The 57,671-nt window shown below is 70.1% G+C and carries 46 protein-coding genes (2 of these 46 only partly in view); 21 read left to right on the top strand and 25 right to left on the bottom strand.

The genetic code is table 11. The features are described from left to right. From J2S57_RS13285 to J2S57_RS13240, 10 genes are all read right to left on the bottom strand, one after another. Nucleotides 1-1,611, bottom strand: the 5' portion of a protein-coding gene (locus J2S57_RS13285; protein WP_307242231.1) for a thiamine pyrophosphate-binding protein. It extends 114 nt beyond the left edge of the window; only the first 1,611 of its 1,725 coding nucleotides appear in the window; it begins with the start codon at nucleotides 1,609-1,611; the stop codon falls past the left edge of the window. Between the two features lie 9 nt (nucleotides 1,612-1,620). Then, a complete protein-coding gene (locus tag J2S57_RS13280; protein WP_307242229.1) occupies nucleotides 1,621-2,766 on the bottom strand; it encodes a M20 metallopeptidase family protein in 1,146 nt (381 codons plus the stop codon). Next, nucleotides 2,763-3,677 (bottom strand): LLM class flavin-dependent oxidoreductase, encoded by a 915-nt coding sequence (locus J2S57_RS13275; RefSeq protein WP_307242227.1) that lies wholly within the window; start codon nucleotides 3,675-3,677, stop codon nucleotides 2,763-2,765. Before J2S57_RS13275 ends, J2S57_RS13280 begins: the two co-directional genes overlap by 4 nt. Further along, complete coding sequence (locus tag J2S57_RS13270; RefSeq protein ID WP_307242225.1) at nucleotides 3,674-5,539, bottom strand: hydantoinase B/oxoprolinase family protein; 1,866 nt, start codon at nucleotides 5,537-5,539, stop codon at nucleotides 3,674-3,676. The genes J2S57_RS13275 and J2S57_RS13270 overlap by 4 nt, the downstream gene beginning before the upstream one ends. Further along, a complete protein-coding gene (locus tag J2S57_RS13265; RefSeq protein WP_307242223.1) occupies nucleotides 5,532-7,571 on the bottom strand; it encodes a hydantoinase/oxoprolinase family protein in 2,040 nt (679 codons plus the stop codon). Before J2S57_RS13265 ends, J2S57_RS13270 begins: the two co-directional genes overlap by 8 nt. Then, a complete protein-coding gene (locus J2S57_RS13260) occupies nucleotides 7,568-8,383 on the bottom strand; it encodes an ABC transporter permease (RefSeq protein ID WP_307242219.1) in 816 nt (271 codons plus the stop codon). Before J2S57_RS13260 ends, J2S57_RS13265 begins: the two co-directional genes overlap by 4 nt. Next, on the bottom strand, nucleotides 8,380-9,204 hold the full coding sequence (locus tag J2S57_RS13255; protein WP_307242216.1) for an ABC transporter permease: 825 nt from the start codon (nucleotides 9,202-9,204) through the stop codon (nucleotides 8,380-8,382). The genes J2S57_RS13260 and J2S57_RS13255 overlap by 4 nt, the downstream gene beginning before the upstream one ends. Then, a complete protein-coding gene (locus J2S57_RS13250) occupies nucleotides 9,201-10,247 on the bottom strand; it encodes an ABC transporter ATP-binding protein (RefSeq protein ID WP_307242212.1) in 1,047 nt (348 codons plus the stop codon). Before J2S57_RS13250 ends, J2S57_RS13255 begins: the two co-directional genes overlap by 4 nt. Beyond that, a complete protein-coding gene (locus J2S57_RS13245) occupies nucleotides 10,247-11,347 on the bottom strand; it encodes an ABC transporter substrate-binding protein (RefSeq protein WP_307242210.1) in 1,101 nt (366 codons plus the stop codon). Before J2S57_RS13245 ends, J2S57_RS13250 begins: the two co-directional genes overlap by 1 nt. Nucleotides 11,348-11,679: 332 nt before the next feature. Continuing rightward, the gene (locus J2S57_RS13240) at nucleotides 11,680-12,219 is read right to left on the bottom strand and encodes a DnaJ family domain-containing protein (RefSeq protein WP_307242208.1); all 540 of its coding nucleotides are present in this window, start codon (nucleotides 12,217-12,219) and stop codon (nucleotides 11,680-11,682) included. A gap of 78 nt (nucleotides 12,220-12,297) precedes the next feature. Between J2S57_RS13240 and recQ the strand changes: the two genes are divergently transcribed. Both recQ and pta read left to right on the top strand, forming a co-directional pair. Beyond that, the gene (recQ, locus tag J2S57_RS13235) at nucleotides 12,298-14,127 is read left to right on the top strand and encodes a DNA helicase RecQ (protein ID WP_307242206.1); all 1,830 of its coding nucleotides are present in this window, start codon (nucleotides 12,298-12,300) and stop codon (nucleotides 14,125-14,127) included. 227 nt (nucleotides 14,128-14,354) lie between these two features. Continuing rightward, entirely contained in the window at nucleotides 14,355-16,433 is a 2,079-nt protein-coding gene (gene pta, locus J2S57_RS13230; RefSeq protein ID WP_307242203.1) for a phosphate acetyltransferase, read from the top strand. 64 nt (nucleotides 16,434-16,497) lie between these two features. On the opposite strand, the gene J2S57_RS13225 is transcribed toward pta, so the two are convergent. Continuing rightward, nucleotides 16,498-17,523 carry an NAD(P)-dependent alcohol dehydrogenase gene (locus J2S57_RS13225; RefSeq protein WP_307242201.1) on the bottom strand — a complete coding sequence of 342 codons (1,026 nt, stop codon included), beginning with the start codon at nucleotides 17,521-17,523 and terminating at the stop codon, nucleotides 16,498-16,500. Between the two features lie 363 nt (nucleotides 17,524-17,886). Between J2S57_RS13225 and J2S57_RS13220 the strand changes: the two genes are divergently transcribed. The 9 genes from J2S57_RS13220 (at nucleotide 17,887) to J2S57_RS13180 (ending at nucleotide 27,045) form a co-directional block, all read left to right on the top strand. Further along, nucleotides 17,887-18,666 carry a hypothetical protein gene (locus tag J2S57_RS13220; protein ID WP_307242198.1) on the top strand — a complete coding sequence of 260 codons (780 nt, stop codon included), beginning with the start codon at nucleotides 17,887-17,889 and terminating at the stop codon, nucleotides 18,664-18,666. Continuing rightward, complete coding sequence (locus J2S57_RS13215; RefSeq protein WP_307242196.1) at nucleotides 18,663-20,213, top strand: glycosyltransferase family 2 protein; 1,551 nt, start codon at nucleotides 18,663-18,665, stop codon at nucleotides 20,211-20,213. The genes J2S57_RS13220 and J2S57_RS13215 overlap by 4 nt, the downstream gene beginning before the upstream one ends. A gap of 214 nt (nucleotides 20,214-20,427) precedes the next feature. Beyond that, nucleotides 20,428-21,924: a sialidase family protein gene (locus tag J2S57_RS13210; protein ID WP_307242193.1), complete on the top strand. Its 1,497-nt coding sequence runs from the start codon at nucleotides 20,428-20,430 to the stop codon at nucleotides 21,922-21,924. A gap of 111 nt (nucleotides 21,925-22,035) precedes the next feature. After that, nucleotides 22,036-23,166 carry a CapA family protein gene (locus tag J2S57_RS13205; RefSeq protein WP_307242191.1) on the top strand — a complete coding sequence of 377 codons (1,131 nt, stop codon included), beginning with the start codon at nucleotides 22,036-22,038 and terminating at the stop codon, nucleotides 23,164-23,166. A 45-nt stretch (nucleotides 23,167-23,211) separates the two neighbouring features. Then, nucleotides 23,212-23,760: a GNAT family N-acetyltransferase gene (locus J2S57_RS13200; RefSeq protein ID WP_307242189.1), complete on the top strand. Its 549-nt coding sequence runs from the start codon at nucleotides 23,212-23,214 to the stop codon at nucleotides 23,758-23,760. Next, nucleotides 23,757-24,518, top strand: coding sequence for a putative protein N(5)-glutamine methyltransferase (locus J2S57_RS13195; RefSeq protein WP_307242187.1), 762 nt, complete (start codon nucleotides 23,757-23,759; stop codon nucleotides 24,516-24,518). Before J2S57_RS13200 ends, J2S57_RS13195 begins: the two co-directional genes overlap by 4 nt. Before the next feature lie 115 nt (nucleotides 24,519-24,633). Then, nucleotides 24,634-26,307: a sodium:solute symporter family protein gene (locus J2S57_RS13190; RefSeq protein ID WP_370882463.1), complete on the top strand. Its 1,674-nt coding sequence runs from the start codon at nucleotides 24,634-24,636 to the stop codon at nucleotides 26,305-26,307. Between the two features lie 10 nt (nucleotides 26,308-26,317). Next, nucleotides 26,318-26,587, top strand: a complete 270-nt coding sequence (locus J2S57_RS13185; RefSeq protein ID WP_307242183.1) for a hypothetical protein — start codon at nucleotides 26,318-26,320, stop codon at nucleotides 26,585-26,587. A 44-nt stretch (nucleotides 26,588-26,631) separates the two neighbouring features. Then, on the top strand, nucleotides 26,632-27,045 hold the full coding sequence (locus J2S57_RS13180; protein ID WP_307242181.1) for a PPOX class F420-dependent oxidoreductase: 414 nt from the start codon (nucleotides 26,632-26,634) through the stop codon (nucleotides 27,043-27,045). Nucleotides 27,046-27,072: 27 nt separating this feature from the next. On the opposite strand, the gene J2S57_RS13175 is transcribed toward J2S57_RS13180, so the two are convergent. The 6 genes from J2S57_RS13175 to J2S57_RS13150 all read right to left on the bottom strand — a co-directional run bounded on the left by J2S57_RS13175 (nucleotide 27,073) and on the right by J2S57_RS13150 (nucleotide 38,832). Continuing rightward, complete coding sequence (locus J2S57_RS13175) at nucleotides 27,073-28,317, bottom strand: DUF6924 domain-containing protein (protein WP_307242179.1); 1,245 nt, start codon at nucleotides 28,315-28,317, stop codon at nucleotides 27,073-27,075. A 7-nt stretch (nucleotides 28,318-28,324) separates the two neighbouring features. Continuing rightward, a complete protein-coding gene (locus J2S57_RS13170; RefSeq protein ID WP_307242177.1) occupies nucleotides 28,325-29,134 on the bottom strand; it encodes a helical backbone metal receptor in 810 nt (269 codons plus the stop codon). Further along, on the bottom strand, nucleotides 29,121-29,618 hold the full coding sequence (locus J2S57_RS13165) for a MarR family winged helix-turn-helix transcriptional regulator (RefSeq protein WP_307242175.1): 498 nt from the start codon (nucleotides 29,616-29,618) through the stop codon (nucleotides 29,121-29,123). Before J2S57_RS13165 ends, J2S57_RS13170 begins: the two co-directional genes overlap by 14 nt. 7 nt (nucleotides 29,619-29,625) lie before the next feature. Then, nucleotides 29,626-32,691, bottom strand: a complete 3,066-nt coding sequence (gene icmF / locus J2S57_RS13160) for a fused isobutyryl-CoA mutase/GTPase IcmF (protein WP_370882637.1) — start codon at nucleotides 32,689-32,691, stop codon at nucleotides 29,626-29,628. A gap of 286 nt (nucleotides 32,692-32,977) precedes the next feature. Further along, nucleotides 32,978-33,895 carry a glycoside hydrolase family 16 protein gene (locus J2S57_RS13155; RefSeq protein ID WP_307242171.1) on the bottom strand — a complete coding sequence of 306 codons (918 nt, stop codon included), beginning with the start codon at nucleotides 33,893-33,895 and terminating at the stop codon, nucleotides 32,978-32,980. 248 nt (nucleotides 33,896-34,143) lie between these two features. Continuing rightward, nucleotides 34,144-38,832, bottom strand: coding sequence for a hypothetical protein (locus tag J2S57_RS13150; RefSeq protein ID WP_307242169.1), 4,689 nt, complete (start codon nucleotides 38,830-38,832; stop codon nucleotides 34,144-34,146). 257 nt (nucleotides 38,833-39,089) lie between these two features. Between J2S57_RS13150 and J2S57_RS13145 the strand changes: the two genes are divergently transcribed. After that, nucleotides 39,090-39,740, top strand: coding sequence for an FMN-dependent NADH-azoreductase (locus tag J2S57_RS13145; RefSeq protein ID WP_307242167.1), 651 nt, complete (start codon nucleotides 39,090-39,092; stop codon nucleotides 39,738-39,740). 61 nt (nucleotides 39,741-39,801) lie between these two features. Here the strand turns inward: J2S57_RS13145 and J2S57_RS13140 are convergent, their stop codons facing one another. Next, complete coding sequence (locus J2S57_RS13140; protein WP_307242164.1) at nucleotides 39,802-41,118, bottom strand: serine/threonine-protein kinase; 1,317 nt, start codon at nucleotides 41,116-41,118, stop codon at nucleotides 39,802-39,804. A 73-nt stretch (nucleotides 41,119-41,191) separates the two neighbouring features. Further along, nucleotides 41,192-41,758, bottom strand: coding sequence for a TetR/AcrR family transcriptional regulator (locus J2S57_RS13135; protein ID WP_307242161.1), 567 nt, complete (start codon nucleotides 41,756-41,758; stop codon nucleotides 41,192-41,194). Nucleotides 41,759-41,877: 119 nt separating this feature from the next. Here J2S57_RS13135 and J2S57_RS13130 point away from each other — a divergent pair, with 119 nt between their 5' ends. Further along, complete coding sequence (locus J2S57_RS13130) at nucleotides 41,878-43,086, top strand: MFS transporter (protein WP_307242158.1); 1,209 nt, start codon at nucleotides 41,878-41,880, stop codon at nucleotides 43,084-43,086. Nucleotides 43,087-43,137: 51 nt separating this feature from the next. On the opposite strand, the gene J2S57_RS13125 is transcribed toward J2S57_RS13130, so the two are convergent. After that, on the bottom strand, nucleotides 43,138-43,461 hold the full coding sequence (locus J2S57_RS13125) for a histone-like nucleoid-structuring protein Lsr2 (protein ID WP_307242156.1): 324 nt from the start codon (nucleotides 43,459-43,461) through the stop codon (nucleotides 43,138-43,140). Nucleotides 43,462-43,893: 432 nt separating this feature from the next. Here J2S57_RS13125 and J2S57_RS13120 point away from each other — a divergent pair, with 432 nt between their 5' ends. Together J2S57_RS13120 and J2S57_RS13115 are read left to right on the top strand one after the other, a co-directional pair. Beyond that, nucleotides 43,894-44,502 (top strand): TetR/AcrR family transcriptional regulator, encoded by a 609-nt coding sequence (locus tag J2S57_RS13120; RefSeq protein ID WP_307242154.1) that lies wholly within the window; start codon nucleotides 43,894-43,896, stop codon nucleotides 44,500-44,502. Then, on the top strand, nucleotides 44,502-45,692 hold the full coding sequence (locus tag J2S57_RS13115; RefSeq protein ID WP_307242152.1) for an MFS transporter: 1,191 nt from the start codon (nucleotides 44,502-44,504) through the stop codon (nucleotides 45,690-45,692). Before J2S57_RS13120 ends, J2S57_RS13115 begins: the two co-directional genes overlap by 1 nt. Before the next feature lie 10 nt (nucleotides 45,693-45,702). On the opposite strand, the gene J2S57_RS13110 is transcribed toward J2S57_RS13115, so the two are convergent. Together J2S57_RS13110 and J2S57_RS13105 are read right to left on the bottom strand one after the other, a co-directional pair. Continuing rightward, nucleotides 45,703-46,992 carry an MFS transporter gene (locus J2S57_RS13110; protein WP_307242149.1) on the bottom strand — a complete coding sequence of 430 codons (1,290 nt, stop codon included), beginning with the start codon at nucleotides 46,990-46,992 and terminating at the stop codon, nucleotides 45,703-45,705. Between the two features lie 27 nt (nucleotides 46,993-47,019). After that, entirely contained in the window at nucleotides 47,020-47,499 is a 480-nt protein-coding gene (locus J2S57_RS13105; RefSeq protein ID WP_307242147.1) for a MarR family winged helix-turn-helix transcriptional regulator, read from the bottom strand. Between the two features lie 231 nt (nucleotides 47,500-47,730). Here J2S57_RS13105 and J2S57_RS13100 point away from each other — a divergent pair, with 231 nt between their 5' ends. Continuing rightward, the gene (locus J2S57_RS13100) at nucleotides 47,731-49,425 is read left to right on the top strand and encodes a Na+/H+ antiporter (RefSeq protein WP_307242144.1); all 1,695 of its coding nucleotides are present in this window, start codon (nucleotides 47,731-47,733) and stop codon (nucleotides 49,423-49,425) included. 114 nt (nucleotides 49,426-49,539) lie between these two features. Here the strand turns inward: J2S57_RS13100 and J2S57_RS13095 are convergent, their stop codons facing one another. Next, the gene (locus J2S57_RS13095) at nucleotides 49,540-51,111 is read right to left on the bottom strand and encodes an ATP-binding protein (RefSeq protein WP_307242142.1); all 1,572 of its coding nucleotides are present in this window, start codon (nucleotides 51,109-51,111) and stop codon (nucleotides 49,540-49,542) included. A gap of 848 nt (nucleotides 51,112-51,959) precedes the next feature. Further along, a complete protein-coding gene (gene soxR, locus J2S57_RS13090; protein ID WP_307242140.1) occupies nucleotides 51,960-52,439 on the bottom strand; it encodes a redox-sensitive transcriptional activator SoxR in 480 nt (159 codons plus the stop codon). Nucleotides 52,440-52,521: 82 nt separating this feature from the next. Here soxR and J2S57_RS13085 point away from each other — a divergent pair, with 82 nt between their 5' ends. From J2S57_RS13085 to J2S57_RS13065, 5 genes are all read left to right on the top strand, one after another. Then, entirely contained in the window at nucleotides 52,522-53,217 is a 696-nt protein-coding gene (locus tag J2S57_RS13085) for an SDR family NAD(P)-dependent oxidoreductase (RefSeq protein ID WP_307242138.1), read from the top strand. After that, a complete protein-coding gene (locus J2S57_RS13080; protein WP_307242136.1) occupies nucleotides 53,214-54,251 on the top strand; it encodes an S-adenosylmethionine:tRNA ribosyltransferase-isomerase in 1,038 nt (345 codons plus the stop codon). The genes J2S57_RS13085 and J2S57_RS13080 overlap by 4 nt, the downstream gene beginning before the upstream one ends. Nucleotides 54,252-54,380: 129 nt before the next feature. Then, complete coding sequence (locus J2S57_RS13075) at nucleotides 54,381-54,755, top strand: response regulator transcription factor (protein ID WP_307242133.1); 375 nt, start codon at nucleotides 54,381-54,383, stop codon at nucleotides 54,753-54,755. After that, on the top strand, nucleotides 54,752-55,849 hold the full coding sequence (locus J2S57_RS13070) for a HEAT repeat domain-containing protein (RefSeq protein ID WP_307242131.1): 1,098 nt from the start codon (nucleotides 54,752-54,754) through the stop codon (nucleotides 55,847-55,849). Before J2S57_RS13075 ends, J2S57_RS13070 begins: the two co-directional genes overlap by 4 nt. A 12-nt stretch (nucleotides 55,850-55,861) precedes the next feature. Further along, nucleotides 55,862-57,298, top strand: coding sequence for a glycosyltransferase family 2 protein (locus J2S57_RS13065; protein ID WP_307242128.1), 1,437 nt, complete (start codon nucleotides 55,862-55,864; stop codon nucleotides 57,296-57,298). Nucleotides 57,299-57,363: 65 nt separating this feature from the next. Here J2S57_RS13065 and J2S57_RS13060 read toward each other — a convergent pair whose 3' ends face one another. Beyond that, nucleotides 57,364-57,671 carry the 3' portion of an ATP-binding response regulator gene (locus J2S57_RS13060; protein WP_307242125.1) on the bottom strand. It continues 1,177 nt past the right edge of the window, so only the last 308 of its 1,485 coding nucleotides appear in the window; the start codon falls outside the window, past its right edge; its stop codon occupies nucleotides 57,364-57,366.

The raw sequence follows: 57,671 nt of genomic DNA, 5'->3' as shown, positions 1-57,671 counted from the left end.
GGCGGCGAACGACTCCAGCGCCGCCTTGAGCTGCTCCGCCGAGGTCACCTTGACCCCGTCCACCCCGTTGGCCCTCGCCACCAGCACCGCGTCCACCGGACCGGGGTCCACGCCGAAGTAGCGACCCCCCGTGTAGAGGTGCTGCAGCATCTTGATCCAGCCCATGCTGTTGTTCGTGAGCTGCACGAACAGGATCGGCAGGTGGAAGCGCGCCGCCGTCTCCAGCTCACCGCAGGACATCGCGAAGCTGCCGTCGGCCGTCACCGAGACCACCGGCCTACCCGGCAGAGCCTTGGCCACACCGATCGCGGCGGGGATGGCGTAACCCATCGGGCCGTGCCCGCGCGGGATCACGGTGCGGCGGCCGGCCTGCGCAACCGGCCAGAACACGGCCACGTTCGGGGTGGGGGTGCCCGGGTCGCCGACCACGGTGACGTCGTCGCCCAGGGCCGCGTGCACCGACTCGATCACGGTGCGCGGGTAGAGCACGCCGGGGGCGAACTCGGGCTCCTCGGTGGGCGGGGTGGCATCGGCGCGGGCCTGCGCCACCTCGGCCTCACGGGCATCGAGCTCCCGGACGACGGGGAGCTCGGCCAGGATCTGCCCGAGCACCGTCTTCGCGTCGCCGGCCAGGCCCAGGGAGCCCGGGAAGTTGCGGCCCGCGCGATCGGCCTCGATGTCGATCTGGATCACCGTGACACCCGACCGCGCCGGGGCCGTCCAGGAGTTCGTGTTGGTCGCGTTGCCCCGGGTGCCGACCAGCAGCACCACGTCGGCCTCGGCCACGTAGCGGTTGGTGCCCGGCTGGCCGCCGTTGTTGCCGACGATCCCCAGCCACCACGCGTCCTTCGTCGAGATCGCGCCCTGGCCGTGAATACTCGTGGCCACCCCGGCCCCGACGGCGGCGGCGAGCCGCGCGAGCTCGGCGTACGCGTCCGAGGCGTGAACGCCCCCGCCCGCGACGATCGCGGGCTTCGCCGCGTTCTGCAGCACCTGCGCGGCCTGGCGGACGAGATCCTCACCGGCCGCCGCCCGCTCACCGGGCAGGGTGGCGGTCGAGGTGACGACCGGCGCGTCCGTGATCTCTTCCAGCACGTCTTCCGGCACGATCAGCGCGACCGGACCGGGACGTCCACTGACCGCCGTGACCAGCAGCGAAGCGACGGTCGCGGGAATGTCGCAGGCCCGGTCCACGACCGCCTGGGCCTTGGTCACCGCACTGAACAACGCCACCTGGTCGATCTCGGTGAGCGCACCGGTGTTCCGGCTGCCGCGGTGGATGTCGGAGGTGAGCAGCAGCACCGGGATGCCCGAGGCGTACGCGTCGCCGAGACCGCCCACCACGTAGGTGGTTCCGCCGCCGCTCGACACCTCGACCACGCCGACGCGGTTGCGCACGCGGGCGTACCCGTCGGCCATGTAGGCGGCGTGCCGCTCGTCGCGCGCGAGCACGTGCTCGATGGCGTCGCGCCGGTGGAACAGCGCGTCGTAGAACACCACACCGGTGTCTCCGGGCACACCGAACAGGGTCTCGACGCCGTTGGCGATCAGGGCCTCGACGAGAACGTCAGCACCGCGACGCCCGGTCGGCTGGGGAGAAACGCTGGACATGGTGACCTTTCAGGATCCGGTACAGAGGTGGTGACGGGCGCACCCGGCCAGCAGGCCGGCCGCGTCCGCGAGCAGGGAGTCATCGAAAACCGCTCGAGGTGAATGGTTCCCGGCCTGCGGCTCGGAATCGGGGAAAGCCGCGCCGAGATATCCGAACGCGCCGGGAACCTGGGCCAGGATCTCGGAGAAGTCCTCCGAGCCGCTGCGCGGGTTCTCGAGCTCGACGTAGGTGCCGAGGGTGCGCGCCACCTGCTCGAGCACCGTGGCGGCCTGCGGATCGTTCACCGTGGGGGCCATCACCGGGGTGAACGTGACGTCGGCCCGGCAGCCCGACGCGACCGCGAGTTCCTCGGCCAGCGCCGGGAGCTCGACCGCGATCCGCCGGGTGTGGGCGGGTGAGAACGTGCGGATGCCCGCGTTCAGCGTGGCCCGCTCGGCGATCACGTTGGGCGCGGTACCGGCGTGGAACTCGCCGAAGGTCAGCACCACCGGATCGAAGGCGTTGAAGCGGCGCGCCACGTAGGTCTGCACGGCCGTCATGATCTGCGCCGCCACCGGGATCGGGTCGAGCGCCTCGTGCGGCCGCCCGCCGTGCCCGCCCCGGCCGATCACCTCGATACGTAAGGTGCTGTAGGCGGCCATGATCGGCCCCGGGCGCCCGAAGAACACTCCGTGCGGCAGGTCGGACATGACGTGGAGGGCGTAGGCCGCGACCGGTTTCGAGCCACTGGCCGCGAGCACGCCCTCGGCCAGCATGGCCTTGGCCCCACCGTGGCCCTCCTCGCCGGGCTGGAACATGAAGACCACGTCCCCGGAGAGGTTCTCCCGGTCGGCCGCCAGCTGGTGAGCGGCCCCGACCAGCGCGGCGGTGTGCAGGTCGTGCCCGCACGCGTGCATGGCGCCGTTGGTCGAGGCGAAGGGCAGGCCGGTGTCCTCGGCGATCGGCAGGCCGTCCATGTCGCCGCGGAGAAGCACCGAGGGGCCCGGCCGGCCGCCCCTCAGGACGGCCGTGACCGAGCTGAGGCCCTGGCCCCGGGTGATCTCCAGATCGGCACCACGCAGGGCCTCGAGCACCCGGCTGCGCGTCCGCGGCAGCTGCAGGCCGACCTCGGGATCGGCGTGCAGCTCCCGGCGCAGGGCGACCAGGTCGATCACGGGCGTTCCCCGGCCTGCAGTTTCGGCATCACGGTCTCGACGACCTCGGTGAAGACGTCCGGATCGTGCTGCCCCTGCAGCGGGAACGGAAACATGAACTCCGTGACACCCACCTCGGCGTAGCGGCCGATGGTGTCGCGGAACTGCTGCACGCTCACCCAGGGGGTGTCCTGGGTGAAGGCCAGCATGAACGAGCGGCGCAGGGTCTGCGGGTCGCGGCCGGTGCGCTCGCACTCCGCATCGAGGAATGCCGATCGCCGGGCCGTGACGCTGAGGCTCTCCTCGGGCGTCAGCCGGATGCCCTTCGCGAGCTGGCTGAACAGCGTGCCGTAGGAGTTCCAGACGTCGGCGTGCCGGGCGGTGACGGTCAGCGACGACTTCAGGTGCGCGGCCACCAGCAGCGGGACCCTGGGCGCCACGGGCGTCGGTCCGGCCACCCCCTGGGTGCTGTAATGCTTTCCGGTGTAGTCCAGTTCGCCTCCGGCCGCGACCTGCCGTACCACGGTGAGGTACTCGTCGAGCCGTTCCGACTTCTCGGCCGGTGACCAGGGCTTCTCCCCGGCCACGGCCCCGTCTTTCGGGTTGCCACCCGCACCGATGCCGGCCACGGCCCGGCCCCCGGACATGTGGTCGAGCGTCAGCGCCTGCTTGGCCAGCACGGCGGGATTGCGCATGTTGATGGCCGACACCAGGGTGCCCACCGTGACCTTCGACGTGGCCTGGGCGATGCCGGCGGCGATCATCCAGGCGTCGAAGCGGGGCTGGGTGTAGCCGTTGTCACCGAGCGCGCTCCAGAGGTGGTCACCGGCCCAGAGGGCGTCGAAGCCGTTGTCCTCGAACCCCTTCCAGCGGGTGGTGAGCTCGGACCACTCTGCCGCGGCGTGCGTCATCAAACCGAACCGAAGGCTCATGCGATTTCTCCTCGAGAAAGATCATCCAGCAGCCCGGCCGCGTCCAGAGCCTCGTCGACCAGGCCCGACGTCACCGCGCCGCTGCCGGCCGCCCGGTCGATGCGCAGGTACAGCGCCCGGTAGACCGATGCCTGCCGGGCCGAGGGCACCCGCCCGAGCACCGCGTCCACCAGCCGCTTCTGCAGCTCCTGCGGGAACCGCGTCTCGTACGACGAACGCGCCGGGCCGAAGTCGAAACTTCCCGCGTCCGAGCCCAGTCCACCACCGCCGGGCGTCTCGATCCGCAGCACGTCCCCGGCCCGCAGCGTGATCGAGCCGACCCGTCCGAGGTCGCGCTCCGAGGAGGTCCCCGGGTTCAGCACGGCCAGGCCGGAAGCACCCGGCCCACCGCCGTTCACGCCGAAGGGCTGGTAGAACAGCCGTTCCAGGCCGCGCACCACGAACGTGACGTCGTCCTCCAGGCTCCGCACCTGCACAACGAGCCCGTCACCGCCCGGCTGCTCACCCGAACCGCCCGAACCCCGCCGGTACTTGTACTCCTCCACCAGCACCGGCACGTCCGACTCGAGCACCTCGTTCGGAACGTTCCGCAGCCAGCCACCCATGTAACTGGTGCCGTCGAGACCACGCTGCCCCGGGCGTCCGCCGGAACCGCCCGTCAGAGGCTGGCCCACCGACACTTTCCGCTCACCAGTGGCCAGATCGACGTGCGAGATCGACGCGATGGCCACCAGACCGGCCCCCGGAGCCATCGCCACCGCGGAAGCCTGGGCCAGGCAGCCCACCACGCAGTCCATGATCCGGAAGAACACCGCCGCCCGCACCCCGCAGGGCGCACCCGCGCGCGGGTTCACGATCGATCCCGGCGGCAGATGAGCCGTCAGCGGCCGCACCAGCCCGGAGTTGTACGGAATCTGCTTGTCCTGCGAATAGAACCAGTTCACCAGCGCGAAAGCCAGCATGTAGTGGCCCGGTTCACCACCGGTGTGCAGATTGATGGCCTCGAGCACCTGCGGTGAGGTGCCGTCGAAGTCCAGGTGGGCGCGTCCGTCACCGACGGTCAGGGCCAGGGAGAGACGCGTCGGGGGCACCTCGGTCACCCGAACACCCTCCGGCGAGAAGGATTCCACGCCCTCGACGTAGTCGACGAAGGAGTACGTGCCCGGCGTCAGGGTGTCCAGCAGCGCCGAGGCCCGCGCCGACGCGGTGTCGACGAGGTCGGCGATGGCCGCCTTCACCGCGTCCTTGCCGTAGCCGTCGGCGATCTCACTCAGGCGCCGCTGGGCCGTGCGCAGTCCGGCCACCTGGGCCTCGAGGTCACCGAGGTTCTGCGCGGGGACGCGGGAGTTGCGGGCGACGAGGTCGAAGACAGCCTGGTTGCGGTCACCGGCGGTGAGCAGGCGCACCGGCGGGATGAGCAGCCCCTCCTGGTGCATGTCGGTGTGACCCCAGTCGATCGAGCTGGGGACGCTGCCGCCGATGTCCGAGGAGTGCACGAAACTCAGGGCGTAGGCGATGATCTCGCCGTCCACGAAGAGCGGCTGCCAGGCCCACAGGTCGGGCAGGTGGGTCACGAGTCCGCCGGTGGAGTCCGGGTCGTTGCTCAGGCCGACATCGCCGGGGGCGTAGGGCGCCAGCGACCGGATCACCTCACGCGCGGGCACGCCGATCATCAGGTTGCCCGAGATCCGCCGGGGCGCGGCGAAGACCTCGCCGTCCGGCGTCACCAGGCAGGTGCCGAAGTCCGCGGTCTGCTTGACGAAGATGCTGAAGCTGGTGCGGCGGATGTTCTCGGCCATCTCCTCGACCACCGCCGAGAAGCGGTGCGCGAGGATCTCCAGGACGACGGGTGAACTACGCATGCGTGCCTCCGACGGTGATCCGCAGATTGCCGTGCTCGTCCACCCGGGCCACCGCTCCGGTCGGCACGAAGATGCTGGTGTCCGGGGCCGGGATCACGGCCGGGCCCTCGATCTCGGCACCGAGGGGCAGTTCCGGCCGGCGGTAGATCGTGGCGGCGGTCAGGTGGCCGTTCTCGACGACCCGATGCGGTCGGCCGACGAGCGAGGATCCGCCGGAGGCGACCGGTTCCGCCAGCGACGGGGAAGCCGCCAGCGTCAGCCGCAGACTGCGCACGTCCAGCTCGGCCGATCCCGGGTCCACCGCGTACGCCCGCACGTAGGCCGCGGTGAACGCCTCCCGCAACGCCTTCACGCTCGTGTCCGAGGAGGACAGCGTGATCGGCAGGGTGAACGACTGTCCGGTGAGCTGGACGTCGGCCCAGCGGGTGATGCGGACGTCGGTGTGCAGAGTGTGGTCCTGCTCCTCGTACCACTCCAGCGCCTGGCGCCGCAGCGCCGCCCAGCCCCGCTCCAGGTCCGCGTCCGACACCGCGCCACCCACCGGCGTCACCAGGTCGACCCGCATGTCGGTGGCCAGAGCCCCGTAGGCGCAGAGCGTTCCGGGCGAGGTCGGGATCAATACCTCGGGCATCTTCAGCGCGGCGGCGAGCAGCGCGGCCTGCACCGGGCCGGCACCGCCGTAGGCGACCAGCGTCATGGTCGACGGGTCCACCCCGTGCTGCGCGCTCAGCGGGATCAGCTGCGAGTGCATCATCGCGGTGGCCACGGCCACGGCCGACTCGGCGACCGCCTCCACGCTCAGCCCCAGGGCCTCGGCCGGCGGCTGTAAAGCCTTGCGGGCCAAGGAGGGATCGATCGTCACCGTACCCGACGCGAAATCCGACGGATCGATGTAACCGCACACGACATACGCGTCCGTCAGCGTCGGTTCCGTGCCACCCCGGCCGTAGCTGGCCGGACCGGGATAGGCCCCCGCGCTGAGCGGGCCGACCTTGAGCACCCCGGTGGAGTCGACCCGGATGACCGAGCCGCCGCCCGCCCCGATCGACGAGACCTCGACCGACGGGATGATCAGCGGGAACTCGCCGATCTCGCTCTCGGTGGAGTAGGGGATGCGGCCGTCGACGATCGCGCAGTCGACGCTGGTGCCGCCCATGTCCATGGTGATGAGCTGGTCGACCCCCGCCGTGGCGGCCACGCGCATCGTGCCCGCCACCCCGGAAGCCGGCCCGGAGAGCAGCGTCTCGACCGCCGTCCGCAAGAACTCCTGCGGCTGCGAGATCGAGGTGACGCCACCGTTCGACTTGGTGATGTGCATCGGGCAGTCCAGGCCCAGGGCCCGCAGCTCCGACGACAGGTACTGCAGGTAGTCACCGAGCGCGCGGCCCACGTGGGCGGCCAGCACGGCCACCGTCGCCCGCTCGTACTCCTTCTCCTCCGGCCACAGCCGCGACGAGCAGGCCACCGGCAGGTCGGGGAAGCTCTCCGCGATGACGCCCGCGGCCCAGTCCTCGTGCTGCGAGAAACGGTGCGAGTGTAGGAAACTGATGGCCACGGCCTCCACGCCGTCGGCCACCAGGTCGGCCACCGCGGCACGCACCTGCTCGGGGTCGAGCGGGGTCTGCAGCGAGCCGTCGGCGCACAGGCGCTCGTCGATCTCGCGGACGTCGGTGGGGGCGACCAGAGGACGACGCGGCTGGGTGAAGTAGTCGATGGGATCGTTCAGGCGCAGCCGCCCGATCGACAGCAGGTCGGGAAAGCCGCGCGTCACCAGCAGGCCCACCCGCGCGCCGGTGCGCTGCAGCAGGGTGTTGAGCGCGAAGGTCTGGCCGTGCGAGAAGTACTCGATCCGGCCGGGTTCCACACCGTGCCCGGTCAGCATCTTGCTGACCCCGGCGATCACCGCCCGGGCGGGCTGGTCGCGGTCGGAGGGCACCTTGTCGGTGAAGACCTGGCCCGACGCCGCGTCCGCCAGCACGATGTCGGTGAAGGTGCCGCCGACGTCGACACCCAGCCGGTAGCGCGTGCTCATGCGTCGTTCCTTTCCGCAGATCTCGAGGTCCGCCACAGGCCTGCCCGCCGCACCGCGAGCCCGGTCAGGGCGGCGATCGCCAGCGAGGCCACGATCATCAGGCTGGACACGGCCGAGGTGGTCGGGTCCTGGTCCTGCTGCAGGCGAAGGAAGATCGCCACCGGGAGGGTGGTGGTGTCCGCCGGCATCAGGAAGATCGACAGGTCGACCTCGTCGAACGAGGTCAGGAACGAGAACACGCCGGCGATCAGCAGGGGCATGCGGATCTGCGGCAGCGTGACCTTGAAGAACGCCTGTAGCGGCGAGGCTCCCAGGTCGCGGGCGGCCTCCTCGAGCGCCGGGTCGGACCCGGCCAGCCCGGCGCCGATCAGGGCGACCACGAACGGCAGCAGGAGCAGCACGTGGGCGAACGCGACGCCGCCGACCGTGCCGTAGGCGGTCGGGAAGAGCGAGACGTAGAGCGCGAAGAAGCAGAACCCGGCCACCACGCGGGGCAGGCTGAGCGGAGCCACGAACACCGAGCGCAGGAACGCGGCCCCGGGCACCTTCGTGCGGGCCAGGGCGTAGGCGGCCGGGGTGCCGAGCAGCAACGCGATCGCGGTGGCGAGCGCGGCGACCTCGGCGGAGTAGACGATGCCGACGCGGAACGGCTCGTAGTCCAGGGCCTGGGTGATCCACTGCGTGGTGAATCCGCTGGGGACGAGGCTGGTGAGCACCTCGTCGGGGCTGACCGAGGCCAGCAGCACCACGACCAGCGGGGCCAGGATGAAGACGGTGACCAGGGTGAGGAAGGCGGCGCGGACGAACTTCACCGGGCACCTCCCGCGATCAGCCGGGTCACCAGGCCGAAGGCCGTGAGCACGATCAGCGTGAGCACCAGCAGGATCACGGCCTGCACGGCGGCCAGGGGCCAGGCCAGCAGCTGGATGTTCTGGTAGATGGTCTGCGCCAGCACGGTCACCCGGCCGCCGCCGAGCAGGGCCGGGGTGGCGAAAGCGCTGATGGTCAGCGTGAACACGAGCTGCATGGCGCTCAGCAGGCCGGGCGCGGTGAGGGGCAGGAGCACCCGGGTGAACCGCTGGCGGGCGCCGGCGCCGAGGTCGGCGGCGGCCTCGGTGTACTCCGGCGGGATGCCGCGCAGCGAGCTGAGGATGGGGAACACCGCGAACGGGAGCTCCACGTGCACCAGCGCCAGGATCACGCCGGGCTCGTGGTAGAGCCACCCGTCGAAGGTCTCGCCCAGCGGGCCGCCCGGGCGCAGCAGCAGTTGCCAGCCGTAGCTGCGCACGACCACGCTGACCAGGATCGGCGAGAACACCACGAACAGCATCGCGGCGGCCGCCCAGCCACGCTTCATGGTGTGCACGCACCAGGCCAGCGGATAGGCGATGACCACGGTGATCAGACTGACGATCAGGCCGAGCCGCAGCGTGGTGCCGACGGTCGACCAGAGGTAGGAGTCACCCAGCGCCGTGGACCAGGTGGTCAGGTCGAAGGGCGCGAGGAGCACCGCGGTCTTCTCCACGCGCACGCTGTACGAGACGAGCAGCGCGACCACGGTGAGGAAGGCGATGGCCAGGTAGACCACGCCGGGAAGGACGAGCAGCGTGGCCCGGTTGCGGCGCCTGGTCATCGGGACCCGAACCGGCGCACCGCGGCCGCCTCGAATCCGACGCCCACCCGGTCGCCGGCCTGCGCCGACGTGGCGCCCGGGGCCAGCTCGGCCAGCACCTCGCGCCCGGTGGAGGTGTTCAGCGAGACCCGCACGCTCTTGCCGGTGAAGCTGGTGGTCAGCACCCGGGCGACGCCGTGGGCGCGGGGGTCGTCGACGGCCAGGAGCTGGATCGCCTCGGGACGCACGGCGAGTGACGAGGCCGGGCCACCGGGGAAGAACAGCCCGTCCGCGCTCTGGCCGCCGTCCACGGCGGAAAGGCCGTCGAAGACGTTGTTCTCACCGATGAACGAGGCCACGAACCGGCTCACCGGCTGCTCGTACAGTTCCCGGGCGCTGCCCGACTGCTCCACGACCCCGGCGTTCATCACCGCGATCTCGTCGGCGAGTTCCATCGCCTCGGCCTGGTTGTGGGTGACGCAGACGAACGTGGTGCCGGTTTCCTGCTGCCAGCGCCGCAGTTCGCGGCGCATCCGCAGCTGCAGCGCCAGATCCAGTGCGGAGAGCGGCTCGTCGAGCAGGAGCACGTCGGGCCGGCGCACCAGGGCGCGGGCGATCGCGACCCGCTGCCGCTGCCCGCCCGACAGGGTGGCGGGGCTGCGGTCGGCGTACTGCCCCATGTCCACCAGGTCGAGGATCTCGGTGACCCGCGCGCGGGACTCGCCCCGGGGCGTCCGCCGGTCGGTACGCAGCCCGAACTCGACGTTCTGCGCGACCGTGAGGTGCGGGAACAGCGCGCCCGACTGGAACACCAGGTTGGTCGGCCGCCTGTGGGCCGACGTGCGGGTGTGGTCGGAGCCGCCGATCGAGACGACGCCGGTGTCGGGGGTGTCCAGCCCGGCCATGATGCGCAACAAGGTGGTCTTGCCGCATCCCGAAGGCCCCAGCAGGCAGTGGAAACTGCTGCTGGAGATACTGAGACTGATCGGACCGAGCACGCGCTGCCCGTCGAACGAGCGCGTGACGTCCTTGATCTCGACCGAGCTGGCCCCGAAGTCACCCATCAGATGTTGGCCTTCACGTCCTTGTTCCAGGCGGTCGTGGCGCTTTCGATGTTCTCCACCAGCGTGGCCCAGTCGATCTGGATGGCCGACTCGACCGCGGAGAGCTGGAAGGTCTCCTTGTCGGCCAGCTCGTCCTTCAGCTGCGCGCCCTCGACCAGCGGGATCAGGCCGTTGAGGTTGCAGTACTCGGCCACGTTCTCCGGCGTGAACAGCTCGCCCAGCAATGCGGCCGACTGTTCGAGCTGAGCCTCGGAAGAGCCCTTGACCAGCTGGAAGCCCTCGGGGAAGGCCATCAGCCCCTCGCTCGGCGCGACGAAACCGATGTCGTCACCGGCGTCGATCCAGGGCTGGGCGACCCCCTGGAAGCCCGGCGCGATCACGACCTCGCCGGAGTTCAGCTGCTGGCGCAGGGCGTCGATCGAGGCGATGAAACCGTGGAACTGCCCGGCCTTGGCCGCCTTCGAGAAGATCTCGATGCCCGGCGTCAGGTCGCTCTCGGAGCCGCCGTTGAGCTTGGCGACGACCGGCAGGGCGTTCACGCTGAACGCCGGGGCGTCCCAGGTGGTGACCTTGCCCTTGTACGCGCTGTCGAACAGGTCCATCCACGAGGTGGGCGGGGTCTTGAACGCCTTCTTGCTGTAGATCAGGCCCATCGCGTCCATCACCATGAAAGCGCCACGGCGGTCGGCGATCTGGTACTTGCTGTTGACCGCGTCGATCGCGGTGACGCTCGCCGGGATCGGCGACCACAGGTCCGAGGCGTTGCCCTGCGCGAAGCTCTGGCCGTTGAAGAAGCCCAGGTTCAGCAGCGGGGAGTTCTTGTTGATCTGCACCGACGAGACCAGCTTGGGGAAGGTGTCGGCGTTGGTGCCCTCGATGTAGGCCACCTCGACGCCGTTGGCCTTCGCGAACGCGTCACCGACCTTCTCCGGCACGGTCGCCTGGGCACCGGCCCAGTGGAACATCGTGATCTTGGTGCTGCCGCCGCTCGAACCGCCGGTGGAGGATCCGCCGGGCGAGCCGCAGGCGGCCAGACCGGCCAGGCCGGCGAGTGCGCTCGCGCCGAAGAACCCGCGACGGGTGAGGCTGCTGCTGTTCATGAGGGTCCGATCCGCTTGATCCGGCCCGGCCGTGGAGGCCGTCGATGGTGGGGCGACGTCGTGAGTGAACTTTCGCATACGACTTCGCATACGAAAAGGCCCTGGTTTTGGGCATGCGTCATCCCCTTCGTGACGTCCGCGTTACTGAGTACGGCGACGATCGCGGGCCCAGCGGGCGGGTTTTGACCGTTGTTGACCGGCTTTGAGCCCGACTCGGCTTCACCGCCGCTTCACAAGAACGGGCGTAGCCAGGGTTTGCCCTGCCCCTATGGCTGGTTTGAGATGTGCGTCTCACTGTTCTGGATCGAGAGATCCAGGTCACAGCTTGAGGTTCAGCCTCTGGGCCGGATCCGGCCTCGTCGCCCGATCCCGCGCAGACGGCTCATGAGGGACGAGGTGGTCGCCGGGGCTTCCGGCGGCGCCTCGGGTTCGGGTCGCGGACGGACGAGACGCCAGGCCGCGACGATCTCGTCGGCGTCGATCACCCCGACCGCGATCAGTGGGCCGTCCATCGGGCGGCGGTACTCGTCGAGGAGGCGGTGGTTGAAGTCGGCGACGGTCTCCCGCAGCTCCTTCTCGGTGCGGAACGCGGGCAGGGTCTGGTGCAGGGCCGCGCGTTCCTTGCGCAGCACCAGCAGGGGCGGCAGCAGGGCCGCCAGGTCACCGCCCTCGCGCTCGATCCAGTCGCGGGCCCACTGCTGGGCCGAGAACGGGGTGGCGAGATCGGTGCGCAGGGGCTTGCCCATGCCCTCGAGGTTGTCGAAGGCACCGCGTTCGCGGGCCTCGCGCAGCTGCCGCTCGACCCAGTCCTCGTGCCGCATGTAGGCGGGTTTCTTCTCGGTCATGGCCTCCCCGATGCACTCGTCGTCCATCGTCCACAACGCTGGACGCCCCTCCAGTTATCCACAGGGCGCCCAGAACTGTCGGACGACTCACCTAGACTCGCCCGGGTGACTGCGGAGAAGGATCCTGCTCTCGAGGTACTGCACCGGGTCTGGGGCTACGACGCGTTCCGGGGCAGCCAGCGCGAGATCGTCGACCAGGTGATCTCGGGCGGCGACGCGCTGGTGCTGATGCCCACCGGTGGTGGCAAGTCGCTCTGCTACCAGGTGCCCTCGCTGGTGCGCGAGGGCGTCGGCGTGGTGATCTCGCCGCTCATCGCGCTCATGCAAGACCAGGTCGACGCCCTCACCGCGCTCGGGGTGCGGGCCGGCTTCCTCAACTCCAGTCAGGACTACGAGACCCGCCGTCAGGTCGAGAAGGCCTTTCTCGACGGCGAACTCGACCTGCTCTACCTGGCCCCCGAGGCGCTCGGCGGCGGCACGTCGGCCACCTGGCGGCTGCTCGAGCAGGGCAACATCGCGCTCTTCGCCATCGACGAGGCACACTGCGTGGCCCAGTGGGGGCACGACTTCCGGCCCGACTACCTGGCCCTGTCGATGCTGCACGAGCGCTGGCCCGAGGTGCCCCGCATCGCGCTCACGGCCACGGCCACCACCCGCACCCACGAGGAGATCGCGCAGCGGCTGAACCTGCGTGAGGCCAAGCACTTCGTCGCTAGCTTCGACCGGCCCAACATCCAGTACCGCATCGTGCCCAAGAACTCGCCGAGCAAGCAGCTGCTCGACCTGCTGCGCACCGAGCACAACGGCGAGGCGGGCATCGTCTACTGCCTGTCGCGCAACTCGGTGGAGAAGACGGCCGAGACGCTGAGCGCGGCCGGGATCCCGGCGCTGCCCTACCACGCAGGCCTGCCGCAGAGCGTGCGCGCGACCAACCAGTCCCGGTTCCTGCGGGAAGACGGGCTGGTCATGGTCGCGACCATCGCGTTCGGCATGGGCATCGACAAGCCCGACGTGCGGTTCGTGGTGCACCTCGACCTGCCCAAGTCGATCGAGGGCTACTACCAGGAGACCGGCCGGGCCGGGCGTGACGGCCAGCCCTCCACCGCCTGGATGGCCTACGGCATGGCCGACGTGGTGCAGCAGCGCCGCATGATCGACAGTTCGGAGGGCGACCTGGCCCACCGGCGCATGCTGTCGGGCCACCTCGACGCGATGCTGGCGCTCTGCGAGACCGTCGACTGCCGGCGGGTGCAGCTGCTCAACTACTTCGGCGAGCAGGCCGAGGCGTGCGGCAACTGCGACACCTGCCTCACGCCGCCGCAGACCTGGGACGGCACGGTCCCGGCCCAGAAACTGCTCAGCACCGTCTACCGCCTGCAGAGCGAGCGCAACCAGAAGTTCGGCGCGGGCCAGTCCATCGACATCCTGCTCGGCAAGAAGACCGAGAAGGTCACCAAGTTCCGGCACGACCAGCTGAGTGTGTTCGGTATCGGCACCGACCTGAGCGAGACGCAGTGGCGTGGTGTGGTGCGCCAGCTGCTGGCCAAGAACCTGCTGGCGGTCGAGGGCGAATACAGCACGCTCACGCTCACCGAGGCCAGTTCGTCGGTGCTGCGCCGCGAGCGCGAGGTCATGATGCGCACCGAGCCGGAGAAGCCCTCGCGGGGTTCGGGCTCGGGCGGGGGCCGGGCCAAGGCGCCGGTCGTCGACCTGCCGCCCGAGGCCGCGCCGGTGTTCGAGAAGCTGCGGGCCTGGCGGGGCGGGGTGGCGAAGGAGCAGGGCCTGCCTGCCTACGTGATCTTCCACGACAAGACGCTCCGGCAGATCGCCACCCTGCGGCCGGGCACGCTCGAGCAGCTGGGCACGGTCGACGGGGTGGGTCAGGCCAAGCTGGAGAAGTACGGCGAGCAGGTGCTGGAGGCCCTCTCGGCCTGAAGACACCCGGATTCGGTGAGGCCAACGCCACTTCGTGCCGATGATCACGAAATCGGGGCGCGGCTGGAGGGCCCGGGCGATCCGGGACGTCTGTCCCACGAGTAACGTCCTGTCCAGACATCTGCTCGTAGAACCGGGAAGGCGAGGGGGCCTTTCGCAGGGCAGGCTGGTCACTCACAAGGCAGGCTGGTCGCGAGCAGCGCGCCGTCCTGTTTTTGGAGTGCTCCATGACCCGCACCCTGCTGATGGTCCCCACCGGACACGGCTCCGGTCTCACCACCACCTGCCTCGGCGTGGTCGCCGCCCTGCAGCAGCGGGGGGTGAACGTCGGCTTCTTCAAGCCCCTGGCCCAGTTCCGTGCCCGGGGCGAGGCCAGCGACACCTCCACCGCGCTGATCCGGCTGATCTCGTCGCTCGAGCCCCCGGAGCCGCTGCCCGCGAAGCAGGTCGAGAAGCTGCTCAGCGAGAACAGCCTCGACATCCTCATGCAGCAGGCCGTGGAGGCCGCCGAGCCGCTGCTGTCGGCGCACGACGTGATCGTGGTCGAGGGTCTGGCCAGTGGTCCCGGCGGGGTCTACTCCGGCCGGGTCAACCTGGCCCTGGCCAAGGCCTTCGACGCCGACGTGGTGCTGGTCAGCGCGGCCGACGTGGACGGCGACGTGTCCCGCCTGGCCGAGTCGATGTCGATCACGGCGCAGACCTACCGCGGCGGTGAGCACGACCGGGTGATCGGCGGCATCGTCAGCAAGGTCACCGCGTCGTCCCCGCAGCAGAAGGCCGAGCTGCACCACGCGATGGCCGACGTGGGTCTGCGGCTGGCCGGGGCGGTGCCCGCGAAAGACGAGCTGACCTGGCCCCGCACCAAGGACCTGGTCGCCGACCTCGACGTGAAGGTGCTCAGCGAGGGCGATTCCGGCCGCCGCGTGAAAGACGTGATCATCGCCGCGCAGTCGGTGCAGGGCATGCTGCCGTTGCTGCGCGAGGGCCGGCTGGTGGTCGTGCCCGGTGACCGCGCCGACGTGATCCTCGGGGTGTGCCTGGCCGCGATGAACGGGGTGCGGCTGGCGGGTCTGCTGCTGACGGTGGGCATCGAGCCCGACCCGCGGGTGTGGGAGCTGTGCAAGCCGGCCGCCGCGACCGGCCTGCCGATCCTGCTCACCGACGAGTACAGCTACGAGACCGCGCTCATCCTGAACTCTTTCGACCCGGACATCCCCTTCGACGACACCGAGCGGGCCCGGATGGCCGCGTCCACGGTGGCCGCCTCGCTCGACCCGGGCTGGCTGGCCGACCTGCCGACCGCCACGCACCTGGCCCGGGTCAGCCCGCCCGCGTTCCGGCACCGGCTGACCACCCGGGCCCGGGCCGTCTCGAAGCGCATCGTGCTGCCCGAGGGCGCCGAGCCGCGCACCCTGCGCGCGGCCGTGACCTGCCAGACGCGCGGCATCGCCAAGTGCGTGCTGCTCGCGCCCGAGGCCGAGGTGCACAAGCAGGCCGAGGGCATGGGCCTGAAGCTGCCCGCCGACCTGGAGATCATCGACCCGACGAAGGTCGACCAGCGCTACATCGACAAGATGGTCGAGGCCCGCAAGCACAAGGGCATGACCCCGGAGCGGGCCGCCGACGAGCTCTCCGACCCGATCACGCTGGGCACGATGATGCTGCGCCTCGACGAGGTGGACGGCCTGGTCGCCGGCGCGGTGCACACCACCGCCGCCACCGTGCGCCCGGCCCTGCAGCTGCTGGGCACGGCGCCGGGGGCCGAGCTGGTCTCGTCGGTGTTCTTCATGTGCCTGCCCGACGAGGTCGTGATCTACGGCGACTGCGCGGTGAACCCCAACCCGACGCCGTCGCAGCTGGCCGACATCGCGATCCAGAGTGCCCGTTCCGCCGAGGCTTTCGGCATCGAGCCGCGGGTGGCGATGATCAGCTTCAGCACCGGCTCGTCGGGTTCGGGCACCGATGTCGCGGCCGTCACCGAGGCCACGAAGATCCTGCACGAGCGCGCCCCCGAGCTGGTGGCCGACGGCCCGCTGCAGTACGACGCCGCGGCCATCGCGTCGGTCGCGAAGAGCAAGGCCCCCGACAGCCCTGTCGCCGGCCGCGCCACGGTGTTCGTGTTCCCCGACCTGAACACCGGCAACACCACCTACAAGGCGGTGCAGCGCAGCGCCGACGTCATCAGCATCGGCCCGATGCTGCAGGGTCTGGCCAAGCCGGTCAACGACCTGAGCCGCGGCGCCCTGGTCGACGACATCGTCTACACCATCGCCCTCACGGCGATCCAGGCCAGCCAGCGCGACTGAACCGCCGATGAACGACGCCCCGGTCACCTGAAGTGGCCGGGGCGCCGTTCATCGACAAGGGTTTTCAGAGTGAGGGCACGCCGACCGCGCGGCCGATGATCGCACCCTCGTGCAGCAGCTGGTAGGCCTTGGGGACCTCATCCAGGCTGAAAGAGCGCGTCTGCACGTGGATCTGGCCACGCTGGGCCATGGTCACGAGCTCGGTCAGCTCGGCCCGGCCGCCCCACAGCGACGTGGACACGTTGATGTTGTACGGCGCGTTCAGGAAGCCGATCTTCACGCCGCCACCGCCGGCACCGACGATCACGATGTGCGACTCGTAACCGGCGCAGGCCAGGGCCAGTTCGCTGGTCTTGTCGATGCCGACGAAGTCGAAGATGACGTTGGCGCCGCGGCCGTTCGTCATCTTCTTGATCTCGGCCGCGGCCTCCGGGCCGGACGGCAGCACCTCGTGCGCGCCGCACTCCTTGGCCAGCTCGAGCTTTTCGGGCGCCACGTCCATCGCCACGATGCGCGTGCCGGTGAGCTCACGCAGCAGCTGAACGGCCACGTGACCGAGACCGCCGACCCCGAGCACGACCGTGGTGGTGCCGCCGTGCAGCTTCGGCAGCACGGAGAGGATGGCCTGGTAGGGGGTCAGCGCGGCGTCGGTGAGCGACGCGGCGCGCACCGGGTCGAGGTCACCGATCGGCACCAGGTGACGCGGCGTGTCCACGACCATGTAGTCGGCCATCGCCCCGTCGGAGCCCAGCCCGGGCGAGGTCATGCCCCGCAGGCAGAGGTTTTCCTTTCCGGCGGCGCACATTTCGCAGACGCCGCAGCCCCAGCAGCCGTAGACGATGACCGGCGTGCCGACCTCGACGCCGGTGGCGCCCTGGCCCAGCTCCTCCACGATGCCGGCGGGCTCGTGGCCCAGCGTCATCGGCAGCTCGTAGCCCAGCGCATCGGGCACGGACATGACCAGCTCGTCGGAGTGACACAGGCCGGCCGCAGTGACCTTCAGCAGGACCTGGCCCGGGCCGGGCACCGGCTTCTCGACCTCGACGACCTCGGGCCCCTTGCCGATCGTGCGGTACTGCACGGCTTTCATCGCGTTCTCTCTCCCATGAGATCTCCCACCGCGCCGGTCGGGCAGCTGCACGAGCAAGGGCCACCCGGACGCGGACCCTCACGACGTTAGACCTACACCTGTCGAATATCTCGACGTCGAGAATTCGGAATCACCCCAGGAGGGGGCAAACAGCACTGTGAGATGCGTCTGATCTCGACGCAGCGTGAGCAGTTCTTCGAATGCGTGACCATCCGTGAGCCAATGGCCTGCAAGCAACCCCGACTACCTTCCGTAACCCTGGCCGGGCAGGGCTTACTTGAGGTGACACAGAGCGACGGAAACGCCGGTCTCAACGACGAGATCGCCGCGAAGTCACCACCCATCGTCACGCAATGGGGTCCCATGTCCAGACCAAGCACCATCTTGTCCCCCGGCGAGCGTCAGTCCCGGACGCCACGCCACGAGAGCACCACCCTGAGCAACGGCCGTGTCCCCGGCCGCCGGCTCAAGCGGGTCGCCCTGGCGGCCTCGTTCCTCGCCCTCCCGGTGCTCCTGTCCGGGTGCTCCACCGAGTGGGCCTCGATGAGTCCCTCACTCACGGCGAAGAAGCCCGCCACGGAGAACGTCTCGCTGAACACGACGCCTTCCCCGACCGCGACCGCTTCGGCTCCGACGGAAACCACCCCGGAGGCCGAGCCGACCGCCGCGGCGACCACGACGTCCTCAAGCAACCCGTTCGCCGCCGGGGAACTGGCCGGCGGATCGGCGAAGCACACGCTGCCGGTCGGTGACTACGACCTGGCCGTCAGCTACTGGACCGACGGCACGGCGAGCTCCGACGTGCACCTGTCGGCCACGCTGAAGGGCGCCGACCGCAAGCACGCGGTCAAGGTGACCCGGTTCGCGGCCTCGCTCGACGGCAGCGACGGCACCGACGTCCCGCTCGCGGACGACCAGGGCGAGTTCGTGCTCACCCCGCCGTACTCCTACACCTCTGCGCTGGCGCTCCCCACGAGTGAGAGCAAGGCCACCGCCACCGGCACGGTCACCCGGACCATTGACGTCCGCTTCGACCTGCTCCTCGAAACCGCGCCCGGTTCGGGTGCCTTCTACCGTCAGACCGTGCTGGACACCGTCGCGCTCAACGCCGCAGACGCCAGCGACCAGGGAGCAGCCAAGTGACCAGCAACGAGATCCTCATCGCCCGTGAGCCCGGCGAGGTCCACGTCGTCACCAACGTGCCGGCCAGCCGGAGCGCGCAGCTCCCGGACAGCCGCCCGTTCCACCAGCGCATGATCGACGCCGGCCAGCAGGCCGCCGCCCGCGCGCTGAACCTGCCGGCCCAGGCCTCGAACCTGACGTCGACGGACCGCGACGACGACGTGATCCGGCACGCCCGCATCGCCTGCATCATCCCGGCGTACAACGAGCAGGACAGCATCGCCGACGTGCTGGAGTCGCTGCTCTCGCAGACCCGTCTGCCCGACGTGATCCACGTGGTCGTCAACAACACCGACGACGACACGGTCGAGATCGCCAGCCGCTACGTGGGCAAGCACCGCCGCGCGGTGAAGGGCCAGACCTACGAGACCACGATCCACGTGCACGACATGGGCGTGAACCCCGACAAGAAGGTCGGCGCGCTGAACTTCGGCTTCCGGCTGGCCCGGGGCTACGACTACTTCCTGGGCGTCGACGGCGACACCACGGCCGACCGCCGGGCGATCGAGTGGCTGGAGAAGGAGATCGTCGACGACCCTCGCATCGGCGGCATCTCGGCGATCTACTCGATCGACAAGTCGAAGATCGAGGGCGGCATGGCGAAGTTCCTGGTGGCCGGGCAGCGCGCCCAGTTCGCCGGCTTCAACATGGACAACCTGCTGCGCGGCCGGAACATGGCGGTGCTCGGTGGCCAGTTCAGCATCTTCTCGATGCAGGCCCTGCAGACCGTGATGATCCGCGACCACCAGCACACCCCCTGGGTGCGCGACTCCGAGGTCGAGGACTCCAAGCTCAGCCTGCAGATCCGCGACGCCGGCTTCAGCACCAAGATCAGCAGCCGGGCCCGGGCCTACGTGGGCGCCATGACCAACCTGCGGGCGCTGCACGGTCAGCAGGTCAAGTGGAACTACGGCGCCATCGACCTGATGTGGCCGGGCCAGCGCGGTGACACGAAGGGTCAGCCGCTGCACCCGAACCTGCGCCTGCGCTGGTTCGAGAACTTCTCGATGGTCTCGAACATCGCCACCCGCATGGCCTTCCTGCTGCTGCTGGCGGCCGCGCTCTCGATCGACGCGTTCGTGTTCAACCCGATCTGGCTGATCCCGCCGGCCATCGCGGTGCTGCTGAACCTGCGGCTCGCCATGGCCATGCACGACAAGTCGGCCTCGGACGTCGCCTTCGCCTTCCTGCTCCCCGCCGAGATCTACATGTGGGTGCGCATCGGCCACTTCCTCTCGGCCTGGACGCAGTTCTTCGCCCGGGTGGAGAAGGACAACTGGGCGGCGCAGGCCGCGGCCGAGAAGGGCCGGGGCGCGGCGTACATCTTCCCGCTGGTGGTCTTCGCGGCGGTGTTCGGCCTGCTGATCCTGGCCTGGACGCAGCAGTCGGTCGGGGTGCAGGCCGCGATCCTGTCGCTCGGCTGGCCGGTGCTCTACATCTGCACCGTGGTGCAGACGCTGTTCATGGCCCGCAAGGTGTTCCGCCGGCAGCGGGGTTTCACGGTCTGATCCCCTCCGCCCGCGGACTTCCGGTCCTGACCGGGTAGGTCGGGACAACCCACCCGGCAACCAGGACCGGAAAGCGGCCGGTGCCGGAGACGACGAGTGCGTGACTCGTCCCTCCGGCACCGGCCGCGATGTTTTTTGTCACCCGTCCGGATGCTCAAGAACCACCGGTCCACGTCGATCGAGCAGACGTGGCCCTCGACGCGAACAACGCCGAATGACCCGCTCCTCCTCGATCCGGCGCCTGGTCGCCGGCCTGGCGGCCGTGGCCGGGCTGGCACTGGTGGCCCCGGCCACCGCCGAAGCCGCACCCACCCCCGCAGGCTCCACCTCGTCCTCCATCAACGCCGCGAGAACCTGCTCGGCCAGCCCCTTCGTGAGCAGGCCCTCGAAGAAGCTCTGGTACCGGATCCCCTCGCTGGTGCGTACCCCGAAGGGCACCCTGGTGGCCTTCGCCGAGGCGCGTGACAACAACGACGCCAGCGACATGGGCAACTACGACATCGCGACGTCCCGCTCGACGGACAACGGCTGCAGCTGGAGCGCGCCGAAGGTGATCGCCAGCGACGGCGCGAACCGGGTGGCGAGTCCCTCGGCCCTGGTCGACGCGGACACCGGCAACGTCATGGTGCTCTCGGCCGTGAGCGTGCGCGAGAACTCCGGTGGCCAGGGCAAGGGCCTGTACCTGCAGACCAGCACCGACGACGGCCGCACGTTCTCGCCCCTGCTGTCCAACCCGCTGCAGGGTTTCAAGGGTGGCCTGGCCGGACCGGGACACGGCATCCAGCTGAAGGTCACGCACACCGGCCGGTTGCTGTACCCGATCGCCTACAAGACCAAGGAGGGTCTGTACGGCGGCTACGGCATCTACAGCGACGACCACGGAAAGACCTGGCACACCGGCTACCACCAGCTCGACACCAGCGGGAAGCACGACTGGATCGAGGGCACCGCGGCCGAGCTGAAGAACGGCGACATCTTTCTCAGCTACCGCGAGCGCATCGACCAGGCCCCGGCCGGCACCGCGCGGGAGTGGGCGATCTCGACGGACGGCGGCGAGACGCTGTCGGGCCCGGGTTTCGCCGGGTCCCGGCTGCCGATCGTGTCGGTGCAGGGCAGTGCGCTGACCCCGACGGGCACCTACGGCAACCTGCTGCTGTTCACTGCGCCCGGCGACCGCACGCGCAATCTGCGGCGGGACATGTCGATCTTCGTGAGCTCCACCGGGGGAAAGACCTGGCGCAGCCGCTACCAGCTCGAACTGCACAGCACCCCGGGCGCGTACTCGGACATCACGCAGATCGGCACCAGCGTGGGCGTGCTCTACGAGACCGGCACGGCGACCTGGAAGGAACGCATCTCGTTCCTCAGCGTGCCGTTGTCGCAGGTGGTCAGCCCGACCAAGGTCGCCTCGAAGCTGACCTTCTACCGCAACGCCAAACCGGTGCCGACCTCGCAGAACGCGAAGGCGCAGGTCAAGGTGACCGTGAAGGGCACGCAGCGGCCCCCGGGCCGGGTGACGCTGACGGCCACCTCGGCGGCCGGCCAGAAGCGCAGCGCGTTCATCGACTTCACCTACTCCAACAAGGGTTCCCGTTGGGTGACGCTGCCCCGCCTGGGTGCGGGCAGGTACAAGCTCACGCTCACCTACTCCGGCACCGGCCGGATCAAGGGGGCGGTCGTGTCCGCCGGCACGCTCAGGGTCGTCAAGTGACCGATGGGTTGAATCGCCAGTAACCGGCATACTCGGGGCGTGCGTCACAGCCGTCACACCAGTCCCGTCAGAGCCCGACTCCTGCCTTGGGTGGGGGTCGGGCTCTGTCTCGTGCTCACCTCCTGCTCGAGCGGGGTGCTTGAGGACGACCCGGTCGCCGAACGCTCTCCGGCACCGGCCGCCCCGGTCGCCTCTCCCTCCCCCACGCCTCCCGCAGGCGAGCAGTTCTCCCTGGTCGCCACCGGGGATGTCCTGCTGCACAAGCCTTTGTGGCACCAGGCCAAGCGTGACGGCACCGACGGTGAGTGGAACTTCGCGCCGATGATGGACGACGTGCGTCCCTACGTGGAGAGCGCGGACGTCGGGCTGTGTCACCTGGAGACGCCACTCGCCCCCGCGGAGGGCCCGTACACGTCGTACCCCAGCTTCTCCGGCCCGCCGATGATCGCCGACGCCCTCGCCGAGGTCGGCTACGACGTGTGCAGCACCGCGAGCAACCACACGTTCGACAAGGGCGGCGCCGGGGTGGACCGCACGCTCGACAAGCTCGACGAGGTGGGGCTGAAGCACACCGGATCGGCCCGCTCGGCCGCCGAGGCCAAGCGCCTGACGATGCTGCGGGTGAACGGCGTGAAGGTCGCTTTCCTCTCGTACACCTACGGTTTCAACGGCATCGCCTACCCGTCGGGCCAGACCTGGCGGGCGAACCTGCTCGACGAGCAGGCGATCCTGGACGAGGCCCGCCGCGCCCGCAAGGCCGGGGCCGAGGTGGTGGTGGCCTCGCTGCACTGGGGCACCGAGTACCAGCAGACCCCGTCCGACGACCAGGCCTACCTGGCGCCGAAGCTGGCGAGGTCCGGCCAGATCGACCTGCTGATCAGCCATCACGCGCACGTGGTGGAACCGGTGCAGAAGATCGGCCGGACCTGGGTGGTATACGGCCTGGGCAACCTGCTGGCCGACCACGACACCCCGGGCAAGGCCAACGCGGAGGGCCTGCTGACCCGCTTCACCTTCTCGAAAGCACCGGGCGCCAAGCGGTTCAGCGTGTCCAAGGCCGAGTACGTGCCGCTGCTGATGACGAAGGACCAGCCGCACCGGGTGCTCGACGTGCGCAAGGCCCTCCAGACGCAGGAATACGGCTCGACCACGCGGGCCCGGCTGCAACAGGCCCTGCGGCGTACGACGAAGGTGGTCGAGAGCATGGGCGGGGTCCGCAAGGGCCTGGTGCCGGCGGAGTGATTAATCCGGCGACACGGCGCCCGGGCGTCGTCTAACCTCCCGCACGTGCGGATTCGCAGGGAGACCCCGGCCGACCGGACGGCGGCCGACGCCGTGCACCTCGAGGCGTTCGGCGACGACGGGCCGCTCATCGCCCGGCTGCTGACGTCGTTGCGGGCCATGCCCCGGTCGCCGGCCGATCTGGCACTCGTCGCCGAGGAGGGCGGGGAGGTGGTGGCGTCCACGTTGTGCACCCGCAGCCTGCTCGACGCCCCGCGCCGGCTGCTCGACGTGGCCGTGCTCAGCCCGGTCGCGGTCAAGCCCGGGCACCAGGGTCGGGGCATCGGCACGGCGCTGGTGCGGACCGCGATCGAGGAAATGGGCAAGACCGAGGTGCCGCTGCTCTTCCTGGAGGGTGATCCCGGCTTCTACCGCCGCGTGGGCTTCGTCGAGGCCGGGCCGCTGAACTTCCGCAAGCCCTCGCTCCGCATCCCGGACCTGGCCTTCCAGGTGGTGAAACTGCCCGCGTACCAGGACTGGATGACCGGCACGCTGGTCTACGCGCGCGAGTTCTGGGACCACGACTGCGTCGGGCTGCGCGACCCGGAAGCATGACCTTCGACGAGGTGGTCACCATCCTGCGCGCCGCGGGGTGCGTGTGGGCCGAGGACGAGGCCCGGCTGCTCCTCGAGAGCGGCCCCGATCTGCCGCACCTCCTCGAGCGGCGGGCCGGCGGTGAACCTCTCGAGCTGGTCCTCGGCTGGGCCGAGTTCCGCGGTCTGCGCGTCAAGGTGACCCCCGGCGTCTTCGTCCCCCGGCGCCGCACCGAATTCCTCGCCGGGCAGGCCATCTCGGCCGCCGCCGGCCAGGTCGTGGTCGAACTGTGCTGCGGCACCGCCGCGATCAGCGTGGCCGTCCAGCACGAGACCGAGCCCGCCCAGCTGCACGTCTCCGACATCGACCCGGCGGCGACCGCGCTCGCGGCGGTCAACCTCGACGGCACCGCTCACCTCTACACCGGCGACCTGTTCGACCCGCTGCCCCGCACCCTGCGCGACCGGGTCGGCGTCCTGGTGGCCAACGTCCCCTACGTGCCGACCGCCGACATCCCCTTCCTGCCGGCCGAGTCCCGTCTGCACGAACCGGACGTGACCGTCGACGGTGGTGACGATGGCCTCACCCTCTTCCGGCGCCTGGTGACCGGGGCCACATCCTGGCTGGCCCCCGGCGGACGTGTGATGTCCGAGGTCAGCGCCCGTCAGGCACCCCTCGCACAGCAGATCGTCGCAGGTCAGGGCCTACGGGCCGAGATGCGGGAAGACGAGGACCGGGGCGCCGTGGTGGTCATCGGTGTCCGCGATCCGGGAACTTAGGGAGCCAGCCGGGCGTTGGCCACGTCATACGCCCGAAGTGCGGCCTCCTTGAACCGGGTTTATACCTGGCGTACCCGAACCAGGTTCCAAGCCTGGTCAGTACAAGGGGGTTCCTGTGGACTCGGACGTCCTCCGCCTGGATGCGTCTGCGATTGACTACGTCATCCTTGCGTCATATTTCCTGGTCGTCCTGGGCATCGGTGTACTAGCCCGACGCCAGGTGAGCAGCAGCATCGACTTCTTCCTCTCCGGACGATCACTGCCCGCCTGGGTCACCGGCCTGGCGTTCGTCTCCGCGAACCTCGGCGCCATCGAGATCATGGGCATGTCGGCGAACGGCGCCCAGTACGGCATGCCGACCATGCACTACTTCTGGATCGGCGCGGTTCCGGCGATGCTGTTCCTCGCCGTGGTGATGATGCCGTTCTACTACGGCTCGAAAGTCCGCTCGGTGCCGGAGTTCATGCTCCGCCGCTTCGGCCCGGCCGCCCACCTGGTCAACGCCCTGAGTTTCGCCCTGGCCCAGGTGCTCATCGCCGGCGTGAACCTCTACCTGCTCGGCACGATCGTGAATGTGCTTCTGGGCTGGTCGCTCTGGGTCTCACTGGTCGTGGCGGCGCTGATCGTGCTGGTCTACACCACCCTCGGTGGCCTGTCCGCGGCCATCTACAACGAGGTGCTGCAGTTCTTCGTCATCGTCGCCGCCCTGCTCCCCCTCACCCTGGCCGGCCTGCACAAGGTCGGCGGCTGGGAAGGCCTGAAGGACAAGGTCACCGCGAGTCCCGGTGGCGCCGAGCAGCTCTCGGCCTGGCCCGGTAACGAGCTGTCCGGCTTCTCCAACGACTTCCTGTCGGTCTTCGGCATCATCTTCGGCCTCGGCTTCGTGCTCAGCTTCGGCTACTGGACCACGAACTTCGTCGAGGTCCAGCGCGCGATGGCCTCCAAGAGCATGTCCGCCGCCCGCCGCACCCCGGTGATCGGCGCGTTCCCCAAGTTGTTCATCCCGTTCATCGTGGTCATCCCCGGCATGGTCGCCGCGGTCTCGGTGCAGGAGATGGTGCAGTTCAAGGCCGACGGCTCGGGCGACGTCACCTATAACGACGCACTGCTGCTGCTCATGCGTGACCTGCTGCCCAACGGCCTGCTCGGCCTGGCGATCACCGGTCTGCTGGCCTCGTTCATGGCCGGGATGGCCGCCAACATCAGTGCTTTCAACACGGTCTTCAGCTACGACATCTGGCAGACCTACGTGGTGAAGGACAAGCCCGACGGCTACTACCTGCGGGTGGGGCGGATCGTCACGATCGCCGCCACCGTCGCCGCCATCTTCACCGCGGTGATCGCGTCGGGTTACTCGAACCTGATGGACTACCTGCAGCAGCTGTTCTCGTTCTTCAACGCCCCGCTGTTCGCCACGTTCATCCTGGGCATGTTCTGGAAGCGGATGACGCCCACCGCCGGCTGGGTCGGCCTGGTCGTCGGAACCGGTTCGGCCATCTTCATCTTCATCCTGTCCGAGACCGGCGTGATCAGCCTGCAGGGTCAGGGCGCGAGCTTCCTGGCCGCGGGGGTCGCGTTCGTCGCCGACATCGTGGTGAGCGTGCTGGTCACGATGGTGACCGCGCCGAAACCGGAGTCGGAGCTACGCGGTCTGGTCTACTCGCTGACGCCGAAGGCCGACCTCAGCGAGAACCGCACCGGTGACGAGGCCGTCTGGTACCGCTCCACCCCGATGCTCGTCGGTGTGGCCGGCGTGCTCGTCGTGGCCCTGAACATCATCTTCTTCTGAGGAGCCGGTCATGGCAGAAAGCACGAAAACCGCCACGGCGGGCGCATTCGACATCCGCAGCATCATCGGTGGGCTGATCGGGATCTACGGCGTGATCCTCGTGGTCATGGGCGTCTGGTTCACCGACAGCAGCGAGCTCGACCGGGCCGACGGCGTCAACCTGAACACCCGCGTCGGCATCGGCCTGCTGGTGTTCGCGGCGATCATGATCGCCTGGGTCGTGCTGCGCCCGCTGCGGGTGCCGGTGGACGACGAGGCGCCGGACGAGCACGCGGAGTAACGTGATCACGTTCAACGCGCACTCGACCGGTCAGGAGTAAGAGCATGGCAACCAGGGCCCTTCCGGAAAGTCACAAGGACCTGCTCGAACGAGCCAACTTCGCCCACCTGGCCACGGTTCGTCCCGACGGATCACCCCAGAGCAGCGTCATGTGGTTCGCCTGGGACGGCGAGACGCTGAAGCTGACGCACACCAAGAACCGGCAGAAGTTCGCCAACCTGCAGAACGAGCCGCGAGTCTCGCTGTCGGTGCTCGACCCGGAGAACCCCTACCGGTTCGTCGAGGTGCGGGCCACGCTGGAGTCGGTCGAGGACGACGACGCCGAGGCGTCGTTCTACCACTCGCTCCAGGTGCGCTACGGCAACGTCTACCCGATCCACGACGCCGACGAGCGAGTGATCTTCACGTTCCGCCCCGACCTGTTCATCGCGGTCACGGGTGGCTCGGTCGTCAACTGACCGCCCCGTCCGGGGGTCCGGGCCGGCTCACTCGTAGCTGGTCCGGACCACCCCGTCGGGCTCGGCCTGCTGGGCGAGATCGTCCCAGTCGCAGTTGGCCAGGCTGAGGTTGAGATCGATCGTGGAGACAGCCTCCGGGATCGCCCGGAAGAACAGCCCGTCCTCGCTGTAGTCCTCGTCGCCGTCGTCGGACAGGCTCACCACCAGCACCGACAGCTCGGACTGCTCCGGTCGGGCGAATGTCGCGGCGTCCGCCACGAACACCACGGCGTGCTCGTCGTCCGGCAGCATGGACATCAGGTGTTCCGGGGCCAGCCCGTCGAAGGCCGGGTCGTCGATCGCCTCCACCCCCGCCGCACCGGCCGGGCCCGGGGTCTCGGCCAGCCGGCGCAGCAACTCGACCCAGCCCGCCAGGTCGGAGAAGTCGGTGCGCACCAGCGGGGTCGAGGAGGTGCGCAGCCGTTCGTCGGGTTCGCGGTCGCTGCGCACGAAGCGGGGCGGTTCCGGGTCGGGCGCGGGCACCGACACCGGCACCGGCGCCGTCGAGCTCCAGACCACCTCACCGCTGACGTTCTGCAGCACGAGCACTCCGGCGTCGGTGACCCGGAACTCGTCACCGTGCAGCGGAACTCCCGGATCGTCACCGCGCCCGAGCCAGCCCCAGCGCAGGCTGCCGTCGGCCGCCCGCCAGGTCAGGGCTCCGTCGTCGTCGAGCGAGAGGCCGCAGCCGGGCGTCGTCCAGAGGGTGCTCCAGACCACCTCGCCGTCGGCGTCGCGCAGTATTGCCTGACCGGTGTCGTCCACGGTGAAGACGAACGCCCCGGCCGGTGACGTGAGCGAGCCGTAACGCAGTGTCTCGCCGCGGCGCAGGGTCTGGCCGTCGCCCCGGCGCTCCCACCCCTCCCAGCTGATCGGCATCGGCGTGACCGGTGTGCGCCAGACGAAGAAGCCGCCCTCGTCGCGCAGCCCCAGCCAGCCGGCGTCGCGCAGCACGGCCTCGACCATCGAGCGACCGCCAGTTCCACTGGACCACAACGTGTTACCCGAACCGTCGACGACCACCAGATCGCCGTCGTCGGTCAGACCGAACCGGCTGTGACCGCCCGGTGCGACCGTGCCCGTGCGCCAGACCGGCACGTCGTCCGCGACGCGGTGCACGGCCACGTCGCCGTCGTCGTGATGCGCCAGGCGGTACTCACCCGACCGGGAGAAGACCGATTGTCCGCTGAGGAACTCGCCCGGGCCCACCACGTGCGCGTCGTTGTCGTCCACACCGCAATCACGGGGGCGACGGGCGGAAAGGTTCATCCAGCTGCCGGCGCAGCCGATCGGGAGCCTCCAGCAGACTCGGGCCGTACCAGGTCAGATGGCGCCCGCTGACCAGCGCACTCGGCAACGGGGAGAAGGCCTCCGGACCGTCGTCGCGGGTGAAACGATAGGGCTCGTCGGGCAGCACCGCGAGATCCACTCGCGTCGAACGCAATTCATCCAGGCTGATCTTCGGATAGCGCTCCGGGTGGTCCGCGAACACATTGTCGACGCCGAGCCGGCTGAGCACGTCACCCGCGAAGGTGTCTCTCCCCACCACCATCCACGGACGCCGCCAGATCGCCACGAAGGCCTCGCGCCGGTGCTCATTTCTGGTCTCGGACCAGGCCTTTTCGGCCTCACCCAGCCACTCCGGCTCGGCGGCGCCGCAGGCCACCGTGATCAGGCGGCGAAGACTCGAGAACGCCTCGGGCACCGTGCGCACGCGCGTGACCCAGACGTTCAGTCCGGCCTCGCGCAGCGCATCGAGGTCGGGGCGGCGATTCTCCTCCTCGTTCGCGACCACGAGATCTGGCTCCAGCGCCACGATTTTACCGAGGTCGGGGTTCTTGGTGCCCCGCACGCGGGTCACCTTCAGATCGGGCGGGTGGGTGCACCAATCCGTCGCACCCACCATTGCCGTCGCCCGAGCCCTGGAGGCCGGGGAGGTGCCCCCGGTGGCGATCGCCTCGGTCAGAGACGGCACCAGAGAGACCACCCGCCTCGCGGAAGCAGGCAGTTGCACCCGGTTCCCGAGGTCGTCGAGTTCAGTAGTCGCCATGCGCTTCGCGGAACTGCTTGAGGACGCCGTTGAGCGTCTCGATGTCCGCGCCGCCGATCCCGAGGGTCGAGAACACCTCCCGGTTCAGGCTTTCCGTGGCCTTGGACACCAGCTCACGCCCGGAATCGGTGATCTCGGCCAGCGTGGTGCGCCGGTCGGTGGGATGCGGCACCCGCCTCACCAGGCCCCGCTGCTCGCAACGATCCACGGCGTTGGTGACGCTGGCCGCGTGCACCTGCAGCCGGGCGCCGATCCGTGACAACGGCAGCGAACCGGTCTTGGTGAACGACAGCAGCGTGAGCAGTTCGTAGCGGGCGAAGGTGAGATCGTGCGGCCGGAGCGATTCTTCGACCCGGGCCATGAGGATCTGGTGCGCCCGCACGATCGACGTCACGGCCGCCATACCGGGTGCGGCGTCGTTCCAGCCGTGAGCGGTCCACTGGCGGCGGGCCTCGTCGATCGGGTCGAAGGGCAGTTTGCTCATCGGATCCTCACACGTTGCGGCGGTACTGGCCACCGACCTCGAAGAACGCCTCGGTGATCTGCCCCAGCGAGCAGCAGCGTACGGCCTGCATGAGGGCGTCGAACACGTTGCCCCCCTCCGCGGCAGCCCGTTTGAGCTCGGCCAGCGCCGCCGGGGCCTCGTGCCGGTGCTTCTCGTGAAAGGCGTGCAGACGGTCGAGCTGCGACTGCTTCTCGGCCTCGGTGGCGCGGATCAGGGCGGGTGGCTTGCGGTCTTCGTCGTCGTGCCCGGCCAGGAACGTGTTCACCCCGATCAGCGGCAGCGACCCGTCGTGCTTGCGCTGCTCGTAGAGCATCGACTCGTCCTGGATCCGGCCGCGCTGGTAACCGGTCTCCATCGCGCCGAGCACTCCCCCTCGTTCACTGATGCGCTCGAACTCGGCCAGCACCGCCTCCTCCACCAGATCGGTGAGCTCGGTGACGACGTAGGATCCCTGCAGCGGGTTCTCGTTCATCGACAGGCCCCACTCGGCGTCGATGATGAGCTGGATCGCCAGGGCCCGGCGCACCGACTGCTCGGTGGGGGTGGTCACGGCCTCGTCATAGGCGTTGGTGTGCAACGAGTTCGCGTTGTCGTAGAGCGCACAGAGAGCCTGCAGGGTGGTGCGGATGTCGTTGAAGTTCATCTCCTGGGCGTGCAGGCTCCGGCCCGAGGTCTGTACGTGGTACTTGAGCTTCTGGCTGCGCTCGTTGGCGCCGTACCGCTCGCGCATCGCCACGGCCCAGATCCGCCGGGCGACGCGGCCGAGCACGGTGTACTCGGCGTCCATACCGTTGCTGAAGAAGAACGACAGGTTGGGCGCGAAGTCGTCGATGCTCATGCCGCGCGCGAGATAGCTCTCCACGTAGGTGAATCCGTTGGCCAGGGTGAACGCGAGCTGGCTGATCGGGTTGGCCCCGGCCTCGGCGATGTGATAGCCGCTGATCGAGACGGAGTAGAAGTTGCGCACACCGTTCTCGATGAACCATTCCTGGACGTCAGCCATGGCCCGCAGGCTGAACTCCGTGCTGAAGATGCAGGTGTTCTGGCCCTGGTCTTCCTTGAGGATGTCGGCCTGGACCGTGCCGCGGACGGTCTTCAGCACGGTTTCTCTGACGTGTTCGGCGTTCTCGTCCGGATGTGCGTGCAGCTGCTGCTCGATCGCGGCGTTCAGGAACATGGCCAGGATCGCCGGGGCCGGGCCGTTGATCGTCATCGAGACCGACGTGGTGGGGTCGCAGAGGTCGAACCCGGCGTAGAGCTCGCGCATGTCGTCGAGCGTGGCGATGGAGACGCCGGACGTGCCGACCTTGCCGTAGATGTCCGGGCGGAGATCGGGATCGCGGCCGTAGAGGGTCACCGAATCGAACGCCGTGGACAGCCTCGTCGCGGGTTGCCCCTGGGCCAGCAGGTGGAAGCGGCGGTTGGTGCGCCGGGCGTCGCCCTCGCCGGCGAACATGCGGGCGGGCGACTCGGCGTCACGCTTGAACCGGAACACGCCCGCGGTGAAAGGGAAAACTCCGGGCAGGTTTTCCTCACGCAGGAACCGGACGAGCTCACCGTGGTCTTGCGTTCGGGGCAGGGCGACGCGGGGAATCTCGGAGCCGGACAGCGTGGTCTTGCGCAGCTGGGTCGTGTGCACGCGGCCGCGGATGTCGGTGGTGTACTCGGGCCGGTTGTACGCGGCGACGGTCTGAGGCCATTCGGCGAGCTGGGTGCGGACGTCTTGCGGGATTCGCTGCTCGGCGTCGGCGGCCAGGTGTTCCAGCGCTTCGATTCGCACCTCCTCCAGCGCCGTTCGCAGGTGCTGGGCCTTGCGCGCACCGTCGGCGATCGTCGTGGTCTCGGCCCGGTATCCTCGGACGCAGGAGGCGATCTCGGCGAGATACCGCACTCGCTCGGCGGGCACCACCGAAGCCGACTGCGACGACGTCCTCACCTCGACCGCCGGCAGCACCCCCTCGGCCAGCCCCAGGAGACCCCGCAGGTGCTGGTAGAGCGCGGTCACGCCGTCGTCGTTGAACTGGGCCGCGCTGGTGCCGAACACCGGCATCTCGCACCACGGGCCGCCGAAGGCCTCACGATTGCGCATGACCTGCTTGCACACGTCGCGGTAGGCGTCCTGGGCGCCACGGCGCTCGAACTTGTTGATGGCCACCACGTCGGCGAAGTCGAGCATGTCGATCTTCTCGAGCTGGGACGCGGCACCGAACTCGGGTGTCATCACGTACAGCGAGACGTCGGCCAGATCGACGATGCCGGTGTCGCCCTGGCCGATGCCCGGCGTCTCGACGATGATCAGGTCGTAACCCGCTGTGCGGCAGGCATTGATCACGTCAGGCAGGTACTCGGGCACCTGGCCACCCGCGCCGCGCGTGGCCAGCGAACGGAAGAACGTGCGGCCCGGCTGCAGTGCGTTCATCCGGATCCGGTCGCCGAGCAGGGCGCCTCCACCCCGGCGGCGGGTGGGATCGACGGCGATCACGGCGATGCGCAGCTTGTCCTGCTGGTCGGTGCGCAGGCGGCGGATCAGCTCGTCGGTGAGTGACGACTTGCCCGAGCCGCCGGTGCCGGTGATGCCCAGCACCGGGGCGGTGCCGTGGAGCCCACCGATCCAGGGGGCGACGCCTGCCTCGATGGCCGAGATCGCCCTGGCCAGAGCATGATCCGTGCCGGACCGGAGTTCTTCGAGCGTCGGGACGTCGTGCGTCAGGTCGCGCCGGGCGGCCTCCACCACCGAGCTGATCATGCCGGCCAGGCCCAGGCGCTGGCCGTCGTCGGGCGAGAAGATCAGCACGCCCTTGTCCTTCAGCGTGGCGATCTCGTCGGGCGCGATCACGCCGCCACCCCCGCCGAACACCTTCACGTCACCGGCGCCACGTTCGGCGAGCAGATCGACCAGGTAGCCGAAGTATTCGACGTGCCCGCCCTGGTACGAACTGATGGCGACCCCGTGCACGTCCTCCTGAACCGCGGCGGTGACCACCGCGTCCACCGACCGGTCGTGCCCGAGATGGATCACCTCGCAGCCCTGCGTCTGCAGGATGCGCCGCATGATGTTGATGGACGCGTCGTGCCCGTCGAAGAGGCTCGCGGCGGTCACGAAGCGGACCCTCTGAGCGGCAACGGCCCCGGGACCTGGTCCCGGGGCCGTGTCTGCCTGCTGCTCAGCCGACCGGCCCGTCGGGTGACCCGAGGTCGCGAGGCCCCGGGACGTCCGCAAGCTGGTTTCGCCGTTCTGGCTCTTGCTCTGACCTGCGTCGACACCGTTGTGGACGGACACGATCGAGCCTCCCCGCTCAGACACTTTGACGTCCAACTATTTGACGTCAAAGTGAAGGCTACTGCGGGAGGAAGGTGCTGTCGACGTACGCGGTGTTCTCGACCGACGGACGGTTGTGGGCGGAGGCGCCACCGAACGGGTCCCAGCGACTGCTGTGCCAGACGTTCTGCATGTAGAGCGACGGGCTCTGCGGGATGCGGTCGGCCGAACCGCGGTAGTCCCAGAGCACGACCTTCCGGTTCTGGTTGTCGTAGGTGTAGAAGGTGACGCGGTCGGACCGCCAGTCGAACTTGTAGGTGCGGTACTGCTTGGACGCGTCGAACCCGGGGATCGGGGTGGTCTTCGCCGGCAGGTTCTCGCCCGGCTGCGGGGGCTCGCAGTCGGTCAGGTACGAGGTGATGTAGCAGTTCTTGAGCACCTCACCGGTGCGAACGTTCAGCACCCGGGTGATCGAGCGCAGGTTCTCGGTGACCTCGTCGTAGTCGGTCCAGACGGTCATCCAGACCACGTCCGGCTGCGAGCACAGGATCTCGAAGTCGATCTCGTTGTTGTCCGTGATGCCGTTGCCGTTGGTGTCGTTGTGGTCGCGGGAGTAGGTGAAGGCCGCGGTGACCACGCCCGACGCGTCCTGGCCGGTGCAGTCGGCGGTCTTCATCCGGGTACCGAACGTGCCGTAGCGGTAGGTCTTGGTGGTCTCGAAACCGACGCCACCCATCGGGCCGGCCTCCGGGTTGGCCGGAAGGGTCAGCTTGAGCGCGTTGCCGTCGAGCGTGCCCGGCACCCGGGTGCCGGTGGCGAGCTGGGTGTAGGAGGTGTTCGGGCGGACCAGTGCGGGGGCCAGACTGCTCCAGCCCACCGTGCGCGTGGCGGACGACGCCGCCAGGGCCGGCTGCGCGACCAGCAGCGAGACCAGCGCGGAAGAGACCAGGGCGAGAGCCGCCCCACCGATCGTACGAACGCGTCCTGCGTGGAACACTCGCCCTCCATGGCTCGCCCCTGGCTCGTGAGGCGTTGTCTATGTGGACTGTTCAGTAGAGCCAGGTACACGGGTCGTCAGCAGGAGAGCACATCCAAGTAGATGGTCGCCCGCCCGGCGTAGACGGGGCGGGTCGGTGCACTCGAACAGAGGATCGAGTCTGTTCCGGGCTGGAATTCCCACCCGGACAGCCCTGAGATCCAGCTGAACTCAGCGTGGATCTTGAGGTTTCGGCGTTCCGGTTCCGGTCAGCTGAAGAAGCGGCGCTCGGAGCTGCGCCACTCCGGCGGGAACCCCTCGCCGGGCACCTCGTTGGCCTGGTCTTCCGGCAGTGTCACGACCACACCGTGCTTGCGGTCGATGCGCATCGGGAGCCCGAAGATCGGCGGGGCCAGGCGGGCGGCGTCTTTGATCATCTCGATGAGTTCGCTCGGGATGCCCGCGACGGCCTTCTGGAACGCAGCCTCGTGCTCGGCGCGGTCGCCGCCGTCGGGAGGCAGGGCCCAGTTGACCAGGGCCCGGGTGAAGCCGGCGTTGTTCGACAGCAGGTGACGGGTGAGGCGGGTGGGCGCGACGGCGTAGACCACGTCCTCGCGGGCCGGACGGGGTTCGCCTTCTTGCCGGGGGGTCGTGCGGGTGGCCCGGGCGTTGAGGTCGCGCAGGAGAACGAGGCCGTCGAGGATCTTGGCCACCTCACCGCCGGACCCGCGCAGCGAGCTCATCTGCAGCAGGGAGCGGGACTCGGTGCTGGCGCGGCCGTCGCTGACCAGGATGTCGACCAGGGTCTGGCGCACCAGGTCGTCGTCGGGGGCGGCGGCGAGTTCGAGGGCGGCCTGGCAGACGTCTTCGTCGGCGAGGCGGGCTTCGAGGTCGATGTGCGGCAGGTCGCAGCGGTGGGGCTTCATGCTGAGGACGTGCTGCTCGGCGGGCCCGGCCGGACGCCGGGGTGTGCGCTCGGGGACGTCGGCAGCGGGGCCCAGCAGCACCCGCTCACGCTGGCCGGGGATGGTGCGCGGGGGGACGGGGATGTCTTCGGCGGACGGCTCAGCGGCCGGGTCATCGATGGGCGGGGCCTGGTCCTGATCGGCCTGGTCCGGCCCGGCCTGGTCCGGCCCGGCCTGATGCGGCCCGGCCTGATGCGGCCCGGCCTGATGCGGCCCGGCCTGATGCGGCCCGGCCTGATGCGGCCCGGCCTGATGCGGCCCGGCCTGATGCGGCCCGGCCTGATGCGGCCCGGCCTGATGCGGCCCGGCCTGATGCGGCTCGGATCGGTGCTGTCGGGTCTGCTGCGGTTCCGGTTGGTCCGTCGTCGCGGGGTCCGGCTTTTCCCGGTGCGGTCCGGCGGCCGATTCGGCCAGGTCGGCGGCGGCCGCGATCTCGGCGGCGGTCTCGAGGGACTCGTCCGGACCGTCATTGCTCTCGGTACGGGCGGCGCCCTGGTCGTCGTCGCGTTCGGTGGGCGGGAAGCGCAGGGCGCCCTCGTCGTCGGGGCCGACCTCGTCCGGGCCGACTCCGAAGAAGGAGTAGGGCTTTTCGTCCCAGCTGGCCGGGGGCCCGTCAATGGTGGACGCCGCCCGCACCGAATCCTCCCCGTCACCTTCCCGGGTCGGTCGGCTCGCGCTGTCCGGGGTGCCCCAGGCCGGCGTGCTCGGGGCTTCCGACCGGAGCTGTTGCTCGGGCTTCGGCTCGGGCTTCGGCTCGGGCTTCGGCTCGGGCTTCGGCTCGGGCTTCGGCTCAGGCTTCGGCTCAGGCTTCGATCGAGGCTGCGGCTTCAGCTCAGGCTCAGTTCTCGCCACGGCCTCCGACGTCGGCTTCGTCCGGGGGGCATCCTTCGCGCCCGGCCGGGACTTCGGCTCGACGGCGCCCGCTACTGAACCGGGAGCCGCCGAAGTGAGCGAGGTCGGCGCCACGTCCGGAGATACGGACGTGACGGAAGGCGCCTCAGGCACCCCCGGAGTTGCGACAGATCCCGACTTTGCCTCTCCCACCGAGGTTTCGGCCGAATCCGCCTCTCCCGATGCCGACTGTTGCTCAGCCTCGGCCGGGTCGGGTGTCCGCGAGCGCCCCATCACCTCACGGAGACTGGGCCGCCGCTCACGCCCCGGACGGACCTCCGGCCGTGCAGCGGCCGACGGTTCTTGGGCCAGACCGTCTCCGACGCGGGCTGATTCATCCGAGGATCCCGGTTGACGGGGCTTGTCCGTATCTCTTGCCTGCGAGTCGTCCGACGGCTGCGGGGTGCCGTCCTCGGGAGACTCGTTACCCGGCAACACCTTGCGGGCCCGGTCCATCACCTTACGACGGGACTGCGACAGCAACTGCGACAGCCGCGGTACCGGAAGCTCGTCGTCGGGGGCGTCGGAGTCCTGGTAAGGGTTCTTGGAGGGGTCGTACGGTTCCTGGGTGCGCCGGGCCGGGGTTCCTCCCGGCCGTCGGCGCAGTGCGCTCACCGGAGCCGGCACCGGGTTCGGACGCTCACCGTCCGAAGCCTCCGCCGCCCGCTCGTCTTCCTGGTCGAGTTCGTGGTCGGCGCTGCCGCCGTCGCTGTCTCCCGCATACGGACTGCCGAGCACCGGCGCACCGGACCCGGCGCCCCGATCTCTCGGTTTCGGCCTCGCCGGAGTGGGAAGGATCTGGGGAACGACGATGGGCCCGTCTGCCCCCGAAGCCCGAACATCGTCTGCAGCACCGGTTTCGGGAACCACACCGGACGTCGCGGTCTCGGTCGAGGGGGCATCGATTCCGGGGGACGGGGTGGTCGCGGGGGTTTTTGCGGACGCGTCGGTCCCGGCAGCGGAGTCGGTCCCGGCAGACGAGGTGGCGCCGGTGGTCTCGGCAGACGAAGCAGTTCCGGCAGACGAAGTGGCACCGGAGGTCTCGGCAGACGAAGCGGTTCCGGCGAGCGAGCTGATCCCGGCGGGCGAGCTGATCCCGGCCGCGTTGGCGGACGCGACGGTCTCGGAAGTCTCGGAGGTCGCCGAGGCGGTGGTCCTGGGGGATCCAGAGGTACCGGAGGCCTGGGGCTGCGTCGAGGCAGGAGCTCGGTGGCCCGTGGCCTCCGCCGATGTGGTGGTCCCGGCCGATGCGACGGGTCCGGCCGGGGTCGCGGGTCCGGTGAGGTCGGTGCGCGCGGCGCGGTCGCCCGACGAACTGGAGCCGGCAGGCGCGGTGGCGTCGGCGGGTGCGGTGGGGTCGGCGGGTGCGGTGGGGTCGGCGGGTGCGGACGCCTTGGGCCTCTCGGCCGGGGAGGCGGCCGGGGGCGGCGTGTCTTGGGTGCGGTCGCGCAGGGGCTCAGAGGCTTCCGCGGCTCCGGACTTGCCGGCGCGGCGTCTCGGTAGGGGTTCGGCGTTCTGGGTGTCGATGACCACGGCGGGAGTGGCGGGCTTCGGCGCGCGCTCCGGCTCGGTTGCTTTCGGCGGGGGTTCGGTGGTGGCGGCGTCTTCGGGGTGGGGCTCGGCACGATCGGGGGTCTGGGGATCGGCCGGGGGCTCGTCGCGTTCGGACGACTTGAACCGCGCGAAGGCCGCCGCTCCGGCGGCTGCGGCTCCGGCGACCAGCCCGGCCAGGCCCGTCTTGCCGTCGTGCTCGGAACGGTCAGCGCGCTCGGGGCGCTCCGTGGGCTGGTCGAGCGGGTCGGAGGCTGTCGGCTCGGCCGCTTCCTCACGGACGACTCGCCCAGCTGGTTCGGCGACCGGCGAAGCCGCGGAGGACGAGGCCGAGCCCGGCGGAAGGGCCCCCGACGCAGACGCAGCAGGCGAGGCAGACGCAGGAGGCGAGGCGGCCTCGGGCGAAGAGGTGTCAGGCGAGGAGGTGCCGGACGAAGAGGTGCCCGACGAAGCGGTGCCCGACGAAGCGGTGCCCGACGAAGCGGTGCCCGACGAAGCGGTGCCCGACGAAGCGGTGCCCGACGAAGCGGTGCCCGACGAAGCGGTGCCCGACGAAGCGGTGCCGGACGAAGCGGTGCCGGCCCGAAGGGCCTCAGGCGAAGCGTCGGTGGGCGGGGCAGGCGCGGACGAGGGCGCAGCAGGCGTGGCGGCCGCCGGCAGAGCAGAGGGTGGGGCGGCCGACGACGAAGGCGCAGCAGACGGGGCAGCCACAGACGCGGCGGACGCAGCAGACGAGGCGGGCTCGGCGGGCACAGCAGGCGAGGCGGGCACAGCAGACGAGGCGGGCTCGGCGGGCACAGCAGACGCGGATGAGGGCGCAGCAGGCGTAGTGACCGCGGGTACAGCGGCGGGCGAGGCACCCGCGGGCAGAGCGGCGGGCGGGGCGCCCGCGGACGGGGCGCCAGAGCGTTCGGCCGGGCCCGGCTCGATCGGCTCGATCGGCTCGGGGCGGCGGGAGACCGGCGGTTCGGCTTCGTGCCCGCGGGCCTGTTCGCCGTTGCCCTCGCGCGCCTGCACCTCGCGCACCTCGCGCGTCCGGGGCTCGCGGGAGCGGTCTTCGGGGGCTCGGTCTTCGGGGGCTCGGTCGTCGGGGGCTCGGTCTTGGTCGTCGGCCGGCGACCACTCGCCCTTGTGCCGCCAGGCGTTGCCCGGGCCGCTGCGCAGCGCGGGCACCCGCGGCTCGATGGCCGGCGGGGTCTCTTCGTCGGCCGCGCGCTCTTCGGGCTGCAGCGTGACCCGCACCGGCAGCAGCCCTGACAACGAACCTTCACCGGCCGCCCGGCTCAGCTGCTCGTCACGCCCGAACGCCACCCGCGACGCCGGGCTGGTGCGCAGCCCGGTGTAGCTGCCGCGGAAGTACGGGAGCAGGCGCCGCCAGATCAGCAGCGCGACGAGGATGCAGGTGAACGTGACGCCCACCTGCACACAGAGAACCAGGGCCTGGCCGATCGCACCGAACAACCCGGAAAGGGCATGGCCGATCGCCCGCACCGCCTGGATCGCGAGAGCCACCGCGATCAGCGCACCCACCGCATAACCGACGAGGTTCATCGAGCCCTCCCGGCCTGCCCGACAAGACGCACCACGTTCATATGAATGGGCGGAACCCCATCTTCACATGCACCAATGGAAATATCGCTAGCCTAGCGTAACGGCCCCGTAGCACCAGAGATCCGGCGATCTGGATCTTTCGCCTCAGGCCGGGCATCGGGTGAGCGGACGAGGCCCCCGCGGATCCACCGGGCGATCCACCGGCGACGACCTCGTGGCACAGTCAGGGCGACCCCGATTCAGGTAAGGACGTGCCCGTGCCCACGCTGCTGCATCTCGACTCCTCCGCCGATCTCCACCACTCCGTCAGCCGTGCCCTCACCGCCCGCTTCGCCGACACCTGGGCCGGGATCAGCGACGACCACGTGGTCGTGCGCCGCGACCTGCACGTCGACCCGCTGCCCCACCTGCCCACGAGCGCCCTGCACTGGGCCCCGCGGCTGCGCACGCCCGAGGAGGTCGTGCCGGCCGACGCCGAGGCGCTGCAGAAACTTCTCGTCGACGAGTTGCTGAACGCGGACGCCGTGGTGATCGGGGCGCCGATGTACAACTACAGCGTCCCGTCGACCCTGAAGGCCTGGATCGACTACGTGCACATCGGCGGCGTCACCGCGACGATGGGCGAGCCGGTCACCGAGCCGCTGGCCGGCAAGCCGGTGGTCGTGGTCTCCAGCCGGGGCGCGACCTACGGGCCGGGCGCTCCGGGCGAGGCGGTCGACCACGAGATCCCCAGCATCGTGCAGGTCCTGGGCACCTCGATGCGGATGGACGTCGTTCCCGTCACCACCGATCTCACCCTGGCCACGCGTCTTCCCGCGTTGCACGAGTTCGCCGGCCGGGCCGCGGACGACCTGCAGAAGGCCTCGGACGCGATGGTCGAACTGGCCCGGCGCTTCGGCACCCGCTAGCCGGCTGACGTGGGCTGAGGCCAAGACACCGGAACCCCGGAAACCCCGGAACCCGAGAGCCTCAGCCCACCAGCGGCAGGGCCACCGCCAGCACCGACCCGATCGCGGCGATGGTCAGCACCGTCAGTCCCAGCACGGCCCGGCGCGGCCAGCGGTGGCGCCGTCCGCGCAGGTCCCGGCGATGCGGCAGGTCACCCGAGAGCCGGGTCATCCCGTGCGGATCGGTGCGCGGCACGATCCGGCGGCGCCGGTCGGCGTCCCGGCCCGAATGGCTTGAGGACGCGTGGCGCCCCAGCGGCGCCTCACTCGCCTCCCGGGGCGGCGGTTCGAGCAGGGCCGAGAGCCCGAAGTCCACGGTCAGCGCCTGCAGCGCCCCGACCGGCCGGCTCCGGTGCCGGTGCTCGGCGTGCGGCCGGTCCTCACCGGCATCGTCGTGCGTACCCATCCGAGCAGCGGCCGGGCGGGCCGGTACGCCGACGTCAGGTGACTCCGGGGCCGTCCGCAGAGGTGCCGGCAGATTGACCAGTTCGGTGACCGTGGGACCGCTCGCGTCGTCCAGCGTCCGCCGGAACTCACGCAGGTGACCCGCCACCTCAGCGGCCCCCGGACGCCGGTCGGGATCGTTCTCCGTCATCGCGGTGAGCAGACCGGTGAGGCCCGCCGGGATGTCGACGTCGATGCGCGGCGGATGGTTGAGCCGGGCCACCGCGACCACGACCGGGTCACCGTCGAACGCCGGGCGACCGCTCAGCGCCTCGATGAGAACCAGCCCCAGCGAATAGATGTCGCTGCTCTCGCGGATCTCCTCGCCCCGCACCTGCTCGGGCGACAGGTATCCGGCGGTGCCCATGGTGAGACCCGTGCCGGTGAGCCGCTCGGCGCAGTCCAGCGCGCGGGCCACCCCGAAGTCCCCGAGCTTGATCGAGCCGTCGTACCCCAGGAGAACGTTGCTGGGCTTCAGGTCGCGGTGCACGATCCGCTGCGAGTGCACGTATTCGAGGGCGTCACCGAGGCTGACGCCGACCAGGCTGACGTCGCGCGGAGACATCGGCTCGGGGCGACAACGTTTGCTCAGGGTCTCGCCGTCGACGAGTTCCATCGCGATGTAGGGCTCGTCCCCGTGGGTCGCGGCGTCGTAGAGCGCGACCAGCCCGGGGTGATCGAGATGCGCGAGCGTGGTGGCCTCCGAGCTGAACCGGGCTCGGTTGACCTCGTCCTCCATCGCCATCTGATGGAGCACCTTCACCGCGACCTCGCGATGCAGTGCGCAGTCCCAGGCCCGGTACACCAGGCCCATCCCACCCTTGCCGATCACGTCCCCCAACGCGTACCGGTCGGCGAGCATCTGGGGACCGCGTTCCAGGGTGGTGTCCTGCACGCTGCCTCCTCCGCGAGTCCGTCCGCGGGTGCCACTGTGCCGGTGATCTGTGAGGACGGCACTTCGGGAGGTCTCAACTGCCTGGTTCAAGCGCTTCCACCACGGCTTTCACCGTTCGTTCGACCAGGTCCCGATCGAGCGGTTCGCCCTCGAAGACCCGGTGCATCGGCCAGCCCTCGATCAGCGCGTCGAGCGCGCGCACCGTCGGCTCGGTGAAGTGCAGCATCAGGCTCTCGCGGGTCGCCAGCAGCCAGTCCCGGCGGATGGCGCCGACCGCCGCGTTGTGGTTGCCGAAGGAGTAGAGCTCGAACAGCCCGATGATCTCCGGCGTCGAGGCGTGGGTGACCCCGCAGATCATGTCGACGACGACGGTCTGCGCCTGCTCCGGGGACCGCGCCTGCTCCAGCGCCCGGTGCATGTCGCCCGACCAGGTCACGAACACGTGCCGGAAGGCGGCCTCGATGATCTCGGTCAGGTCGGCGAAGTAATAGGTGAGGGATCCCAGGGGGACGCCCGCGGCGGCGGCGATCCGGCGGTGCGTCGTGCGGTGCACCCCGTTCTCGACGATCACGTCGAGGGCGGCGGCGACGATGCGCTCCCGGCGCTCCGGGTCGTTCGCGACTCTTCGGGGTCCGGCCACGCGTCCTGCCTTACCTGAGCGTAAGTGGGTGTGTACCTTAGTACACACAAGTGTGGACGTTCGTACACACCACGTGCCGACGCGTCCACCCTTGGGCGCCACCGTGGTTCTGGAGAGCCGTGACCAACCCGATCAATGCGCGCCGCTGGGCGCTCTTCGCCCTGTTCTTCCTGCCCGGCGTGGCGATCGCGTCGTGGGTGACGCGCACGCCGGCCATTCGCGACGCCCTCGGCGCCACCACCCAGGAGATGGGCTTCGTGCTCTTCGGCCTGTCGGTGGGCTCGATGCTCGCGATCCTCAGTTCCGGGCCGCTGGTGCTGAAATTCGGGGCCCGGCCCCTGATCGCGGCCGGGACCACCTCGATCGTCGTCAGCCTGCCCGTCATCGCCCTCGGCGCCCAGCTCGGTGAACCGCTGCTCGTGACGGCCGGTCTGTTCCTGTTCGGGGCGGGCGTCGGCGGTGGCGAGGTGGCCATGAACGTCGAGGGGGCCGAGGTGGAGAAGCTCACCGGGCGCCCGTTCCTGCCGATGCTGCACGGGTGCTTCAGCCTGGGCACCTTCGTCGGGGCGCTCATCGGCATCCTCTTCACCACCCTCGACTTCCCCGTCACCTGGCACCTGGTCATCGTGACCGGTCTCGCGGCAGCCCTTTTCGGCTGGGCCATCCGGGTGATTCCGGCGGGCACCGGCAAGTCCGAGGGGTTGAGCCGAACGGGGGACGCGTCGGTCACCTCCGGCCTCCCGGCGCACCGGCCGCCGTGGAAGGACACGCGCCTGCTGCTCATCGGCGCCATCGTGCTCGCCATGGCCCTGGCCGAGGGCACCGCCAACGACTGGCTGCCCCTGCTCATGGTGGACGGGCACGGCTTCGACGCCGGCCTGGGGTCGGCGATCTACGCGACCTTCGCCCTCTCGATGACGGTCGGGCGGTTCGTGGGCGGGCGCTTCATCGACCGCTACGGACGCGGCCGGGTCCTGATGGCCAGCGCGATCTCGGCCACCGCCGGACTCGCCCTGGTCTCCCTCGCCGACCTGCAGGCACTCGCCGCGGCGGGCGTGATCCTGTGGGGACTCGGCGCGTCGCTGGGCTTTCCGGTGGCCCTGTCCGCGGCCGGTGACAGCGGTCCGGACTCGGCCGCCCGCGTCACGCTGGTAGCGACCGTCGGATACATCGCGTTCCTGGTCGGGCCGCCGCTGCTGGGATTCCTGGGTGAGCACTACGGGCTGCGCGGCGCACTGATCGTTCCGCTGGTGTTCGCGGCCGGGGCGGTCTTCGTGGCCCGGGCGGCCGACCCGGTTCCGGAAAAGCTGGAGCCGGTGAATCGCTGACACCCGGAAAAGCCGCCGCCCGATGCGGGCGGCGGCTTTTCCGGTGCCACTTCAGTTACCCGCGGCCTGGTACTGCTCGATCACGTGGGCGGGAATGCGGCCCCGCTCGGACAGCTCGAATCCGTTGCTGGCGGCCCACGCCCGCACGGCGCGGTTGTCGACCCCGGTCGCGACCCGCTTCGGCGCCCCCTGCTTACGGCCACCGACCCTGCGCGCGGCGTCCTGCCAGGGAGCGAAGGCCTTCCGCAGGGCGGCGGCATTCTTCTTCGTCACGTCGATCTCGTACTCGACGCCGTCGAGGCCGAAAGTCACCGTTTCGTCGGCGTGCTGCCCGGTCATGTCGTCGAGCAGCTCGGTGAGAGTCCTGGTCGCCATGGCTATATGTTTTCGCTTGCTGACTGCACAGTCAAAGCACGACACATTCCGGTTCCCCCATCTCGCGCGCAACGCACTGAATTTCCCGCCGGGCATCACAGAACTTCGGATCCGGACCACCGACCGCCGGGCCGTGTTCATCGTTCCGCCCTTCCGTCCCCATCGGCGGCGGATTACGGTTCCGCTCCCCCGGCTTTTTCCCTCTTCCGCACTTGAGTGCTGGCCGGAAAAGGACAACGGATGGAAACTCATTCGGTCGGCCGGCGCCATTTCCTGAGCCGCCACCCGGGCGAGGAGGAGAAGTCCGCAGTTCGGCCGATCACTTTCTGCGACGCCTTTGTCACGTCCGGCCATGACCCGATACTTTCGACGGCATCAGACAGGGTGAAACCATCATTGACTTGCACTGACGTTCCTGTCTTGACTTGCGCCATGCGGGCATACCGACCGATCGCAGACCGGCGTCGGCAACTCATCGACACCGGCCTCGCCATCGGTGAGCGCGAGGGTGTGGCGGCCGTGACCGCCCGCCGGGTCGCGTCCGAGGCCGGCGTCTCGCTGGGCCTCGTCTCGTACTGCTTCGCCACGAAAGACGACCTCACCGTCGCGATGGCCGCCCGGATCGCCGAGGACACGGCCGAGGCCGCCGACCGGCCGTTCGAGCCGTCCCCACCCGATCAGGTGGACTCACTGGAGCCGGCCCTTCTCGCGGCCCTGAAACGTCTGTGGGACCTGCACGAGGCGGCGCCCGGCCGGCAGCTGCTGACCTACGAGATCACCACCCGGGCGCTGCGCGAGCCCCGGCTCAACGACGTGGCCCAGCAGCAGTACGACAGCACCGTGGGCTCCTGCGGCCGGGTGCTGCAGCACGTGGCCGACCTGGTCGGCGTCACCTGGGACCGCGACGTGTACGAGGTGGCGAGCGTCGCGGTGATGGCGATCGACGGGGCCACGCTGCGCTGGCTGGTGGACAAGGACTCCGACGCGGCGCTGAGACGGCTCGGCGACGTGGCCCGGCTGCTGTCGACGATGGCGCACTGATGAGCCCGGGCCCGGACACCTCCGACGTTCGGGCCCGCCTCGCGGTGTCGTCCGCGTTCGTGGCCCAGGGCCTGCTGTTCACCGTGCTGCTGACCCATCTGCCGCAGTTCAAGGACCGTTTCGGGCTCTCCGACGGCTCGGTCACGCTGATCATCGTGATGGTCACGCTCATCGCCGGGGTGGGCAGCCTGGCCAGTGAGGCTCTGGCGGCGCGCAGCTCCAGCCGGGTCGCGCTGCGGGCCTCACTGGCTCTCGCCGCGGCCGCCGCCGCCGTGATCGGGCTCAGTACACAGTTCGGGCTCTTCGTGGGGGCTTTCGCGGTCTACGGGGTGGCGCTGGGCGGGGTCGACGCGGCGTCGAACATGCAGGGTGTGGCGGTGCAGCACCGGTACGGGCGCAGCGTCATCAACTCGTTCCACGCGGCCTGGAGCGCGGCGGCGATCGTGGGAGCGCTGTACGTGGCGCTGAGCGAACACGTCTCGCTCGACCTGGGGCTGTCGGTGGCGTTCGCCGCCGGGGTGGTGGCGCTGATCGCGGGTGGGCCGGGGGCCTGGCTGTTGCCGGTGACGACCTCGGCTCTGCCCGGCGTCTCCGGCGAACCGGAGCGCGATCCCGGATTCCTCACCCGCGGGCCCCTTCTCGCGCTCGGACTGGCCATGGCGGCGTACTGGGCCGTCGACTCCGGGGCCTCCAGCTGGGGCGCCATCTACCTGACCGACACGCTGACCTCGACCGACAGCGTGGCCCCCCTGGCCTACGGCGCCTACCAGGCCCTGGCCCTGGTTTCCCGGCTGGCCGGAGACCAGGCCGTGCAACGTGTGGGGGCGGTGACCGTGGTGCGGCTAGGCGCCCTGCTCGGCCTGGCCGGCACCCTGGTCATCGTGGCCGCTCCCGAACCGGCTTTCGCCATCGCCGGTTTCGCCCTGACCGGGCTGGGTCTGGCCGTGGTGCCCCCGCTCTGCTTCGCCGCCGCCGGGGCCCGGGCCCGCGACCGCCCGCACGCCGATCAGCTGGTGGCCCGGCTCAACGTCTTCAACTACCTGGGCGCACTGCTGGGTGCCGCGCTGATCGGGGCGATCGGCAGCGGATTCGGGATGCGGGCCGGATTCCTGCTGGCCGTACTGCTGGCCGGGGCGGTGCTGGCACTGGCGGCCGCGTTCGCACCCCGGCCCGCTTCGTCGTCCGTCTGAGCGACCTCGCTCAGGCCCGGGCCGCGCCCGGGTGCAGGTCCGCCGCGCCGTCGACCGTGTCCGCGCCCCCCAGCGACTCCAGACCCTCGGCGCCTTCGAGGGTCTCGCCGTCACCGAGCATCTTGCGGTCGGCCGCGTCGATCATCGACCGGCCGGTGGAGAACACGATCAGGGCCAGCACCACCGCGCCGGCGCCGACGTAGAACGGGATGGCGTCGTTGAAGCTCTCGGCCAGCTTGCCCGCGAAGTACGGGGCCAGGCCACCGCCGATGAACCGCACGAAACCGTACGAGGCCGAGGCCACCGGGCGCTCCACCGGCGACACCATCATCACGGCCTGGGTGACCAGCGTGTTGTTGATGCCGAGGAAAGCGCCGGCGACGATCACCGCCACGATGACCGTGGCCGGTGAGTTGTGCCCGAACCCGATGACGGCCAGGTCGACGGCCAGCAGCACGAAGTTTCCGTACAGGGTGCGGGCCGTGCCGAACCGGGCCTGCAGCCAGGGAGCGCCGAAGACCGCGAAGGCCGCCAGCAGCAGACCCCAGGCGAAGAAGACGAAGCCGAGCTGGATCGCGCTGAGGTTCATCAGGTACGGCGAGTAGGCCAGCAGCGTGAAGAAGCCCCAGTTGTAGAGCAGACCGGTCAGGCCCATGGTGAGCAGGCCGCGGTGCCGCAGGGCCGTGAGCGGGGCCGAGATCGAGCTCGGGTGCTCCGGTTTCGGGGTGGGGGGCAGCAGGAACGCGGTGGCGACCAGGGCGATCGTCATCAGCACGGCCACCCCGAAGAACGGCCCGCGCCAGCTGATGTCACCGAGCAGACCGCCCACCAGCGGGCCGGCCGCGATGCCGAGACCGAGCGCCGACTCGTACATCACGATGGCGCCGGCGAAGCCGCCGCTGGAGCTGGCCACGATCACCGCGAGGGAGGTGGCGATGAAGAGTGCGTTGCCCAGGCCCCAGCCGGCCCGGAAGCCGACGATCTGGTTGATGGTGCCGGAGAACCCGGCCAGCAGCGAGAACACGACGATCAGGGCGAGGCCGATGATCAAGGTGCGCTTGGCCCCGAGCCGGCTGGAGACCCAGCCGGTGATCAGCATGGCCACGGCCGTCACGACGAGGTAGCTGGTGAACAGCAGCGAGACCTGGCTGCGGGTGGCGTCGAGCTGTTCGGCGAGCACCGGCAGGATCGGGTCGACCAGGCCGATGCCCATGAACGAGACGACGCAGGCGAACGCGACCGCCCAGACCGCGCGAGGCTGCTTGAACGGTGACGGCGCCGGGCCGTGGGACGAAGACATCCGGGAGAACTCCTCAATCGAGGTATTTCACAAGGGGTTTGACTGCACCAGCCGGGCGATGGCCGGACCCGCCGCCAGCAGGGCGGCCTGGTCGGCCGGGTCGAGCAGCTCCATCCGCTCCGCGAGCATGCGGGTGCGCTGGGCCCGGCGCGCGAGGACGAACGCGTGCCCGCTCTCGGTGAGCTCGACCAGCCAGGCCCGGGCGTCGCTCGGGTCCGGTTCCCGCCGCACCAGCCCCTCGCCCTCGAGCCGGTTCACCAGCCCCGTCATCGCGGGCTGGGTGACGCCCTCGAGCTTGGCCAGGTCGGAGACCCGGGCCGGGCCGCCGCCCGCCAGCCGGGCGACGGTGGTGCGCGCCGTCATGCTCCAGCCGCTCGGGGGCGTGTTGCGGCGGACGAACGAGAGCAGTCCGTCGAGCGAGGCCGCGAGTTCGATCAGGTCGTCGTCGGCCTTCTCGGAAGCCGGGACGGCAGTGGAGGCGGCAGACGCGTCGGAGGTGACAGGCACGTCCCTAGTTGTATCACTGATTTATATAACTTGCCGATGCACCGAACCCGGTTCGATGGTTGTCGAACGAAACCGATAGGATTGGTGGCCTGGTCAGAGGCCCTACCTCGTCGGCGTCCGGGTGATTCACGCATCCCGGCACTGCGGACCTCTCTCCCACTCCTGCGGGATGACTTGGGTTCTGCTCGGACTTTTTCGATGACCCCTCATGGCCCTCGGGAGGACGAGACAATGAACGGCGTTCAGTTGCTGCTGGTGGTGATCGCGGCGATCGCGGTCACCGGACTGGCCCATCGACGAGGGCTCCAGCCCCCGCTCGTGGTGCTGGTCGTCGGCCTGGCCGCCTCGTACATCCCCGGCATGCCGCGGCTCGAGCTGGATGCGCACATCATCCTCGGCATCGTGCTGCCGCCTCTGCTGTACTCCACGGCGCTGGACTTCTCGGTGCCCAGCTTCGTGCAGAACATCCAGCCCATCCTGCGCCTCGGTGTGGTGCTGGTGCTCGTCACCGCGTTCGCCGTGGGCGGTGTCGCCTTCTGGGCCGTGCCCGAGATGACGTTCGGTGCGGCCCTGGTGCTGGGGGCGGTGGTCGGCCCGCCCGACGCCGTCACCGCCGTGGCCATCGGAAGATCCCTGGGTGTGCCCAGCCGGGTCATGACGATCCTCACCGGCGAGAGCCTGATCAACGACGCCGCCGCCCTGACCCTGTTCAGCGTGGGTGTGGCGGCGGTGACCGGCAGTCACACGGTGGTCGACAACCCGGTGCTGTTCTTCGTCTACACCTCGGTCGTCGGCACCCTGGTCGGCCTGGTGCTGGCCGTGGTCGTGCTGTGGATCCGCAAGCGCCTGCACGATCCGGGCCTGGAGACGGTTCTCGGCCTGGTCGTGCCGTTCTCGGCCTACCTGCTGGCCGAGGAGCTGCACGGTTCCGGTGTGCTCGCGGTGGTCATGGCCGGTTTCTGGGTCGGGCACAACTCGACCAAGGCCGGATACGCCACGCGCCTGCAGGAACGTCAGCTCTGGCGTTCGATCGACGCCCTGCTCGAGGCCTTCGTGTTCGCCTACATGGGCCTGCAGATGAGCTTCATCATCGACGACGTGTTCGGCACCCACCACGAGCCGGTCGGCACCGTGCTGCTGGCGTCGCTGCTGGTGCTGCTCACGGTGATGGTGATCCGTCCCGTGTTCATCTTCGCCTTCGCCAGCGTGAAGAGCATGGTGCGGCAGCGCCTGAACACCCAGCCCGCACCGGAGAACGCGAAGATCGCGGCCGGGCTCAGGACCGCCACCGACAAGGTCGGCCCGCGCGGGGCGACGTGGCAGACCAACGCCCTGCTCTCCTGGACCGGTATGCGGGGCGTGGTCACCCTGGCCGCGGCCGCCGGTGTGCCGGCCCTGACCGAGAGCGGCCAGGAGTTCCCGGGCCGTTCGGTGCTGCAGTTCACCGCGTTCGTGGTGGCCGTGGGCACGCTGCTCATCCAGGGCCTGACCCTGCCGATCCTGGTGAAGCGGCTCGACGTGTCGGGCGAGGTGGAGCACACCAAGGAGATGCAGGAGCGCACGTACGCGCGTGAGGTGGCCCGGGCCGCGTCCCGCAAGGCGGTTCAGGACACCCTCGCCGACCCGCCGGACGGCTGTGACCCGGCGCTGCTGGCCGGGATCGCCGAGCGTTTCCGGCACGCCCAGGAGACGCGTGAAGACCTGCTGCCCGAGGACGAAGACGATCCGGCGCAGCGCGAACTGGCCCGCAAGGACCTGACCCGGGCCGTGAAGGTGCTGCGTCAGCGCATGCTCACGGCGCAGCGCGAGGCGCTGATCGCCGAACGAGACGCGGGCAACCTGGAGGACGAGGTGCTGCGCGACCTGCTCGAGCAGCTCGACTACGAAGAGGCAGCCACGGCCGGGACCTACGCGGCCCGGATGTAGCTCTCGCGGTGGAGAAGGGGTGGACCTCGATGGTCCACCCCTTCGTCATGTCCGGGCCGGGATCATTTTCTGGGCCGGAGTCGTTTCTGAGCCAGGGTCGTTTTCTGGGCCGGGTCATTTCTGGGCGGGCAGGTCCACCGTCATCGTGGTCCCGCGGCCCGGGGCCGAGTCGACGCGGATGGTGCCGCGGTGCGCGTCCACCACGCCCTTCACCACCGCCAGCCCCAGCCCAGTGCCCGGAATACCGCGCGCGGTGGCCGAACTCGCCCGGAAGAAGCGGGTGAACAGCTTCACCTGCTCGGCCTGCGGGATGCCGATGCCCGGGTCGCGCACCTCCAGCCGCACGCCGGCCGGGATGGCGATCACCTGCAGATGGATGACGTCCGGTCGCCCGCCCAGCGGACGGGCCCCCGGGTTCGTGGGCAGGGGGGAGAACTTCACGGCGTTGCTCAGCAGGTTCACCAGCACCCGCTCCAGCTGCGAGGGGTCACCGAGCACACCGGGCAGGCGCTCCCCCACCCGCACCCGGATCGTCATCCCGGCCTGGCGGGCGGCGGGCTCGACCGTCGCCACCGCCGAGGAGACCAGGTCGGGGAACGAGATGTCCTGGAACTGGCCGGATCCCGCGCGCCCGGAGTCGGTTCGGCTGAGCACCAGAAGATCTTCGACCAGACTGAGGACGTTGGCGGAGTTGCGATCGATGATGTCGAGGAACTTGTGGCTGAGTTCGGGATCCATGGCCGTCCCACCGTCGCGCAGCATCTCCACGTAGCCACGCACCGACGTCAGCGGGTTGCGCAGCTCATGGCTCACCGCCGCGACGAAATCCGTCTTCATCCGGTCCATCTCGCGCAACTGGTTGTTGCCGGCGGCGAGCTTCTCGGCCCGCGACATGATGTCGGCCCGGGCCGCGCGCAGGTCTGACTCCACCCGCTTCTGCCGGGTGATCTCGGTGTAGATCGCGCCGATGCCGAAGATCTCGCCCTCGTCGTCGCTGATCGGGTAGCGCACGCAGAGCAGGCTGCGCCCGTCGAACTCCTCCTCGCGCTCCACGACGATCGAGGTGTGCAGGCAGCGGGCGTCGAGTTCGGTCATCTCCCGAGCCTTCTCGGCCGGGAAGATCTCCGCGTCGATGCGGCCGATGAGCGTGCCCGGGGCCAGACCGCAGAGCAGCTCGAACTGCCGGTTCACCAGCAGGTAGCGCCCGTCCACGGCCTTCACGCTGATCGCCGCCGGCGAGTGGTTCACCAGGCCGGACAGGATCGCGGCGGTCTCCCGCTCGCGGCGCTCGGCCTCGCGCTTCTCGGCGGTGAGACGGCGGGTGGCCAGGGCGTGCTCGACGGCCGGGCCGAGTCGGGTCAGCCGGTCTTTCAGCAGGTAGTCGACCGCGCCCAGGCGCAGCGACTTCACGCAGGTCTCCTCGTCCATCTGGCCGCTGACCACGATCACCGGCACCTCGAGCTGCAGCTCATGCAGCTTGGCGAGCACGGTCGGGGCGTCGAGGCCGGGGAGCGAGTAGTCGCACAGAATGACGCCGGGCGGTGGGTCGAGGGCGGCCATCATGGTGTCGAGGCCATCGACCCGGGTCCAGTCCGGCCCGAACCCGGCCCGCACCAGCTCGGCCACCATGAGCTCCGCGTCGACCGGCTGGTCCTCGATGATGAGCAGCCGAAAGCTCCTGGTCACGAAACGTTTTCCCCCGTCGTGATGACGCCGGCGGCAGCGGCCCGGCCGACGTCCGCGTCCCCCTGACACACACGTCGCGCAGCGCCGCCGGTCAGCTCGGCCGAACCGGCCGCTGGCGGATGCGGTGATCAGTAAACACCCGACCGCGGGGGGCGTCCACGCAGAATCGCCGAGACTCGGCCCGGAAGGGGCCGTTCGGCCTGTTGCCCTGCGGGTAACGTCCACCGTCCCCTTCCGGGCGGGGCCCGGGCCGAAACTTTGGACGCGGGATCTGAGGACCTTGACCAGGCCGGCCGGCGGACGGCGGCCGGCAGACGGCCCACGGCGGACGGCGGACGGCGGACGGCCCACGGAACGGCCCACGGAACGGCCCACGGAACGGCCCACGGAACGGCCCAGGGAACGGCCCACGGAACGAGCGGCGGAACGGCCGGGGAGGTTCGTCCTCGTCTCGCGAGAGGTGAAGGGCGGGGCGCCGCTCGGTCACGAGCACAGCCGAGGACAACACTCCCCCCTATACCCAATCGGTATAGGGGGTGCTGTTCCGGCGCGGTCGCACATCGCCGCTTCTGACACCGTGCGCCGAGTCGGCCGGGTGCGGAGATCCGTTCCGTCGCAGCTTCATCAGGAAGCGGCGGACGGGACCAGCCGCTGCGCCGGTGACCAGGGAGGAAGCAGTGCAGGACACCCACCTCCGAGCCGGCGCAGGACCACGGTCAGGAGTGACGCAGGGCGGGGTAGTCCGGGCCAGGGGATGGGGCGGCGCAGGACTCCGCGGGAGGTAGGCGGGCGAGGCTCTCCCGGCCAGGGGCGGGTCGGCGCAGGACTGATGGGCGGCGTTCTCCGGGTCAGGGGGTGGGGCGGCGCAGGGCCGGCGGGAGGTAGGCGGCGCCGGGGCCGGCCTGGGCGGCGAGGTCCTCGGCGTTGCTGATGCGGCACCGGGCCAGGGACAGGCAGCCGCAGCCGATGCACGAGTCGAGCTTGTCGCGCAGGGCGGTGAGGGCTTCGATCTGCTCGTCGAGACGCCTGGACCAGGAGCGCGAGATGGCGGTCCAGTCGGCCTTGGTGGGGGTGCGGGAGGCGGGGAGGCGTTCGAGGGCCTCGCGCACCTCGTCGAGCGAGAGCCCGACACTGCGCGCCGCCCGGATGAAGGCCAGCCGCCGCAGCACCGCCCTCTCGTAGCGCCGCTGCCCGCCGGAGGTGCGGGTGGCCGTGATCAGGCCCTCGCGCTCGTAGAACCGCAGCGCCGAGGCAGCCAGGCCGCTGCGGCGTGTCAGCTCGCCGATGGTGAGCAGCTGATCGGCGCGCGGCTTCGCGTCCGAAGTCATGCCCCCAGAGTACTAGACATGAAGTTGAATTTAACTACCACGATGAGGGGGAAGCGAAAACAGCTATCCATCAGGAGAAGACATGCCTGTCGCACTCGTCACCGGCGCCTCCAGCGGCCTGGGGAGGGCTCTGGCCGCCGCCCTCGCCGACGCCGGCTGGGACGTCGTCGTGGATGCCCGGGGCGCTTCCCGGCTCACCAAGGCCCTCGCCCCGTACCCGAACGTGCACCGCCACCCGGGTGACGTGACCGACTCCCGTCACCGCCGCGAGCTGATCGCCGCCTGCACCGAACTCGGCGGCCTCGACCTGCTCGTCAACAACGCGGGCGGGCTGGGTCCGAGTCCGCTGCCGGCCCTGGGCGAGTTCCCGCTCAGCTCACTGGAAGACCTGTTCACCGTCAACGTGGTGGCGCCGCTCGGCCTGATCCAGCTGGCCCTGCCGATCCTGGCCGAACGGGACGGCACGATCGTCAACATCACCTCCGACGCGGCGAGCGCCGTCTACCCGGGCTGGGGTGGATACGGCGCCACCAAGGCCGCACTGGAGCAGATCGGCGCGGTGCTGGGCGCCGAGTGCACGGGCAGCGTGCGGGTGTACTCGTTCGATCCCGGCGACCTGCGAACCCCCATGCACCAGGCGGCCTTTCCGGACGAGGACATCTCCGACCGGCCGCTGCCCGAGTCCGTGGTTCCCGCGTTCGTGAAGCTGCTGGAGGAGCGTCCGTCCAACGGTCGCTACAGCGCAGACGACCTGAAGACGACGGAGGTGTCCGCATGAGCGCCGTGACCTTCACTCCCCGCCCGAACGCCGAGGCCACCGAACCGGCCGAGGCCCGGGGCCTGCCCCGCGACGGCGTGCGGCTCCTGATCGCCACGCCGGACAAGCTGCAGGACAGCACCTTCCACGATCTCACCGACCACCTGCGGCCGGGGGACCTGCTCGTCGTCAACACCTCGGCCACCCGCGCCGGCGCGGTCGACGGTGAGCACAGCCGGTTCGGCCCGGTGGTGGTGCACCTGGCCACCGAACTGGCCGACGGCGCCTGGGTGGTGGAGATCCGCAGCGCCCCGGGCGCTGCGGATCAGGTGCGCACGTGCGAGCCCGGTGACGAGGTGCGGCTCGACGGCGGGCCGGTGATCCGGCTGGAGGGCCCGCACGGTCCCGCGACCCCCGAGGGCTGGGTCCGGCTCTGGCGTACGCAACCGGTCCGACTCGTCCTCAATTCTCTGCCGGCCCGCCCGATTCGCTACGGCTACCTCGACCGGCCCTGGCCGCTCGAGAACTACCAGACGGTGTTCGCCGACCCCGGCGACCTCGGCGCCAGTGCCGAGATGCCCAGTGCCGGGCGTCCGTTCACCCCCGATCTGGTGACCCGTCTGGTGTCACGGGGCGTCCGGTTCGCCCCGATCACCCTGCACGCCGGGGTCTCGTCGCTGGAGAGCGGCGAGAGCCCGCCCGCCGAGCCCTACCGGGTGCCGGATTCGACCGCGGAACTGGTGAACTGGACCCGCCGGACGGGTGGACGCGTGGTCGCTGTGGGTACGACCGTCACCCGTGCGCTGGAGTCGGCGACCGGGCCGGACGGCCGAGTCCGAAAGGCGCAAGGCTGGACAGATCTCGTCATCACCCCGGATCGCGGGGTGCGGGCGGTGCAGGGTCTCGTCACCGGGTGGCACGACCCGGAGGCCTCGCACCTGCTGATGCTCGAGGCGGTCGCGGGAGCGGGTCTCGTGCAGCGGGCCTACCGGCACGCGGTGGACGCCGGATACCTGTGGCACGAGTTCGGGGACAGCTGCCTGCTCCTTCCGTAACCCCAGGGTGAGAGAGGCGTCGTCCACAAATCACCCTGTAGCCCGTTCGGGCTCACGACGATGCGGTGGGGAGTCGGAAGGCAATCAGAGCCTGCCGGCGGAAACCGTCGCTCGACCGAGGAGCCCACCATGAGCAGCATCGTCGTTGTGGACGACGACTCCGACATCCGGGGTCTGCTGGAATTCAAGCTGTCCGCGGCCGGTCACACGGTGACCGCCGAGGCCGACGGCGAAGCCGGTCTGGCCGCCATCATGGACGTCCGCCCGGACGTCGTGGTGCTGGACTGGATGATGCCGCGGATGAGCGGCATCGAGGTCTGCCTCGAGCTCCGCAAGGACCCGTCGATGGCGGACACCCCGGTGCTCTTCCTGACCGCCAAGGCCCAGGAGTCGGACGTGCAGCGCGGTTTCGCCGCCGGCGGCAACGACTACGTGATCAAACCCTTCAGTCCGCGCGAGCTGTCCAGCCGGATCGACGCGCTGTTGGCTCGGACACCACGATGAGGACCGAGGCGATCCTCCTGATCGCCGCCACTCTCAACCTGGCCGTCATCATCGTTCTCTCGCTGAGCACGGCCCTGCTGAAGGCCCGGCGCGAGCGCCGGGCCCGCCGGCACGAGGAGGAGCTCGCGCTCCTGCGGCCGGTGATGATGCGGTACCTGGCGACCTGGGAGGACGGCGACGCGCACGACCTCGCGGACATGCTCATCGGGTACCGCGGCGTCACCACGTCGTTCGAGGAGCTGGTGGCCGGTCTGCTGCCGAAGCTCCGGGGCGCCGACCGGAGCATGCTGGTCGACATCCTGCGCCGGCGCGGCACCATCGAAGAGGCCCGGCAGGGAACGGCTTCCCGCCGTCCGGTGCGCCGGTACCGGGCCGTGGAGCTGCTGGGCGCGGCCGGGGTCAGCGAGGGGATCCCGGAGGCGGCCAAGCTGCTCGGCGACCGCAACACCGACGTGCGGCTCGCCGCCGTGCGGGCCCTGGGCCGGATCGGCACCGGGGAGGCGGGCGCGGCCCTGCTGGAGCACCTGGACTCGGAGGAGGGCGTCAAGCACCCGATCCCTCCGCACCCCGTGACCATGGCCCTGCTGCGCATCGGCACCGACGCCACCGAGCCGCTCATCCGGGCGCTCGAGGCGGAGTCGGTGGAGGTGCGGACCATCGCCACCGAGGTCCTCGGCGTGCTGGGCGTCTATCCCGCCGTCGCCGGACTGCAGACCCGTATGCGGGTCGACCCGAGCCTGTCGGTCCGGCTGGGCGCCACCCACGCCCTGGGCCGTCTGAGCATGCCCGGCTCGGTCGACGACCTGACCGCGATGCTGCGCACCGAGGAGGACACCGAGGTCCTCGCCGCTGTCTGCACCGCACTCGGCCGGATCGCCGACCCGGCCACGGTTCCCGAACTGGAGCAGGCGGTGGCACATCCTCACCCGACCGTCCGGGTGGCCGCCGCCATGGCCCTGGTGCCGTTCGGTGAGACCGGCCTGGACCGGCTGCGCGAGATCGCGCAGCGGGACGCCGAGGGCGGTGACGCGGCGCGGGAGGTCCTCGCGAGGAACTCGATCGCCACGGACACGACGCCGCTGATCTCCCTGTAGGAGGAGGCCCCCGTGAGAGATTTCCTCGAATCCGCGGTGATCGGATTCAACTCGTTCGTCATCATCTACTTCCTGGCGCTCAACTCGCTGTACCTGCTGATCGTGCTGATCGCCGCCCGGGCGCAGCGGCGCGCCCAGCGGATGTCGTCGGAGACGGCGCTGGAAGACCTGTTCGCCAATCCGCTGACGCCCGGTGTGTCGGTCCTCGTGCCCGCCTACAACGAGGAACCGTCGATCGTGTCGAGCGTGCACTCGATCCTCGACCTGCGGTACCCGCAGCTCGAGGTGGTGATCGTCGACGACGGTTCCACCGACGGCACTTTCGACGTGCTGCAGCAGGAGTTCGAGCTCCAGCCCAGCACCCGGGTCGCAGCCGGCGTGGTCGAGACGGTCGGCCAGGTCAACTCCGTGCACATCTCGCGGGACGGCCAGATCGTGGTCATCCGCAAGGAGAACGCCCGGCGCCGCGGTGACGCCCTGAACGTCGCCCTGGAGTACTCGCGCTATCCGCTGGTCTGCATGATCGACGCGGACTCGGTGCTGGAGAAGGACGCGCTGATGCACGTGGTGCGGCCGTTCGTCGACGACCCGGAGCACGTCGCCGCCACCGGTGGCGCCATCCGGCCGATCAACGGCTGCCCGACCGAGCGCGGCATGATCCTCGAGAAGCGTCTCCCCAAGGCCTGGGCACCCCGCATCCAGGTGGTGGAGTACCTGCGCTCGTTCCTGCTGGGCCGCGTCGGCTGGTCGGCCTTCAACGGCCTGATGATCATCTCGGGGGCGTTCGGCCTGTTCCGCCGCGACCTGGTGCAGCAGATCGGCGGCCTGACCGCGGACTCGCTGGCCGAGGACGCCGACCTGGTCAACAGCCTGCACCACCGGCTGCGCCAGGAGAAGCAGAGCTACCGGATCGTCTTCGTGCCGCACCCGGTGTGCTGGACCGAGGTGCCGGAGAACCTGAAGATCCTGAGCCGTCAGCGCCGGCGCTGGTCGCACGGCCTGCTCGAGGTGCTGTGGCGCTTCCGCGGGATGATCGCGAACCCGCGTTACGGCCGGATGGGCCTGCTGGTGCTGCCGTACTACGTGGTGTTCGAGCTGCTCACGCCGATCGTGGAGATCCTCGGCCTGATCTGCCTGCCGCTGGGCATCGCCTTCGGCATCCTGAACTGGCAGGCGGCCGTGCTCTACGCCCTGGTGGCGATCGGCTACGGCATCCTGCTCTCGGTGGTCGCGATCGTGGTCGACGACCTGTCGTACCAGACCTACCGGCGCTGGAAGGATCTCGGGATCCTGCTGGTGGCCGCGTTCCTGGAGAACTTCGGGTTCCGCCAGATGCACGCCTTCTGGCGCCTGCGAGGCCTGTGGTCGGGCATCCGCGGGTCGAACGCCGCCTGGGGTGAGATGCCCCGGGTCGGGTTCAAGGAAACCAGCGGTGCGTCGGCGAGCTGAACCAACGACGGTGGACGCGGCGGGGCACCTCGGGTGCCCGTCGCGTCTGCCGTTGTCAGGTCCGGTTACCTGCGGCGCGGGATCCGCACGGTGACCGTGCTGCCCTCACCGAGCACCGAGTCCATCCCGACACTGCCACCGTGGTTCTCGACGATCTCGCGCACCACGGCCAGGCCCAGCCCGGTGCCGGGGATCTTGTGCGCGGCGTCGCTGGCCGAGCGGAAGAAGCGGTTGAACAGCTTGGGCAGTTCCTCGGCGGACACACCGAGACCGCTGTCGACCACCGCGACCACCACCTCGTCGCCCTCGATCGATCCCCGCACCACCACGTCCCCACTCTCGTGGGAAAATTTGACGGCGTTGCTCAGCAGGT

The sequence above is a fragment of the Kineosporia succinea genome (assembly GCF_030811555.1).
Taxonomy (GTDB): Bacteria; Actinomycetota; Actinomycetes; order Actinomycetales; family Kineosporiaceae; genus Kineosporia; species Kineosporia succinea.
Note: the sequence above shows the minus strand (reverse complement) of the source record. Positions and strands in the feature narration are given on the sequence as shown.

Excerpts from the sequence above, each read along its gene's own strand:
- J2S57_RS13275 (WP_307242227.1), bottom strand. The coding sequence starts at position 3,677 with ATGAGCCTTCGGTTCGGTTTGATGACGCACGCCGCGGCAGAGTGGTCC.
- J2S57_RS13270 (WP_307242225.1), bottom strand. The coding sequence starts at position 5,539 with ATGCGTAGTTCACCCGTCGTCCTGGAGATCCTCGCGCACCGCTTCTCG.
- J2S57_RS13265 (WP_307242223.1), bottom strand. The coding sequence starts at position 7,571 with ATGAGCACGCGCTACCGGCTGGGTGTCGACGTCGGCGGCACCTTCACC.
- J2S57_RS13255 (WP_307242216.1), bottom strand. The coding sequence starts at position 9,204 with ATGACCAGGCGCCGCAACCGGGCCACGCTGCTCGTCCTTCCCGGCGTG.
- J2S57_RS13250 (WP_307242212.1), bottom strand. The coding sequence starts at position 10,247 with ATGGGTGACTTCGGGGCCAGCTCGGTCGAGATCAAGGACGTCACGCGC.
- J2S57_RS13245 (WP_307242210.1), bottom strand. The coding sequence starts at position 11,347 with ATGAACAGCAGCAGCCTCACCCGTCGCGGGTTCTTCGGCGCGAGCGCA.
- J2S57_RS13240 (WP_307242208.1), bottom strand. The coding sequence starts at position 12,219 with ATGGACGACGAGTGCATCGGGGAGGCCATGACCGAGAAGAAACCCGCC.
- pta (WP_307242203.1), top strand. The coding sequence starts at position 14,355 with ATGACCCGCACCCTGCTGATGGTCCCCACCGGACACGGCTCCGGTCTC.
- J2S57_RS13225 (WP_307242201.1), bottom strand. The coding sequence starts at position 17,523 with ATGAAAGCCGTGCAGTACCGCACGATCGGCAAGGGGCCCGAGGTCGTC.
- J2S57_RS13220 (WP_307242198.1), top strand. The coding sequence starts at position 17,887 with ATGTCCAGACCAAGCACCATCTTGTCCCCCGGCGAGCGTCAGTCCCGG.
- J2S57_RS13210 (WP_307242193.1), top strand. The coding sequence starts at position 20,428 with ATGACCCGCTCCTCCTCGATCCGGCGCCTGGTCGCCGGCCTGGCGGCC.
- J2S57_RS13195 (WP_307242187.1), top strand. The coding sequence starts at position 23,757 with ATGACCTTCGACGAGGTGGTCACCATCCTGCGCGCCGCGGGGTGCGTG.
- J2S57_RS13185 (WP_307242183.1), top strand. The coding sequence starts at position 26,318 with ATGGCAGAAAGCACGAAAACCGCCACGGCGGGCGCATTCGACATCCGC.
- J2S57_RS13180 (WP_307242181.1), top strand. The coding sequence starts at position 26,632 with ATGGCAACCAGGGCCCTTCCGGAAAGTCACAAGGACCTGCTCGAACGA.
- J2S57_RS13170 (WP_307242177.1), bottom strand. The coding sequence starts at position 29,134 with ATGGCGACTACTGAACTCGACGACCTCGGGAACCGGGTGCAACTGCCT.
- J2S57_RS13165 (WP_307242175.1), bottom strand. The coding sequence starts at position 29,618 with ATGAGCAAACTGCCCTTCGACCCGATCGACGAGGCCCGCCGCCAGTGG.
- icmF (WP_370882637.1), bottom strand. The coding sequence starts at position 32,691 with ATGCGGCGCATCCTGCAGACGCAGGGCTGCGAGGTGATCCATCTCGGG.
- J2S57_RS13150 (WP_307242169.1), bottom strand. The coding sequence starts at position 38,832 with ATGAACCTCGTCGGTTATGCGGTGGGTGCGCTGATCGCGGTGGCTCTC.
- J2S57_RS13125 (WP_307242156.1), bottom strand. The coding sequence starts at position 43,461 with ATGGCGACCAGGACTCTCACCGAGCTGCTCGACGACATGACCGGGCAG.
- J2S57_RS13120 (WP_307242154.1), top strand. The coding sequence starts at position 43,894 with ATGCGGGCATACCGACCGATCGCAGACCGGCGTCGGCAACTCATCGAC.
- J2S57_RS13115 (WP_307242152.1), top strand. The coding sequence starts at position 44,502 with ATGAGCCCGGGCCCGGACACCTCCGACGTTCGGGCCCGCCTCGCGGTG.
- J2S57_RS13110 (WP_307242149.1), bottom strand. The coding sequence starts at position 46,992 with ATGTCTTCGTCCCACGGCCCGGCGCCGTCACCGTTCAAGCAGCCTCGC.
- J2S57_RS13100 (WP_307242144.1), top strand. The coding sequence starts at position 47,731 with ATGAACGGCGTTCAGTTGCTGCTGGTGGTGATCGCGGCGATCGCGGTC.
- soxR (WP_307242140.1), bottom strand. The coding sequence starts at position 52,439 with ATGACTTCGGACGCGAAGCCGCGCGCCGATCAGCTGCTCACCATCGGC.
- J2S57_RS13085 (WP_307242138.1), top strand. The coding sequence starts at position 52,522 with ATGCCTGTCGCACTCGTCACCGGCGCCTCCAGCGGCCTGGGGAGGGCT.
- J2S57_RS13080 (WP_307242136.1), top strand. The coding sequence starts at position 53,214 with ATGAGCGCCGTGACCTTCACTCCCCGCCCGAACGCCGAGGCCACCGAA.
- J2S57_RS13075 (WP_307242133.1), top strand. The coding sequence starts at position 54,381 with ATGAGCAGCATCGTCGTTGTGGACGACGACTCCGACATCCGGGGTCTG.
- J2S57_RS13070 (WP_307242131.1), top strand. The coding sequence starts at position 54,752 with ATGAGGACCGAGGCGATCCTCCTGATCGCCGCCACTCTCAACCTGGCC.